Source organism: Fontimonas thermophila (assembly GCF_900113085.1).
Taxonomy (GTDB): domain Bacteria; phylum Pseudomonadota; class Gammaproteobacteria; order Nevskiales; family Nevskiaceae; genus Solimonas; species Solimonas thermophila.
Genome location: NZ_FOOC01000001.1, coordinates 284,693 through 340,610, shown reverse-complemented (window position 1 = coordinate 340,610; position 55,918 = coordinate 284,693). Strand labels below are relative to the sequence as shown.

The 55,918-nt window shown below is 66.7% G+C and carries 55 protein-coding genes and 1 tRNA gene (2 of these 56 cut by a window edge); 39 read left to right on the top strand and 17 right to left on the bottom strand.

Going from position 1 to position 55,918, the window contains the following annotated elements; genetic code table 11:
- From BMZ48_RS01500 to BMZ48_RS01445, 12 genes are all read left to right on the top strand, one after another.
- Positions 1-164 carry the end of a TetR/AcrR family transcriptional regulator gene (locus BMZ48_RS01500; RefSeq protein ID WP_091530561.1) on the top strand. The gene continues 499 nt to the left of window position 1, outside the view, so only the last 164 of its 663 coding nucleotides appear in the window; its start codon lies beyond the left edge, outside the window; it ends in the stop codon at positions 162-164.
- 8 nt (positions 165-172) lie between these two features.
- Positions 173-1,699: an acetyl-CoA carboxylase biotin carboxylase subunit gene (locus tag BMZ48_RS01495; protein WP_091530764.1), complete on the top strand. Its 1,527-nt coding sequence runs from the start codon at positions 173-175 to the stop codon at positions 1,697-1,699.
- Positions 1,700-1,767: 68 nt separating this feature from the next.
- Positions 1,768-2,274, top strand: a complete 507-nt coding sequence (locus BMZ48_RS01490; RefSeq protein WP_091530558.1) for an acyl-CoA carboxylase biotin carboxyl carrier protein subunit — start codon at positions 1,768-1,770, stop codon at positions 2,272-2,274.
- Positions 2,271-3,878: an acyl-CoA carboxylase subunit beta gene (locus BMZ48_RS01485; RefSeq protein ID WP_091530556.1), complete on the top strand. Its 1,608-nt coding sequence runs from the start codon at positions 2,271-2,273 to the stop codon at positions 3,876-3,878. Before BMZ48_RS01490 ends, BMZ48_RS01485 begins: the two co-directional genes overlap by 4 nt.
- Positions 3,879-3,887: 9 nt before the next feature.
- A complete protein-coding gene (locus BMZ48_RS01480; RefSeq protein WP_091530549.1) occupies positions 3,888-4,886 on the top strand; it encodes an alpha/beta hydrolase in 999 nt (332 codons plus the stop codon).
- 24 nt (positions 4,887-4,910) lie between these two features.
- A complete protein-coding gene (locus tag BMZ48_RS01475; RefSeq protein ID WP_091530545.1) occupies positions 4,911-6,788 on the top strand; it encodes a propionyl-CoA synthetase in 1,878 nt (625 codons plus the stop codon).
- Positions 6,789-6,850: 62 nt separating this feature from the next.
- Positions 6,851-7,546: an SDR family NAD(P)-dependent oxidoreductase gene (locus BMZ48_RS01470; protein ID WP_091530541.1), complete on the top strand. Its 696-nt coding sequence runs from the start codon at positions 6,851-6,853 to the stop codon at positions 7,544-7,546.
- Positions 7,536-7,970, top strand: coding sequence for a 6-carboxytetrahydropterin synthase (locus BMZ48_RS01465; protein WP_091530537.1), 435 nt, complete (start codon positions 7,536-7,538; stop codon positions 7,968-7,970). Before BMZ48_RS01470 ends, BMZ48_RS01465 begins: the two co-directional genes overlap by 11 nt.
- The gene (locus BMZ48_RS01460; protein ID WP_200769470.1) at positions 7,967-9,004 is read left to right on the top strand and encodes an esterase/lipase family protein; all 1,038 of its coding nucleotides are present in this window, start codon (positions 7,967-7,969) and stop codon (positions 9,002-9,004) included. Before BMZ48_RS01465 ends, BMZ48_RS01460 begins: the two co-directional genes overlap by 4 nt.
- Positions 9,005-9,173: 169 nt before the next feature.
- The gene (locus BMZ48_RS01455) at positions 9,174-10,403 is read left to right on the top strand and encodes an NAD(P)/FAD-dependent oxidoreductase (RefSeq protein ID WP_091530534.1); all 1,230 of its coding nucleotides are present in this window, start codon (positions 9,174-9,176) and stop codon (positions 10,401-10,403) included.
- 6 nt (positions 10,404-10,409) lie between these two features.
- On the top strand, positions 10,410-10,727 hold the full coding sequence (locus BMZ48_RS01450; RefSeq protein ID WP_091530531.1) for a 2Fe-2S iron-sulfur cluster-binding protein: 318 nt from the start codon (positions 10,410-10,412) through the stop codon (positions 10,725-10,727).
- Positions 10,727-11,998 (top strand): serine hydrolase domain-containing protein, encoded by a 1,272-nt coding sequence (locus tag BMZ48_RS01445; protein ID WP_091530528.1) that lies wholly within the window; start codon positions 10,727-10,729, stop codon positions 11,996-11,998. The genes BMZ48_RS01450 and BMZ48_RS01445 overlap by 1 nt, the downstream gene beginning before the upstream one ends.
- A 94-nt stretch (positions 11,999-12,092) precedes the next feature.
- Here BMZ48_RS01445 and BMZ48_RS01440 read toward each other — a convergent pair whose 3' ends face one another.
- Positions 12,093-13,505, bottom strand: a complete 1,413-nt coding sequence (locus BMZ48_RS01440; RefSeq protein ID WP_091530526.1) for a WS/DGAT/MGAT family O-acyltransferase — start codon at positions 13,503-13,505, stop codon at positions 12,093-12,095.
- A gap of 336 nt (positions 13,506-13,841) precedes the next feature.
- Here BMZ48_RS01440 and BMZ48_RS01435 point away from each other — a divergent pair, with 336 nt between their 5' ends.
- Positions 13,842-15,767 (top strand): DUF1302 domain-containing protein, encoded by a 1,926-nt coding sequence (locus BMZ48_RS01435; RefSeq protein WP_159431036.1) that lies wholly within the window; start codon positions 13,842-13,844, stop codon positions 15,765-15,767.
- Positions 15,768-15,817: 50 nt separating this feature from the next.
- Positions 15,818-16,807 carry a flavin reductase gene (locus tag BMZ48_RS01430; RefSeq protein ID WP_091530757.1) on the top strand — a complete coding sequence of 330 codons (990 nt, stop codon included), beginning with the start codon at positions 15,818-15,820 and terminating at the stop codon, positions 16,805-16,807.
- Between the two features lie 33 nt (positions 16,808-16,840).
- Here the strand turns inward: BMZ48_RS01430 and BMZ48_RS01425 are convergent, their stop codons facing one another.
- From BMZ48_RS01425 to BMZ48_RS01405, 5 genes are all read right to left on the bottom strand, one after another.
- Positions 16,841-17,635, bottom strand: a complete 795-nt coding sequence (locus BMZ48_RS01425; protein ID WP_091530520.1) for an SDR family oxidoreductase — start codon at positions 17,633-17,635, stop codon at positions 16,841-16,843.
- A 95-nt stretch (positions 17,636-17,730) separates the two neighbouring features.
- Positions 17,731-18,894, bottom strand: a complete 1,164-nt coding sequence (locus tag BMZ48_RS01420; RefSeq protein WP_091530518.1) for a sulfotransferase family protein — start codon at positions 18,892-18,894, stop codon at positions 17,731-17,733.
- Positions 18,891-20,003, bottom strand: coding sequence for a DUF1214 domain-containing protein (locus BMZ48_RS01415; protein WP_091530753.1), 1,113 nt, complete (start codon positions 20,001-20,003; stop codon positions 18,891-18,893). Before BMZ48_RS01415 ends, BMZ48_RS01420 begins: the two co-directional genes overlap by 4 nt.
- Before the next feature lie 99 nt (positions 20,004-20,102).
- Complete coding sequence (locus BMZ48_RS01410; RefSeq protein ID WP_091530515.1) at positions 20,103-21,038, bottom strand: response regulator; 936 nt, start codon at positions 21,036-21,038, stop codon at positions 20,103-20,105.
- A 23-nt stretch (positions 21,039-21,061) separates the two neighbouring features.
- Complete coding sequence (locus BMZ48_RS01405) at positions 21,062-22,912, bottom strand: DAHL domain-containing sensor histidine kinase (protein ID WP_234981467.1); 1,851 nt, start codon at positions 22,910-22,912, stop codon at positions 21,062-21,064.
- Between the two features lie 262 nt (positions 22,913-23,174).
- Here BMZ48_RS01405 and BMZ48_RS01400 point away from each other — a divergent pair, with 262 nt between their 5' ends.
- From BMZ48_RS01400 to BMZ48_RS01390, 3 genes are all read left to right on the top strand, one after another.
- Positions 23,175-23,675 (top strand): nuclear transport factor 2 family protein, encoded by a 501-nt coding sequence (locus BMZ48_RS01400; RefSeq protein ID WP_091530510.1) that lies wholly within the window; start codon positions 23,175-23,177, stop codon positions 23,673-23,675.
- 165 nt (positions 23,676-23,840) lie between these two features.
- Positions 23,841-24,440: a TIGR00645 family protein gene (locus tag BMZ48_RS01395; protein ID WP_091530507.1), complete on the top strand. Its 600-nt coding sequence runs from the start codon at positions 23,841-23,843 to the stop codon at positions 24,438-24,440.
- A gap of 149 nt (positions 24,441-24,589) precedes the next feature.
- Positions 24,590-25,042, top strand: coding sequence for a PA2169 family four-helix-bundle protein (locus BMZ48_RS01390; protein ID WP_091530504.1), 453 nt, complete (start codon positions 24,590-24,592; stop codon positions 25,040-25,042).
- A gap of 57 nt (positions 25,043-25,099) precedes the next feature.
- On the opposite strand, the gene dmpG is transcribed toward BMZ48_RS01390, so the two are convergent.
- From dmpG to BMZ48_RS01370, 4 genes are read right to left on the bottom strand one after another with little or no spacing between them, the layout of a single operon-like run.
- On the bottom strand, positions 25,100-26,143 hold the full coding sequence (gene dmpG, locus BMZ48_RS01385; protein WP_091530501.1) for a 4-hydroxy-2-oxovalerate aldolase: 1,044 nt from the start codon (positions 26,141-26,143) through the stop codon (positions 25,100-25,102).
- 12 nt (positions 26,144-26,155) lie between these two features.
- Positions 26,156-27,064, bottom strand: a complete 909-nt coding sequence (locus BMZ48_RS01380) for an acetaldehyde dehydrogenase (acetylating) (RefSeq protein ID WP_091530497.1) — start codon at positions 27,062-27,064, stop codon at positions 26,156-26,158.
- Positions 27,061-27,852, bottom strand: coding sequence for a fumarylacetoacetate hydrolase family protein (locus BMZ48_RS01375; RefSeq protein ID WP_200769473.1), 792 nt, complete (start codon positions 27,850-27,852; stop codon positions 27,061-27,063). Before BMZ48_RS01375 ends, BMZ48_RS01380 begins: the two co-directional genes overlap by 4 nt.
- A gap of 13 nt (positions 27,853-27,865) precedes the next feature.
- Positions 27,866-28,711 carry an alpha/beta fold hydrolase gene (locus BMZ48_RS01370; RefSeq protein ID WP_234981459.1) on the bottom strand — a complete coding sequence of 282 codons (846 nt, stop codon included), beginning with the start codon at positions 28,709-28,711 and terminating at the stop codon, positions 27,866-27,868.
- A gap of 106 nt (positions 28,712-28,817) precedes the next feature.
- On the opposite strand from BMZ48_RS01370, the gene BMZ48_RS01365 reads away from it, so the two are divergent.
- The 7 genes from BMZ48_RS01365 (at position 28,818) to BMZ48_RS01335 (ending at position 36,231) form a co-directional block, all read left to right on the top strand.
- Complete coding sequence (locus tag BMZ48_RS01365) at positions 28,818-29,576, top strand: SDR family oxidoreductase (protein ID WP_091530491.1); 759 nt, start codon at positions 28,818-28,820, stop codon at positions 29,574-29,576.
- A gap of 5 nt (positions 29,577-29,581) precedes the next feature.
- Positions 29,582-31,573, top strand: coding sequence for a DUF3604 domain-containing protein (locus BMZ48_RS01360; RefSeq protein WP_091530487.1), 1,992 nt, complete (start codon positions 29,582-29,584; stop codon positions 31,571-31,573).
- A 22-nt stretch (positions 31,574-31,595) separates the two neighbouring features.
- Positions 31,596-32,558: a peptidyl-prolyl cis-trans isomerase gene (locus BMZ48_RS01355; RefSeq protein ID WP_091530484.1), complete on the top strand. Its 963-nt coding sequence runs from the start codon at positions 31,596-31,598 to the stop codon at positions 32,556-32,558.
- Positions 32,555-33,538 carry a HupE/UreJ family protein gene (locus BMZ48_RS01350; RefSeq protein WP_091530481.1) on the top strand — a complete coding sequence of 328 codons (984 nt, stop codon included), beginning with the start codon at positions 32,555-32,557 and terminating at the stop codon, positions 33,536-33,538. The genes BMZ48_RS01355 and BMZ48_RS01350 overlap by 4 nt, the downstream gene beginning before the upstream one ends.
- Before the next feature lie 119 nt (positions 33,539-33,657).
- Positions 33,658-34,857 carry a helix-turn-helix transcriptional regulator gene (locus tag BMZ48_RS01345; protein ID WP_143383593.1) on the top strand — a complete coding sequence of 400 codons (1,200 nt, stop codon included), beginning with the start codon at positions 33,658-33,660 and terminating at the stop codon, positions 34,855-34,857.
- Positions 34,858-34,960: 103 nt separating this feature from the next.
- On the top strand, positions 34,961-35,728 hold the full coding sequence (locus BMZ48_RS01340) for an SDR family NAD(P)-dependent oxidoreductase (protein ID WP_091530474.1): 768 nt from the start codon (positions 34,961-34,963) through the stop codon (positions 35,726-35,728).
- Positions 35,729-35,730: 2 nt separating this feature from the next.
- A complete protein-coding gene (locus BMZ48_RS01335; protein WP_091530471.1) occupies positions 35,731-36,231 on the top strand; it encodes a nuclear transport factor 2 family protein in 501 nt (166 codons plus the stop codon).
- A 36-nt stretch (positions 36,232-36,267) separates the two neighbouring features.
- On the opposite strand, the gene BMZ48_RS01330 is transcribed toward BMZ48_RS01335, so the two are convergent.
- On the bottom strand, positions 36,268-36,753 hold the full coding sequence (locus BMZ48_RS01330; RefSeq protein ID WP_091530468.1) for a helix-turn-helix domain-containing protein: 486 nt from the start codon (positions 36,751-36,753) through the stop codon (positions 36,268-36,270).
- A gap of 379 nt (positions 36,754-37,132) precedes the next feature.
- Positions 37,133-37,306 (bottom strand): hypothetical protein, encoded by a 174-nt coding sequence (locus BMZ48_RS13130; RefSeq protein WP_234981458.1) that lies wholly within the window; start codon positions 37,304-37,306, stop codon positions 37,133-37,135.
- 30 nt (positions 37,307-37,336) lie between these two features.
- Between BMZ48_RS13130 and BMZ48_RS01325 the strand changes: the two genes are divergently transcribed.
- Entirely contained in the window at positions 37,337-38,584 is a 1,248-nt protein-coding gene (locus BMZ48_RS01325) for an NAD(P)/FAD-dependent oxidoreductase (RefSeq protein WP_091530464.1), read from the top strand.
- Between the two features lie 128 nt (positions 38,585-38,712).
- Here BMZ48_RS01325 and BMZ48_RS01320 read toward each other — a convergent pair.
- Positions 38,713-38,789: transfer RNA gene (locus BMZ48_RS01320), tRNA-Ile, on the bottom strand.
- Positions 38,790-38,927: 138 nt separating this feature from the next.
- Here BMZ48_RS01320 and BMZ48_RS01315 point away from each other — a divergent pair.
- The 7 genes from BMZ48_RS01315 (at position 38,928) to BMZ48_RS01285 (ending at position 47,402) form a co-directional block, all read left to right on the top strand.
- Complete coding sequence (locus BMZ48_RS01315) at positions 38,928-40,988, top strand: putative bifunctional diguanylate cyclase/phosphodiesterase (protein ID WP_091530461.1); 2,061 nt, start codon at positions 38,928-38,930, stop codon at positions 40,986-40,988.
- Positions 40,989-41,139: 151 nt separating this feature from the next.
- Positions 41,140-41,463 (top strand): HvfA family oxazolone/thioamide-modified RiPP metallophore, encoded by a 324-nt coding sequence (locus BMZ48_RS01310; RefSeq protein ID WP_091530455.1) that lies wholly within the window; start codon positions 41,140-41,142, stop codon positions 41,461-41,463.
- Positions 41,464-41,511: 48 nt separating this feature from the next.
- A complete protein-coding gene (locus tag BMZ48_RS01305; protein ID WP_091530452.1) occupies positions 41,512-42,354 on the top strand; it encodes an HvfB family MNIO-type RiPP peptide maturase in 843 nt (280 codons plus the stop codon).
- The gene (locus BMZ48_RS01300; protein ID WP_091530449.1) at positions 42,347-43,129 is read left to right on the top strand and encodes an HvfC family RiPP maturation protein; all 783 of its coding nucleotides are present in this window, start codon (positions 42,347-42,349) and stop codon (positions 43,127-43,129) included. The genes BMZ48_RS01305 and BMZ48_RS01300 overlap by 8 nt, the downstream gene beginning before the upstream one ends.
- Before the next feature lie 51 nt (positions 43,130-43,180).
- On the top strand, positions 43,181-44,773 hold the full coding sequence (locus BMZ48_RS01295) for a peptide chain release factor 3 (protein ID WP_091530443.1): 1,593 nt from the start codon (positions 43,181-43,183) through the stop codon (positions 44,771-44,773).
- Between the two features lie 138 nt (positions 44,774-44,911).
- Entirely contained in the window at positions 44,912-46,078 is a 1,167-nt protein-coding gene (locus tag BMZ48_RS01290) for an acyl-CoA desaturase (protein ID WP_234981457.1), read from the top strand.
- A gap of 22 nt (positions 46,079-46,100) precedes the next feature.
- A complete protein-coding gene (locus BMZ48_RS01285) occupies positions 46,101-47,402 on the top strand; it encodes an MFS transporter (RefSeq protein WP_091530435.1) in 1,302 nt (433 codons plus the stop codon).
- A gap of 137 nt (positions 47,403-47,539) precedes the next feature.
- On the opposite strand, the gene BMZ48_RS01280 is transcribed toward BMZ48_RS01285, so the two are convergent.
- Positions 47,540-48,379: a tetratricopeptide repeat protein gene (locus tag BMZ48_RS01280; protein ID WP_091530432.1), complete on the bottom strand. Its 840-nt coding sequence runs from the start codon at positions 48,377-48,379 to the stop codon at positions 47,540-47,542.
- Between the two features lie 267 nt (positions 48,380-48,646).
- Between BMZ48_RS01280 and BMZ48_RS01275 the strand changes: the two genes are divergently transcribed.
- On the top strand, positions 48,647-49,483 hold the full coding sequence (locus BMZ48_RS01275; protein ID WP_091530429.1) for a sulfite exporter TauE/SafE family protein: 837 nt from the start codon (positions 48,647-48,649) through the stop codon (positions 49,481-49,483).
- Positions 49,484-49,604: 121 nt separating this feature from the next.
- On the opposite strand, the gene BMZ48_RS01270 is transcribed toward BMZ48_RS01275, so the two are convergent.
- A complete protein-coding gene (locus tag BMZ48_RS01270; protein WP_091530425.1) occupies positions 49,605-50,303 on the bottom strand; it encodes an MBL fold metallo-hydrolase in 699 nt (232 codons plus the stop codon).
- Between the two features lie 275 nt (positions 50,304-50,578).
- On the opposite strand from BMZ48_RS01270, the gene BMZ48_RS01265 reads away from it, so the two are divergent.
- Entirely contained in the window at positions 50,579-50,968 is a 390-nt protein-coding gene (locus BMZ48_RS01265; RefSeq protein WP_091530422.1) for an ArsR/SmtB family transcription factor, read from the top strand.
- Entirely contained in the window at positions 50,965-51,408 is a 444-nt protein-coding gene (locus BMZ48_RS01260; protein WP_091530419.1) for a protein tyrosine phosphatase family protein, read from the top strand. Before BMZ48_RS01265 ends, BMZ48_RS01260 begins: the two co-directional genes overlap by 4 nt.
- A gap of 29 nt (positions 51,409-51,437) precedes the next feature.
- On the opposite strand, the gene BMZ48_RS01255 is transcribed toward BMZ48_RS01260, so the two are convergent.
- Positions 51,438-52,457, bottom strand: coding sequence for an AraC family transcriptional regulator (locus tag BMZ48_RS01255; RefSeq protein WP_091530743.1), 1,020 nt, complete (start codon positions 52,455-52,457; stop codon positions 51,438-51,440).
- A 118-nt stretch (positions 52,458-52,575) separates the two neighbouring features.
- On the opposite strand from BMZ48_RS01255, the gene BMZ48_RS01250 reads away from it, so the two are divergent.
- Positions 52,576-53,523, top strand: coding sequence for a sterol desaturase family protein (locus BMZ48_RS01250; protein WP_091530737.1), 948 nt, complete (start codon positions 52,576-52,578; stop codon positions 53,521-53,523).
- A gap of 97 nt (positions 53,524-53,620) precedes the next feature.
- On the opposite strand, the gene BMZ48_RS01245 is transcribed toward BMZ48_RS01250, so the two are convergent.
- Positions 53,621-54,766 carry a glycosyltransferase family protein gene (locus BMZ48_RS01245; protein WP_091530416.1) on the bottom strand — a complete coding sequence of 382 codons (1,146 nt, stop codon included), beginning with the start codon at positions 54,764-54,766 and terminating at the stop codon, positions 53,621-53,623.
- A gap of 202 nt (positions 54,767-54,968) precedes the next feature.
- On the opposite strand from BMZ48_RS01245, the gene BMZ48_RS01240 reads away from it, so the two are divergent.
- The 3 genes in view from BMZ48_RS01240 to BMZ48_RS01230 are tightly spaced (at most 2 nt apart) and all read left to right on the top strand, a layout consistent with a single transcriptional unit that may run on beyond the window.
- Complete coding sequence (locus BMZ48_RS01240) at positions 54,969-55,469, top strand: TlpA family protein disulfide reductase (protein WP_159431033.1); 501 nt, start codon at positions 54,969-54,971, stop codon at positions 55,467-55,469.
- A 2-nt stretch (positions 55,470-55,471) separates the two neighbouring features.
- Positions 55,472-55,690, top strand: a complete 219-nt coding sequence (locus BMZ48_RS01235) for a DUF4266 domain-containing protein (RefSeq protein ID WP_091530411.1) — start codon at positions 55,472-55,474, stop codon at positions 55,688-55,690.
- Positions 55,677-55,918, top strand: partial view of a DUF3570 domain-containing protein gene (locus tag BMZ48_RS01230; RefSeq protein ID WP_234981456.1) — the beginning only. It continues 934 nt past the right edge of the window; only the first 242 of its 1,176 coding nucleotides appear in the window; it begins with the start codon at positions 55,677-55,679; its stop codon lies off the right edge, out of view. Before BMZ48_RS01235 ends, BMZ48_RS01230 begins: the two co-directional genes overlap by 14 nt.

Genomic DNA, 55,918 nt, shown 5'->3' with positions numbered 1-55,918 from the left:
ATCTCGTCTATGGCGGCATCGAACACGCCACCTGGCATTACCTGCGCGGGCGCGGATCGCTCGACATCGACCGGCTCGCCGAACAGATCACCTCCCTGCTGTGCGAGGGCCTGCTGCCGCGCGCTGCGGCGGCCATGAGCCCCGTGCGCAACAAACCCCGGTGAACCGCATGATGACCGACTCCCGCTCCCGCCTCGATGCGGTCCGCGCCCGGATCGCGCACTGGCCGTTCTCCACCGTGCTCGTCGCCAACCGCGGCGAGATCGCCGTGCGTATCCTGCGCACGGTGCAGGCGCTGGGCTTGAAAGGCGCCGTCGTCTATCACGCCGCCGACCGGAACACGCCGGCGGTGCACATGGCCGACGCGGCGATCGAAATCACCGGGCCCACGCCGGTGGCGGCGTATCTCGACGGCGCGCAGATCATCGCCGCGGCCCACGCCTGCAAGGCCGGTGCGATCCACCCGGGTTATGGCTTTCTCTCCGAGAACGGGGATTTCTGCGCAGCGGTCGAAGCCGCGGGCATCCGCTTCGTCGGACCGACACCGGCGCAGATTGAACTCATGGGCGACAAGGTGCGCGCACGTAACTTCGTGGCCCAGGCCGGCTTTCCGGTCGCACCGAGCGCGATCGAGGACGACGATCCGAATACCTTCGTCGAGCGTGCGCGACGACTGGGCGCGCCGCTGTTGATCAAGCCATCCGCCGGCGGCGGCGGCAAGGGCATGCGCATCGTGCGCGACCTCGCCTTGCTCGAAGCCGAGATCGCGCGCGCGCGCAGCGAGGGCCAGCGCTACTTCGGCGATGGCCGGCTCTATGTCGAGCGCTATGTCGAACGGCCGCGCCACATCGAGGTGCAGGTGCTCGGCGACGGGCAGGGCAACGTCGTCCACGTCTTCGAGCGCGAGTGCTCGGTGCAGCGGCGGTTCCAGAAAATCGTCGAGGAATCGCCATCGCCGGCGCTCACCGCCGCGCAGCGGCGCGACATCTGCGAGACCGCCGCCGGCATCGCCCGCGCCATCGGCTACCGCAACGCCGGCACCGTCGAGTTCATCTTCGGCCAGAACGGCGAGTTTTATTTCCTGGAGATGAACACGCGCCTGCAGGTCGAGCATCCGGTGACCGAGGCGATCACCGGCCTCGATCTGGTGCTCGAACAACTGTGCGTGGCCGCCGGCGAGCCGCTGCCGTATCGCCAGTCCGATCTGCATACGCGCGGGCATGCGATCGAGTTCCGTCTCTACGCCGAGGATCCGGCGCGCGGCTATACCCCGACCACCGGTCCGGTCCTGGTCTGGCAGCCGGCGCAGGGCGAAGGCATCCGCATGGACGCCGGCATCGTCCAGGGTGGCGAGGTCACCGCGAACTTCGATCCGATGCTCGCCAAACTGATCGTGCACGGCACCGACCGCGCCAACGCGATCGCCAAGGCCGATCGGGCGCTGCGCGAGACGGTGCTGCTCGGCTGCAAGACCAACATCGCGTTCCTGCGCCGGCTGATCGCGCATCCGGCCTTCGTCGCCGGCGATGTGCACACCGGTTTTCTCGACGCCCACCCCGAGATCGCCGCCGAACCACCGCTTGCCGCCGACACACTGGAGCGGCTGCTGGCGGTCGCGAGCCTGAGCACCCGGCCGATGCGCGACCTCGCCGACGCCATACCGGACATGCACGCGGCGATGGGCGGATGGAGGAACTGAGCCATGGCCGGCACACACCAGACGTCCGCTGCACGGGTACAGAACCGCGTTCAGGGGGGAGCCTAGGCATGCACCACGCGTTCCAGATCGCAGACCGCGAGATCAACGTCGCCCTCTCGCGCGCACGCACCGGCTACCGCCTGCACCTCGGCGAGCGCATCGTCCCCGTCGATCTGCGCACCGGCGCCGACGGGCGCGCCTGGCTGACGCTCGGCGATGCGCACATCGAGGTCGTCGTCGCCACGCGCGGCGACGATGTCTTCGTCCACCTCGACGGCGAAGCCCACCATCTGCGTTACCGTCATCCGCTCGACCGCCTCGCCGCTGCCGCGGCCGGGCACGCCGAGGATCAGATCCGTGCGCCGATGCCCGGCAGCATCGTCTCGGTGGCGGTTGCACCCGGCGATGCCGTGACGCAGGGGCAGGTGCTGCTGGTCATGGAGAGCATGAAGATGGAAACCACGATCACCGCGCCGCGCGACGGCGTGATCGCCACCGTCAACTACCAGCCCGGGCAGACCTTCGACCGCGACGCCCTGCTGCTGAGCCTGGAACCGATGGAGACCTGTGCGTGAAGCGCATCGAAAGCAGACTCAACACCGCCTCCGCCGAATTCCGCGCCAACGCCGCACACAACCGGCGCCTGGCGGCCGAACTCAAGGAAAAGCAGCGCGCCGCGCGCCATGAACGCCCGGCGCGCGATCTCGAGCGCCTGAGCGCGCAAAACAAAATGACGGTGCGCGAACGGCTCGAGCTCTTGCTCGATCCGGGCACGCCGTTCCTGGAGCTGTCCACGCTCGCGGCCTGCGAGGCCTATGGCGGCGAGGTGCCGTCGGCGGCCTGCGTCACCGGCATCGGCATCGTCTCCGGCCGCGAGGTGCTGGTGAACGCCGGCGATCCGAGCGTCAAGGGCGGCGCCTGGTACCCGCTCACGGTGAAGAAGACGGTGCGCGCGCTCGACATCGCCATCGAGAACCGCCTGCCGGTGGTGCACCTGTGCGACTCCGCCGGCGGTTTTCTGCCGTTGCAGGCGGAACTGTTCGCCGACAAGTATTACGCGGGGCGCATCTTCCGCAACCAGTGCATCCTCTCCAAGATGGGCGTGCAGCAGGTCGCCGTCGTGCTCGGCCACTGCACCGCGGGCGGCGCCTACGTGCCGGCGCTGTCCGATTACAACGTCATCGTGCGCGGCACCGGCGCGATCTTTCTCGCCGGACCGCCGCTCGTCAAAGCGGCGACGGGCGAGGAGAACACGGTGGATGAACTCGGCGGCTGCGACATGCACACCTCGGTGTCCGGCACCGCCGACTATCCGGCCGGCAGCGAGGAGGAGGCGATCGCGATCGCACGCGACATCGTCGCGCAGTTCAAGCGTCCGCAGAAGACGCCCATCGAATGGCAGGCACCGGAAGACCCCTACTACGACCCCAGCGAGCTCTACGGCATCCTGCCGCAGGACATCAAGCAGCAGTTCGACATGAAAGAGGTGATCGCCCGTCTCGTCGACGGCTCGCGCTTCCACGAATACCAGCCCAACTACGGCAAGACCCTGGTCTGCGGCTATGCGCACCTGTGGGGTTACAAGATCGGCATCCTCGCCAACAACGGCGTGCTGTTCAACGACTCCGCGCTCAAGGGCGCGCATTTCATCGAGCTGTGCAACCAGAACCGCGTGCCGATCCTGTTTCTGCAGAACATCACCGGCTTCATGGTCGGGCGCGAATACGAGCGCCGCGGCATCACCAAGGACGGTGCCAAGATGATCATGGCGGTCGCCTGCTCGGAAGTGCCCAAGTTCACCGTCATGTGTCACGGCAGCTTTGGCGCCGGCAACTACGGCATGTCCGGGCGCGCCTTCGACTCGCGCTTTTTGTTCTCCTGGCCGCAGTCGCAGATCAGCGTGATGGGCGCCGAGCAGGCGGCGAACACGCTCGCCGACGTCAAGATCCGCCAGCTCCAGCGCCAGGGCCGGCAACTCACCCAGGCCGAGATCGACGCGATCCGCGAGCCAGTGCTCGCCGAGTTCCGGCGCAAGCAGAGCGCCTACTGGAGCACCTCCGAGATCTGGGACGATGGCATTCTCGATCCGGTGGATACGCGCAACGCGCTGGGCATCGCGCTGTCGGCGGCGCTGAATACTCCGTTCGCGGATCCCCGCTATGGCATCTTCCGGATGTAAGCTCGCACCATGAAACCCGCATCGCCCGATCCGCGACAACCCCTTCTTGCGGCCGCCGACGCGGCGCCGTCCCTGCGCGCCGTGCGCATCGGCCTGCGCAGCCGCTTCATCGTTTGGCTGATGCGCCGCTTTTTGCGGCCGTGGCTCGGTTGGGTTGTGCGCGGATCCACGGTGCGCATCGCGCGCGTGCAGTTGTGGCTCGCGCGCCAGACCTGCCACGACACCAGTGGCCTGCCGCTCGACTACACCGTCGTCGGCCGCGTGCCCGGCCACGTCTTTGGCCATCTCACCGAGACCCACAAGACCGCCATCCTGTATCTGCATGGCGGCGCGTTCCTGATGCCGGCGGTGCCGCGCGCGCATGTGTGGATGCTCGGCCGCTGGTGCCGCGATCTCGATGCGGTCGGCTTCATGCCGGATTACCGGCTCGCACCCGGGGCGCGCTTCCCGGCTGCACTGGACGACTGCGAACGTGCCTATCGCGCGCTGCTCGATCTGGGCTTCGATCCCCGGCGCATCGTGCTCGCCGGCGAGTCCGCCGGTGGCAATCTGGCGCTGGGCGTGCTGCAGCGTATCCGCAAGGCCGGCCTGCCGATGCCCTGCTGCGCGGTGCCGATCTCGCCGGCGACCGAGCTCGGACGCATCCATGCGCCGCCATCGCGCGCGGTCAAGATGCACGCCGATCCGCTGCTGCCGATCGCAGCGCTTGCCCGGGTCGATGAGCTTTATGCCGGCGACTGGGATGCGTCCGATCCGGAACTCTCACCGCTGTACGCGGACTGCACCGGCTTTCCGCCGCTGTACCTGCTCGCCAGCGACAACGAGGTCTTGCTCGACGACACCGTGCTGCTGGCGCGGCGTGCGCGCGCTGCCGGCGTGCCGGTGAAACTCGACATCTGGCCGGTCTTGCCGCACGCCTTTCCGCTGTTCGAAAGCGTTTTTCCGGAAGTCAGGCAGGCGCGCAAGGACATCGTGGCCTTCATCCGCGAGCATCTGCCGGCGCCATGACGCCGGCCTGGACAGGAGTCGATCATGGGTCGCTACCGGGATGAATACCGCCGTGCACTGACCGATCCCGCCGCCTTCTGGGCCGAGCAGGCCGAACATCTGCGCTGGGAGCGCCGCTGGGATCGGGTGCTCGACGATCGCGCGGCACCCGCCTACCGCTGGTTCAGCGGCGCGCGCTTGAACATCTGCTACAACGCGCTCGACCGCCACGTCGAAGATGGCCGCGCCGAGCAGGCTGCGCTGATCTACGACAGCCCGGTCACGGGCACCATCCAGACCTACACCTACCGCGCCTTGCGCGATGCGGTGGCGCGGTTCGCCGGCGCCCTGCGCGCCCAGGGCGTGCAAACCGGCGACCGCGTCGTCATCTACATGCCGATGGTGCCAGAGGCGGTGATCGCGATGCTCGCCTGTGCGCGCATCGGCGCGATCCACTCGGTGGTGTTCGGCGGCTTCGCGGCGCCGGAGCTGGCCAAGCGCATCGACGATGCCCGCCCGGTGCTGGTCGTCTGCGCGTCGTGCGGCATCGAACCGGGGCGGACGGTTGCGTACAAACCGCTGCTCGATCAGGCGATCGCGCTGGCGTCGCACACACCGGCGCGCTGCATCGTCCTGCAGCGGCCGCAACTCGCCGCCGAGCTCACGCCCGGACGCGATCTCGACTGGAACGAAGTGATGGCGGCCGCCACGCCGGCCGATTGCGTGAGCATGGCGGCCACCGATCCGCTGTACGTGCTTTACACCTCGGGGACTACCGGCAAGCCCAAGGGCGTGGTGCGCGACCACGGCGGGCACGCGGTGGCATTGCACTACTCGATGCGCGCGGTGTACGACGCGCGGCCCGGCGAGACGTTCTGGGCGGCGTCCGACGTCGGCTGGGTGGTCGGCCATTCGTACATCGTCTATGCGCCGCTGCTGCTCGGCGCCACGACGGTGCTCTACGAAGGCAAGCCGGTGGGCACGCCGGATGCCGGCGCGTTCTGGCGGGTGATCGCGCAGCACCGCGTGCGGACGTTTTTCACCGCACCGACCGCGCTGCGCGCGATCAAGAAGGAGGACCCGCAGGGTGAGTGGCTCAAGCGCCACGACATCGGCTGCCTGCGCGCGCTGTTCCTCGCCGGCGAGCGCTCGGACCCGGACACGATCCGCTGGGCCCAGACCATGCTCGCGGTGCCGGTCGTGGATCACTGGTGGCAGACCGAGCTCGGCTGGGCCGCGATCGCCAACTGCCGGGGACTCGAACCGATGCCGGTCAAGCCCGGCTCGGCCACGGTGCCGGTGCCGGGCTTCGACCTGCGCGTGCTCGATGCCGACGGCAAACCCCAGCGGCCCGGGGAAATCGGCAATCTGGTGCTCAAGCTACCCCTGCCGCCGGGCACGCTGCTGACCCTGTGGAACAACGAGCAGGGCTACCGCGACGCGTATCTGTCGCGCTATCCGGGCTACTACCTCACCGGAGACGCCGGTTATGTCGATGAGGATGGCTATGTCTGGATCATGTCGCGCATCGACGACATCATCAACGTCGCGGGTCACCGGCTGTCCACCGGCGCGATGGAGGAAGTGCTCGCCGGCCATCCGGATGTGGCCGAGTGTGCGGTGATCGGCGTCGCCGATGCCCTCAAGGGGCAGTTGCCGGTGGGGCTGGTCGTCCTCAAGGCCGGAGTCAACCGGCCGCACGCCGAGATCGAGCAGGAACTGATCGCGCGTGTGCGCGAACAAATCGGCGCGGTGGCCGCGTTCAAGCGTGCGATCATCGTGCAGCGCCTGCCCAAGACCCGCTCCGGCAAGGTGCTGCGCGCGACGATGCGCGCGATCGCCGACGGCGTGCCGTACACGGTGCCGCCGACGATCGACGATCCGCGCATCCTCGACGAAATCGCCGCCGCGCTGAAACCCTGAGCCGGCTTGTGCCGGCCGGTGAATCTGCGAGTTTCGGCCCTGCGCGTGCGACAATCGGGTGCATGCAACACGAACCACGGCGTGTTTTCATCACCGGCGGCGGCAGCGGGCTTGGCGCCGCGGTCGCGCGCCAGCTCGTCGGCCGCGGCTGGTGCGTCGTGCTCGCCGGCCGGCGGGCCGCACCGCTGCACGCCCTCGCCGCCGAGCTGGGCGCATCGGCGCAGGCGCTGGTGCTCGACGTCACCGATGCCGAGGCGGTCGAGGCGGCGATCCAGGCCTGCGTCCCCGATGCGCTGGTATGCAGCGCGGCGATACTCGGCCGCGGCGCGGTGTGGGATGAGCTGACCCCCGCGCGCTTTGCCGAGGTGATGGCGATCAACGTCGCCGGGACTTTCCACGCCTGTCGCGCGGCGATGCGCCTGTGGCGCGCACGTGGGATCGCCGGCGACATCGTCAACGTCTCCTCGCTCGGCGGCTTGCGCGGCATGCAGCGCTTCCCCGGTTTCGGCGCCTACGCCGCGTCCAAGCATGCGGTCGTCGGACTGACCGAGGCGCTGGCGCTGGAGGGCAAGCCCTACGGCATCCGCGTCAATGCCATCGCGCCGGGCACGATGCGCACGGACATGGTCGCGGCGCTGGGACTGGCGCCCAAGACGCTGCCGGAGGACATCGCCCCGACCGTCGAATTTTTGCTCGACCGCACGCGCGCACAGCCGATCACCGGCACGATCGTGGAGATCCACTGCAATGACGAGTGAGGCGCGCCCGATCGTCTATCTGACACGGCGGGAAACCTTCTGCGCCGGCCACCGGCTGTGGTCGGATGCACTCAGCGCGGACGAAAACCGGCGGCTGTTCGGCCCCTGCGCATACGAGCACGGCCACGGTCACAATTACGTGCTCGAGGTGACGCTGCGCGGGCCGGTCGACCCGAAAACCGGCGTCGTCGTCAACTTGACCGAAGTGCGCGACGCCATCCGCACGCTGGTGCTCGACGACGTCGATCACCGTTTCCTCAACCATGATTCGGTCCTGTGCCGGGGGATCAATCCCAGCGTGGAAAATCTCGCGGTGCTGTTCTGGGACGTGCTGCACGCGCGCTTTGGCGATCTGCTCTACGAGGTGCGGCTGCACGAAACCGAGAAGAACTGGGCGGTGTACCGCGGGGAGCGCAGGTCGTGATCGCCCGGCTGCCACAGGCGGCGGGAGCTCTGCTGCTCGCCCTGTTCGTGCTGATCGGCTGCGGCGACGGCGACGACGTGCACGCCGTACCCCTTTCCGAACCGGCGCTGGAAACCGACACCGCGCAGCTCGACGCGGCGCTGCGCTGCACCCCGCTGACCCATGCCGACAAACCGCCCGTGCTACTCGTGCACGGCAGTTTCACGGCCGGCTACGAGCAGTACGACTGGAGCTGGCTGCCGCTGCTGGCCGAACGCGGCTTCGATGTCTGCACCGTGACCTACCCGGACCGCGGCCTCGGCGACATGCAAGTCTCGGCCGAGTTCGTCGTGCATGCCCTGCGCCGCCTGCGCGCCGAAACCGGCCGCAAGATCGCACTGATCGGGCACAGCCAGGGGGTCGCGGTGTCGCGCTGGGCGGTGAAGTGGTGGCCGTCGGCGCGCGACGCGGTCAGTGACTTCGTGATGCTCGCCGGCCCCAATCATGGCACCACGCAAGCCACCAACGGCGGCCTGCTGCCGCTGCTCAGCGCCGTTGGGCTCGTGCCGGAGGCGATCTACCAGTTCGCGCCGGACTCGCATTTCATCGCAGCGACCAATGCCGGCGACGAAACACCCGGCGAGATCGACTACACGGCCTTGTACACGCAGTTCGACGAGCTGGTGCAGCCGGTTTCCCCGGTGCCGACGTCGGCGGTGGATTACGGGCTCGGCAATCCGCGTGTCGCGAACATCCTGCTGCAAGACGTCTGTCCCGGACGGTTCGTCGATCATGTCACCATCGGGCTCACCGACCGCCTCGCCTTCGAGCTTGCGCTCGACGCCCTGCAACACGAGGGGCCTGCCGACGTCGCGCGCGCCGGCGGCGAGACGCTGTGCGGTCTTGCCCCGATCGTGCCCGATCAAATCGTCTCGCCGCAGGCGGTGCAGGGGCTGCTCGCGGCGCTGCGCGCATCGGCGCAGGGTGGCTTGCCGGATCCGCATTTCGCCGCCGCCGAGCCGCCGCTCAAACCCTATGCCCGGGGTGGCGGATGACAACGGGCTTGACCGGTGACGGCAGTGCTGCGGAGGATGCGCGCACGCAGAACGCGACATGGACCTCGGCGCTCTTGCCGCCGATTCGGTGACGCTACGCCAAACGGCCGATGAGCCGGAATGGGTGGCGCGGTGACACTAGCGGATATCGACAGCAAAGGTGGTGGTGATGACACAAGCCAAGGGCACGGTGCTGATCATCGGCGGAGGACAGGCCGGTGCCGAAACGGCAGTTGAGCTACGCAAACTCGGCCATGACGGCCGCATCCTCATCGTTGGCGAAGAGCCGTTCCTGCCCTACAAGCGGCCGCCGCTGTCCAAGGCTTATCTCGCCGGCGACTGCACTGAAACCCAGCTCTACATGATGCAGGCCGCGAACCTGGAGAAGGCCGGCATCGAATACCACGGCGGGGTTCCGGTGACGCGGATCGACCGCGCTGCCCACACCGTCGAGCGCGCCGACGGCACGCAGTTGCGCTACGACAAGCTCGTGCTCGCCACCGGCGGCCGCGCACGACCACTACCCGTGCCCGGCGCCGACAAACCCAACGTGTTCCTGCTGCGCACGATCGCCGACGTGCAAAAGATCCGCGCGCACTGCCAGCCGGGCAAGCGCGTCGCCATCGTCGGCGGCGGCTTCATCGGACTCGAGGCAGCGGCAGTGCTGGTGAAAAAAGGCCTCGCGGTCACGGTGCTCGAAGGCCTGCCGCGCGTGCTCGCGCGCGTGACCTGTCCGCAGGTGTCCGCGTTCTTCGAACGCGTGCACCGGCAGGCCGGCGTCGATCTGCGCACCGGCGTGCAAGTCGCCGGCTTCGACGGCGACGCCGAAGTCAAGCGCGTCTGCCTGAGCGATGGCAGCACGATCGAGACGGATTTCGTCGTCGTCGGCATCGGGCTGATCCCGAACACCGAGCTCGCCGCATCCGCCGGGCTGGCCGTGGACAACGGCATCGTCGTCGATGAATACACCCGCACCGCCGATCCGGACATCTACGCCGCCGGCGACTGCACCCACCATCCGAGCCGTTTTCTCGGCCGATACGTGCGCCTGGAATCGGTGCAGAATGCGATGGAGCAGGGCCGCGCCGCCGCACGCAACATCATGGGCAGGCAGGAGCCTTACCAGATGGTGCCGTGGTTCTGGTCCGATCAGTACGACCTCAAACTACAGATGGTCGGAATCTCCAGCGGCTACGATCAACTGGTGCTGCGCGGCGATCCGGCGACGCAGCGCCATTTCGCGGTGTTCTATCTCAAGAACGGCCGCATCATCGCCGCCGACACCGTCAGCCGGCCGCAGGAATTCATGTTGGCCAAAAAGCTCGTTGCCGAGAACGCGACGGTCGATCCGGCCCGCCTCGCCGACGAGACGCTGCCGCTGAAAACGCTGGTGGGCTGACCGGCGATGCCCACGCTCAAATTCATCGAAGCCAGCGGCCAGACCCATGTCGTCGAGGCAGTGGTCGGTCAATCGGTGATGGAAGCCGCGACCGGCCATCTGGTGCCCGGCATCGTCGGCGAATGCGGCGGATGCTGCGCTTGCGCGACCTGCCACGTGTATGTGGAAGAACCCTGGTGCGGCCAGCTCGATCCACCGGATGAGATGGAGCGCGGCATGCTCGACGGCACACCCGGCGTCACCGCCCGGAGCCGCCTGTCCTGCCAGATCAAGGTCAGCGCAGCGCTCGATGGCCTTGTACTGCGCATCCCGGCTGCTTCGTGATGCGCTTCTCGCTCCCCGTCCTGCCCATGTTGCGGCACACCCGCGTTGCCGTACCGCGCCGGCTCGCGCCGCTGGTTCGCATCGACCATGCCGCGGAATGCGATCCGCGCGATCTCGATCTCGATCCCAAGGCCATCGGCGCGGTCTGGCGTGCGGTCGAGCGGCTTTATCGCACCGGCCTGCATCCGGCGATCACGCTGGTGCTGCGCCGCCATGGCCGCATCGTACTCAAGCGCGCGATCGGCTGCCTGCGCGGCAACGGCCCTGGCGAACGCGGGCCGCAGGTTCCGCTGTCGCCGGACGCCCCGCTGTGCCTGTTCTCCGCGTCGAAATCGGTTAGCGCCCTGCTGATCCACAAACTCGCCGAACAGCGCCGCCTGCGCCTCGATGACCTCGTCGTCGATTACGTGCCCGAGTTCGGCGCACACGGCAAGCACCGGGTGACGATCCGCCAACTGCTCGCGCACCGGGCCGGTGTGCCCGCGTTGCCCGATGTCGAGCCGACGCCCGAGCTGCTGCGCGACTGGGACCGCGCCGTGCAACTGCTGTGTGCCGCCCGGCCCTTCGACCAGCACTTCGAGCGTCAGGCCTATCATGCCCTCACCGCCGGATACATCGTCGGCGAGATCGTGCGCCGTGTCGGCCGCATCGACCTGCGCGATGCCCTGCGGCAGTGGCTGGCGCAGCCGCTCGGCTGCCGCTACCTGACCTACGGCCTGCCCGAAGCCCAGCGTGACGATGCGCCGCGGCACTGGATGACCGGCCCGCGTCCGATCGGCCCGCTGGCGCGCTATGTGAGAAACGTCATCGGCGTCGAGTTTGCGGCCGCGGTTGCCGCCTCGAACACCGACGCCTTCCTGTCCTCGATCGTACCGGCGGGGAACATCTACGCCAGTGCCGACGACGCCAGCCGCGTATTCCAGATGCTACTCGCCGGCGGCGAATTCGAGGGCAGGCGCGTGCTACACGCCCAGACCGTCGCCGAAGCCGTGCACCCGGTCGGCCGGATCCAGATCGACGGCACACTGCGCGTGCCGATCCGGTTCTCGGCCGGATTCATGCTCGGCGAGGAACCGTTCGGCCTGTTCGGACCGCACTGCGGCCAGGCGTTCGGTCATCTCGGCTTTGTCTCGGTACTGTGCTGGGCCGATCCACAGCGCGACATCGCGGTCGCGCTGCTCAACACCGGCAAATCGGTAGCCCCTTCCGGGCTACTGCGCCTGATCGGCGTACTCACGGCCATTGCCAGAGCCTGCCCGCCGCTGCGCTGAACGTCGGACACCGCGCTTTACCGCTCAGGTGCCGCCCGACGTCGGCGCGCCGTCTGGCTGGGGCCAATAAATGCACGGTAAATGCACGCTCGCTTCAATGACGACGCCGCGTCCGGATCCGCCGAGCGCGCGCCGGCTGCGCTTGCACCGCGCGTTCCAGTTCATCGAGCGCATCGCTGGAATACACCGCCAGCCGCTGCAGGTGCGGGATCGCATCGCGGCAGCCGAGAAAGCCGACCGCCACGCGGTCGCAGTAACCCACCAGCGTGATGTTCAGCGCATACCCATCGAACAGGAACGACACCGGATACATCGCCTCCAGCTCCGCGCCCATCAGATAGAGCGGCTTTTTCGACAGCACGACGTTGGAGACGACGACGTTGAACAGCGGCGGCAGTTTCGGCAGCGCGCCGGTCATCTGGCCGAGGATCAGCGGCGATAAGCCGAGCAGCGCGAACTGCGCGAGCGCATCCGGCGGCATCGCACCCAGCTCCTGCTTGGCGCGCGCGGTGACGCGGTGGATCAGTTGCAGGCGCGCGCGCGGATCCTCGATATGCGTGCCGAGCGGCGCGACGAAACCGACGACGGCATTGCCCGGCGTACCGTCCGGGCGCTGGAGCCCGACCGGCACGGAGGCGAGCAGCGTCTTCTCCGGCAGCGCCTGCTGCTCAAGCAGATAGCGCCGGATGGCGCCGCCGCAGATCGCCATCAGCACGTCGTTGGTGCTCGCCCCCACCGCTTCGGCGATCGCCTTGATCCGCTGCAGGCTCAGGATCTGTGTTCCCAAGCGACGCTGCTGGGTGACCGGCACGTTAAACAGGCTGCGCGGCACCGCGAGCGCCGCGCGCACGCTGCTGTCCTCGCCCTGGCTCATCTGCACCAGTGCCTTGGCGAGATCACCGAGCGAGCGGATTTGCCGGCCGGCGAACGCAATCGGCTTGCGCAGGCGCTCGACCAGACCTGTGTGCGCCCGCGGCGGCTCCGGATCGGCCCGCGTGGCGACGACCCAAGGACCGTCCACGCGCGGATCCTGCGGATCTTCGGACAGCCAGCGCTGCACCATGCGCATCGCGCCAATACCGTCGATCGCGCAGTGATGCGCCTTGAAGTAAAGCGCGAAGCGGTCGCCAGCCAAGCCCTCGATGACGTGGCATTCCCACAGCGGCCGGCTCAAATCGAGCGGGTGCGAGTGCAGCCGCGCGACGAGCTGACCCAGCTCGCGTTCGCCGCCGGGATACGGCAACGCCGAATGGCGCAGGTGGTAGTCCATGTCGAGCTCGGTCTGTTCCCAGGCAGGCGCGAGACGGGACCAGCGCGTGCGTGCAAGCCGGCAGTTGAACGGCTCCGGCATGAAGGGATGCTTGCGCATCCGCGCCAGCAGACGCTGCAGAAAATCCCGCGGCGCACCCTGCGGCAGCCGAAACGTCATCATCGCACCGACGTGCATCGGCGTGCGGGCCGACTCCATCCGCAGGAAAGCGGCATCGAGCGGACTGAGATATCGCATGTTCTCTCCCCCTCTTGAGCAGGACGGCAGCGCCTCTGTTACTGATACGGTGCCTGATTTCTCTGACACAAGCCACTGCGCAGGGCGTACGCCGGGCAAGCAACAACTGACCACACCCCGGCATCCGCCTCAACGCTTTTCTCGGCACCCCCGACTTCAAGAAACGCCCGTATGCCGACCGCGATTACACCGCGTTCACCATGAAGTACACGTTCTGACAATCCGTTTCCATCGCCGCAGCGCATCCGCACCCCTAATCAATTCGGGTGATGCTGTTTGCCGCCCATGCCTCTACGGTGTCGCTGCGGCGATCCAGAACGATTCGGGGGAGTGACGATGGCGCGGCGTTCGGCAGTGATCATGGGCTGCAAATCCGGTGCGAAAGTATTGTGCTTCGGCGCAGCGATGCTGCAGGCGCCGGCCTGGGCCGGTTCCTTCGATTTGTTCGCCGGCATCGAGGGCACCTATAAGCTCACGACGACCTACAGCCTCGCCGTGCGCATGCAAAAACCGCACGGCGCGCTCATCGACGGACCGGTCGATCCGTTTCAATCGGTGGTTTACATCCCGCCGGAATTCGGTCAGACGATCGGCTTCATCCACACCGGCTTGCCGACGACGATCAATCTCGATGACGGTAACCGTGCTTTCGAGCGGTACAGCCCGATCAACAATCGTCTGAGCGCTTTCTACGAAGTCCAGCTACGGCGCGAGAATCTCGGCGCCGTGGTCAGCGGCACGGCTTTCTACGACCGGGTGTTCCACGAAAAGAACGACCGTGATCCGGTCAATCCGGACGATCCGAACGACTACGGTCCAAACACCTTCGAATGCTCGGCGGATCGCGTCAACTGCGACCACAACCGCTTCACCGACGGCGCCCGCTATTACAACGGCAGGCGCTCGCGCCTGCTCGAAGCCTACGTCTACGGCGATTTCATGCTCACCGATGAGATCGCCGTCAACGTCCGCTTCGGCAAGCATCTGGTGGCCTGGGGCGAGAGCCTGTTCTTCCCCGGCATCGTCAGCGCACAGGGACCGAACGACGCCACCAAGGCCTTCGTGCCGGGCGCCGAAATCAAGGAGATCCTGCTGCCGGTACACCAGATCTCGGCGACGATCGCTTTTGGCTACGACCTGTCGGTCATGGGCTATTACCAGCTCGATTACAAACCCACCGAGGTCTTTCCGGTCGGCGACTTCTTCTCGGTGGCCGATGTCGTTGGCCCCGGTGCACAAATGGCCTATGGCTCCGGCAACCCGGCCTATGCCGACAACTGTCCCGGACTGCTCGCCGTTCCCGGAACCGGCATCGACTTGAGCTTTCTGTGCCTGGCCGGTGGCGGCATCGGCGGGTCGCTGATCAACGCACCGCGCACGATCGACGTGCCGCGCCTGGACGACATCCGCCCCGACGACGACGGCCAGTGGGGCGTGGGCGCCAAGTACCAGCTGACGCCGCAGACCAGCGTCGGCGCGTACTACATCCGCTATCACAACCACAACCCGACGGTGAACCTCAACTTCGGCTTCGCGTTCATCGGCGAGCTCGGGGGGCAGCCGATCACGACCGAGATCATCCAGCAGTCGGTGCCGGTCAGTTACAACGTCAAGTACTTCGGCGACATCGAGATGATCGCCGGCAGCTGGTCGACGACGCTGTTCGGCCTCAACCTCGCCGGTGACCTGATCTTCCGCAACGGCGTCGACGTCTCCGCCGCCGCCGAGATCTCGGGTGTGCTCAGCCCGGTGTTCACGCGCGCCGAGACCTACCAGGCCAACGTCTCCTCGCTGTTCGTGGCCAACCCGAAGTTTGCGTTCTACGACGAGATCGCGATCGTTTCCGAAGTGGCGTATCTGTATGTGGACAAGGTCGATCCGATCGAGGCGAAAAACGGCCAGCGTCCGCGTGGCAATGGCACCGCGCTGTTCTATGACCGCAACGCCTGGGCCTATCAGATCCTGATGCTGCCCAAGGGCCGAAATGTCTTTCCAGGCTGGGACATCGGCACGCCGATCGCATTTGCACACGCCGCCAATGGCTACGCCTCTACCGCCGGCACCTTTGGTGCACTGTTCGGCGAGGGCGACAAGCGCGTCGGTCTGTCGATCACTGCGCAGTATTTGCAAAACCTCGAATTCGCGATCGGCTACAACTGGTTCCTCGGCAATCCGCGCCGTCTGGTGCGCGACAGCCCGATCCCGGCCAATCCGGTCACCGACCGCGACTACGCGACGTTCTCGATCAAATACAACCTGTGACGAGCCTGCACGCCCGCAGCGCCGACGGCGCTGCTGCGATCCGACCGAGCATGAGCACGAGCGCCACCTTCGATCCCCTGGAGTTCCGCAAAGCGCTTGGCACGTTCGCGACCGGCGTCACCATCATCACCACGCGCGCAGATGACGGCACGCCGCTCGGACTGACGGTGAACAGCTTCAACTCGGTGTCGCTGGACCCGCCGCTGGTGCTGTGGAGCCTGGCCAACAGCGCACTGTCCTTCGATGCCTTCCGCAAGGCGGGGCATTGGGCGGTGCATGTGCTCGCCGCCGACCAGGAAGAACTGTCCGCGCGCTTTGCGCGCCGCGGCGAAGACAAATTCGGCGGACTCGACCTCGAGCAGGGCATCGGCGGCGTCCCACTGCTCAAGGGCTGTGCCGCCCGCTTCCAGTGCCGCACCGCCTCGCAGTATCAGGGCGGCGACCATCTGATCTTCATCGGCGAGGTGCTCGCGTTCGACCGCGACGAAACGGCGCCACTGGTGTTCCACGGCGGCCGCTATGCGCATGCGACGCGCCGCGATCCGGCCGGCATCAAGCCGCGCAGCGCGTATCTGGCCGGCAGTTTCGGCGAGGACTTCCTCGGCTATCTGCTCGGGCGCAGTCACTTCCGTTTCTTTGCGCAGATCCGCCCCTATCTCGCCGAGGCCGGGCTCAGCGACGAGGAGTTCTACGTGCTCGCTTCGCTCACGCTCAAGCCGCAGATGAGCGCCGAGGATCTGGCCATCGGCATGCAAGGCGTGCTCGACGAACAAAGCCAGGCCGCCGTGCAGGCGCTCGTCGACCGCGGCCTTGCCCGCATCGTCACGCCGGCGCCTTCGACTGCGGGCACCGCCTACGAGCTCAGCGACGATGGACGCAACCTCGCACTGCGCCTGATCGCGCAGGCCAAATCGGTGGAATCACAGGTGCTCGAGCGCCTCGGCCACGCCGACGCCGTCGTCATCAAATCCCTGCTCAATCGACTGCTCGCCGTGATCGATCCTCAAGCCGCGGTGCTGTGGGGAGAGCCACCACGATAGCGCGACTGTCGCGATAACACTTGCGCCTAGGCATCAGGGCATGTAGTGCCCGCCATTGACGTCCAGGGATGCCCCGGTGACGACGCTGGCGTAGTCCGAGACCATGAACAGCGCGGCGCGCGCACATTCCTCGTCCGGCGGGATGCGGCCGAGCGGGATTTGCGCGGCAACCTGGGCGATGAGGGTTTCGACGGGCACGTTGTGCTGCCGAGCCTGCCATTCCATGTAGCTTTGCACGGGGACGCCCCACATCCAGCCCATGTGTACGGTGTTGACGCGGATGCCGTCGGGCCCCAGTTCCTTGGCCAGCCATTTGACGGCATTGGCGAGCGCGGCCTTGGAAACCGCATAGCCGGCCTCACCCAGCGGCGGCACTTGGCGCACGGCCATGGTGTTGATCATGACGATCGCCCCCTGTCTCTGCTGTTTCATCTGCGGGATCACGGCCTGGGTCAGCTTGAGCGTGCCGATCAGATTGGTCGCGATCGGACCGCTCATCCACGCATCGAGATCCGCGGTGGAAACGTAGTCCATGTCGCCATGGAAGAACGCGCTGTTGACCAGCGCGTCGATGCGGCCAAAGGTTTTGACCGTCGCCTCCACCAGCGCCGCACAGGAACGGCGGTCGGTGATGTCGCAGACCTGCTTGAGTACCCGGGTCTTCACGCCGAGCGCCTCGATGCGCCGTTGCGCGTCGTCGAGCTTTTCCGCCGTCCGCGCGGCGCAGACGACACCCGCGGCACCCTCGCGCGCGGCCTCGATGGCGAGCTTGACGCCGAGACCAGGGCCGATGCCCGAGACGATCACGATCTTGTCCTTAAGCAGCATGAGCTTCTCCTGAAGAATGGTTCAGACTGGACGGCCGGCGCAGGCGTGGGTCTGCGGCATGGCGTGTGTCGGCGCGCCGGTGCCTCTCGCATGGGTCATGAGAGGTAGCGCGCGCGGTATTCGGCGAAATCCTGCTTCAGCCGTTCCGGATCGAGGCCGAAGGTGGCGCTGTCATAGACATGTTCCGCGCGATTGCTGCGGCGGTTGTCCGCAAGCCAGCGCTGCATCGCGGCTTCGGCCTCCGGCCCGAGCTGATAACCGGCCCAGGCGTAGATCGCACGCACCACCGCCAGCGGCTGGCTGACCGTGTCTTCGAAGCGCACGTCGAAGAATGCCTGCGGCTGGGCGTCGCGCACGCGCATGGTGTGGCGAAAGGCACGCGCCATCAGCGTGCTCCACTCGCGCCCGGCAGCGGTGGGATCGACATCATTGCTGTAGATGCGCCAGAGCGTGTCGAGAAAGCTGGCGATCGACGGGATGGTCTCGACCGGATCGCGATGCGTCTGGATCACGCACGCACCAGGGAACAGCTCGAGCAGAATGTACATGCGCAGCAAATGGTGCGGCGACTTGAGCACCCAGCGCTGCGCCGTGATGCCGCGTGCGCGCTTTTGCCATTGCAGAAACTTGAGCATGCGCCGCAGGTAGGCATAGGCCGGGCGTTCATCGGCCTTCGCCAGCCAGTCCATGTAACTGGGGATGCAGGCGTAAGTGTTCAGCGCCGCGATGAAGCTGTGCTCCATCAGCATCACTTCTTCGTCGGCCTGGTCGGCGTCCATCGGATGGATGGTCAGCAGCTTGGGCATGGCCTCGACCATGACCTTGACCTCGGCGCGCGCCTGTTCGATCCGCCGGATGGGGTGACGCAGGTCCTCGTCCGGGAACGGAACCGGATAGCGCGATTCCCACCACGGCATCGAGTAGAACTGCGCATCCTGGGCAAGCAAACGCTGCAGCAGGGTCGTGCCGGTGCGCGGCAACCCGACGATGACCAGCGGCGCTTCGATGGTTTCATGCTCGATCTCGGGATGGCGTCGGTACCAATCCTCGACGCCGAGCCGGTTGCACAGCAGCTCGATGATCTTCTGGTGCAGCAGGGTGCGCCCGAAGTCCGACAGCTTCGCTTCGGTCTCGAGGGCGCGGCAGAACACGGCGAGACCTTCGCGAAAACTCGGCTCGCCGAAGTCGGAAAGGCCGGTTTTCGCTGCGGCCTCCTGCAGCAGGGCTTCGGGTTCGAAACGGATTGCCGGGGCGTTCATCGGCGAGCCTCCCGGATGAAGTCGTCGAGACGGACGAGCCGCGTCGTCGGATGGACGTGTTCTTTTGCGGCGACCCAGCGCATGCACATCGTGCCGCGCGTGTGTCCGGCGGTTTCGAGCCAGTTCGGATGGCCGGGGTCACGGTGGGCGAGGACGAGCGTGATGCCGCCGTCGGCGTCACGGTTCACCGTATGCTGGTTGAAGTGCACGCGGTGATAGCGGTAGTCCAGCGATTCCATCCACCAGTTGTTGATCTGCAGATTCCAGAACCGGCATTCGGGCATGCGCGCGATATGGATCACCAGTGCCTCATCCGGCGCCAGTTGCCAGGCAGAGTGGTAGTAGAAGATGTTGGGATCGCCGCCGGCGCGCTGGCACACCGCCTGGTCGGCGGGCGGCAGCTGGTTGACGTGCGCGAGATAGCCTTGCGCCCAGTCCGCGAACAAAGCCGCGGTGTTCTGGACGAAACCTGCGGCGCGTAACAGCCCCTGGGCGATGCGTGCGGCATCGAGCGGAGCCGGCCGCTGATCGGTGTCGCACCGGCGGATCGTCAGCCGCGCCGGTTGTTCGCTGCGCCGGTCGAGAAAAGTCTGGCGCACGAGCACGGCATTGCTCGCCGGTTCGATGCGTAACCAGTTCGCGCACTGCGCCGGCCGTTCGGCAGAAACGACGATCTCGAAGCGGCCGTCGGCATCGGTCACCAGCGCGTGATGATCGAGAAATCCGGTCTGCTCCAGTTTGCCGTCGCGTTCGTAACCGCCCTTCTGCGTGCCGAAAGACAGATAGTGCACCGTACCGCGGGTGCCTTCGATGACATAGGCGTGCGCGCCATTGATGCGCGCCATCAGATAGAGATTGTCCGGATTGTCGGCACCGATCTTGCCGGTCTCGTGCGAGGGCATGAAGAACGACGGAAAATCCGCGTCGGCAAATTCCAGGTGCCACTCCAGCGCAATGCGGATCAGGCGCGAGAGATAGCGCCAGCCCTCGGCGCGGTCGAGTTCGGTCGCCGGTGCCTCGGGTCGCAGAATCGTGCGGCCGGCCTGCTTGAGGCCCTCGCAGAACTGATCCCACAGCTCGCCGCTGAAGACCGCCTCGCGTGCGTCCATCGTCTCCTCGCCGGTCAATCGTGCTCTGGCGGACGAACTTATGCCGCGTGATGAGAACCGGCTTCGTCCGTTCGGGCGGGGCGCCCGGCGTGCGCCGCTTCAGACCCAGCGCTTGACCACCGTGCGCAGCGTGCGGATGCGATCCATCAATTTGGCCTGGGGCGATTCGGCTGCTGCGGGCTGAGCCTTGGGCGCAGCCACTTCGTAACGCTGATGCAGCTCCGGGCTTTGCGCCAGACGATGGTGCTGGCGCAGCGCCGAGCTGACGGTGATCTTGCACTGGCTGTCGTGAATCGGCTTGGTGATGAAGCGGTAGATCTGCCCCTGGTTGATCAGCTCGATCGCGGTGCCGGCGTCGGCACGCTCGGTCAGAATCACCGAGACCAGTTCGGGATGATGCTGCTTGAGCGTGCTGATCAGGCCGAGCACCGGGCTATCGGCGACGCGCGTGTCGGAAATGATGACGCCGATGCGCTCTTTTTCCAGCAGGTTCACGGCCTCTTCCATCGACCGCGCAGCGACGACGCGGAAATCCGCGCCCAGGATCGTCTGGATGCGGGCCGGCACTTGCGGATCGTCGTCGAGCACGAGCACACCCGGCGGTGGACCGATCGGCGCACTGCCGTCGCCGGCCTGTGCAGCGGCGGCGCTGGCGCGCGCCGCCGCGACCGCGCGCGCCACCGTCGCCGTCAGATCGTCGTTGGACCAAGGCTTGTTGATGAAGCGGAAAATCTCGCCTTCGTTGATCGAGCCGATGATCGCATTGAGATCCGAATACCCGGTGAGCAGGATGCGCATCGCGGCCGGATTGAGTTCACGCGCGGCGCGCAGCATCTCGATCCCGGTCATGCCGGGCATGCGCTGGTCGCTGACGATGACGTCCACCGCCTGGGTCTTGAGCAACTCGAGGGCGGCCTGGCCGCTGTCGGCCGTAAGCACGTCGTATTGATTGCGGAACAGCATGCGCATCGTCGTCAGCACGCGGGGCTCGTCATCGACGAACAGGACGCGCGCCTTGGGGGGGTGTTGGCTCATCGCTGCGTCTCTCCTTCTGAATCTCAGGCGGCCGCGAGCGCGGCGTCGACGGCCGGTCCGGATGCGGCTGCCGCCGTACCGGCGCGGTTCTGGCGTAGCGGCAGCCGGATTTTGAATTCGCTGCCCTTGCCGGGCGCGGAGCGGACCTCGATGCGGCCGCCGTGGTCTTCGACAATGCGGTAGACGATCGATAGCCCCAGCCCGGTCCCTTTGCCCACCGGTTTGGTCGTGAAGAACGGCTCGAAAATGCGCGCGCGCACTTCTTCGGTCATGCCGCATCCGGTATCGAGGATGCGGATCGTGACGCCTTCGGCATCCGCTGCGGTGTGGATGTAGATGCGCCCGGTATCGGCGATCGCCTGCGCGGCATTGGTGATCAGGTTGAGGAAAACCTGATTGAGCTGGGACGGCGAGCATTCGATCGGCGGCAGCTGGCCATAGGCCTTGATCACCTCGATGCGGTGCTTGAGCTGGTTGTGGCAGATCTTGAGTGCGGATTCGATGCCGTCGTTGACGTTGAACAAATCGGTGCGCGAGCGGTCCACGCGCGAGAAATCCTTGAGGCTCGCAACCAGCTCGGCGATCTGCTGCAGGCCGTGGTCGGCGTCGGCGAGCAGCGTGTCGAGTTCGGTGGTCAGTTGTTCGGCGTCGATCGACTCGGCGATGCCGTGGGCCGCGGTGAGTGCCTGCGCGACCTCCTCGTCGGAAGCGTTCTCGCTGGTCATCAACTGCAGCGCGCGGGTCTGCGCAGCGACCAGGCCGCGGATTTCGGCGAGGGCATTGCGCACGATCTCGGCATTGCTGCGTGCGTACCCGAGCGGCGTGTTGATCTCATGGGCGACGCCGGCGACCATCTGGCCGAGCGAGGCCATTTTCTCGGACTGGATCAACTGCGCCTGCGACTCCTGCAGTCTCTTGAGGGTCTCGCTGAGATCGCGCGTGCGCGCCTGGACCTGTTCCTCCAGGTGCTCGTTGGCGCGCGCCAGCTCGGCGTTGGCTCGATCGAGCAGGCGATAGCTGCGGCGCAGGCGGATGCCCAGCCAGGCGAGAACCAGGAGCAGGACTGCCGCGTAGGCTGCGAGCAGCAGCCGGTATTCGTTGGCGATGGCGACTTGCTGGCCATGCCAGCCCATGTACGCCTTCTCGAGTTCTTCGAGGTGCTCGGCCGTCGGACGGGCGAGAAAATCGGAGATACGGCGCACGAGCTCGTTCTTGTCGGCGATGACGTCGTTGACACGCGCACGCAGCCTGTGCAGGGCCTCCTGGGTCGCTTCAGGGCCACCGGCAGCGAGCGCCTCGAACTGTTCGAGCAGCGCGCGGATGTTGTCCTCGTTGACCGGGGTCTGTACGACGCCGTACGTGGTCACCTCGGTCTTGAGCTGAGTGGCGAGCGCGCGCGCCGGCTCGGCTTTGTCCGCGCCGAGCCGCGCAACGAGTTCGTCGGCCGCCACCGGCACGGCATCCAGACCGGCGATCAGGCGCTGGTTGACGAGAATGTTGCGCGCCTCGAAATCGAAGGCCAGCTCGAATTTGGATTCGATCGTATCGAGGAAACGATCCAGCGCCGTATCGATTTCCGGGCTCAGGCCGCGCAGCGCCGCCGGTCCGTTCTCGAGCGCATCGAGGGCATTGCCGAGCTGCGCCGTGGTCACGGCGCGCTTGTCGGCGACATTGACCATCGTGCTGACGCCGACCTGGGTGACGGCGCGGTTGAGCCCGACGTCGAGCGCATCGACCGTACGAATGTTCTTGAGCCGCTCCAGGTGCAGTGCGTTATCGACCGTCTGCGTCTTGCGCACCAGAAATGCCAGTACGCCGATCGCAGCCACCGCCAGCACTGCCGCGAAAAGCGGCAGCATCTTGCGCCATGTCATCCTCACGCCCCCATCCCGGATTTCCCCACCATGCCGGCTGCGGATGTCGGGTCCGCTCCCGGACATCCTCTACGCCTGCCTGCCGGTGTCGCACTGCCGGACCTGATTCTGGATATACCGATGCCCGCAGCGTAGCCCGGCCGGGTCAGCCGGGACGTCACCTATTTGCAGTAGGGGCGGCACCCGGATCTCAGCCGAACGGAGGATTCGCAACCACTGCCGCCTGCGTTCAACTGCGGTCCGTCCACACCGTGAGGACTCCATGGCACCGGTCGATCTGGCGCAGCGCCTGCAAGCGCTCGAAGACATCGAGGCGATCCGCACCCTCAAGGCCCGCTACCTGTTTTGCTGCGACCGCAAGGATCCGCAGGGGATGCGCGCCTGCTTCGCGGACGGGCCTGTCGAGATCGACTATGGCGTGGTCGGACGCTTTGAGACCGCCGATGCGCTGGTCCAGGTCTTCGTCGAGATCGGTTGTCGCGATCACATGGTCGAGATGCACCACGGCGCCAACCCACAGATCGAACTGCTCGGCCCCGACCACGCGCGCGGGATCTGGAGCCTGCATTACTTCCTGATCAATACCCAGGAGCGTAGCCTGACCCAGCTCGGCGGGTACTACGAGGACGAATACCGTCGCATCGCCGGTGCCTGGAAAATCACGAAAACCCGTTTCGTCGCCACTTCGACGCTGGTGCTGGACATCGCCTCGCCGGCCGCCAAGGCCTTGTTCGCCGGCCGCGCGCCGCCGCAGGGCAAGTAGTAGCAAGTAATCCCGCGATCCGGTCTCACTCGTGTCGGGGCGCAGAAAAATCACACAAACTGATGCGCCGTCCCCGCGATCCGCGGCGTGGCCGCCCCGTAATTGCTCTGGCTGAGCCTTTGGCTACAATCGGCGCCGTTTTACCCAAGGCTTTTGCAACACCCCATGTCGAAAGACACCGCACCGCAGCTGGGCCCGTTGCCGGCGCTGATCTTCTCGTCGCGCTGGCTCCAGTTGCCGCTTTATCTCGGCCTGATCGTCGCGCAAGGCGTGTACGTCGTCTTGTTTCTCAAGGAACTGTGGCATCTGATCCACGGCGCCTTCGAGCTCAGCGAGCAGGCGATCATGCTGATCGTGCTCGCGCTGATCGACGTGGTGATGATCTCCAATCTGCTGGTGATGGTCATCGTCGGCGGCTACGAGACCTTCGTGTCGCGCCTGCGCCTGGAAGGACATCCCGACCAGCCGGAATGGCTCAGCCACGTCAACGCCTCGGTGCTCAAGGTCAAGCTGGCGATGGCGATCATCGGCATCTCGTCGATCCACCTGCTCAAGACCTTCATCGAGGCCGGAACGATCGGCGGTGGCCTGCCGCTGTGTTCCACCGTCGAAGCCGGCGTGCGCTGCACCACCGCGACCGAGGCGGGCGTCATGTGGCAAACCCTGATCCACCTCGCCTTCATCGCCTCGGCGATCGGGATCGCCTATACCGATCGCCTGGTCTACGGCACCAGCACCCCGCGCGGCAAGCACGACGCGCACTAAAGCCCCGCCGCCGGCAGGCAACCCGGCGGGGCGTGCGGGCGCTGGATGCCCTCCGCTTGGCGCGCTAGCCTTGGCGTCGTGCCACAGGGTGACGCCACCCGTGGCGGTGGCATACCCGTGGCTTTCCGGCTTGCAACGGAGGATGCGCCATGAGTACGCCCGACACCATCTCCCTGCTCAACCGCCTGATCGTCGCCGAGAAAAACGGCGAGAGCGCCCTGCGTGCCGCCGCAGAGGAGGCACATCACGACGATCTGCGCGACGCGCTGATGGAGTACTCGCGGTTTTTTGCCGCATCGGCACGCGAGCTGCAGGACGCCGTGCGCGCGCTCGGCGGCACGCCCGCCGCGCTCGGCACCTTCGGCAACACGCTGCACCGCACCTGGATGCATCTCAAAGCGGCGGCGCTGGGCCGCGACGAGCGGGTGATTCTCGACGAAGTCGAATCCGATGAGAGCACGGCCGAGGCGCTGCTCGCCGATGCCGTGACCTGGGACACGCCGCCGCATATCCAAGCGCTGCTCAAGCGCCAGTACGAGGGAGCCCGTCAGCGCCACCAGGCGGTGCGGCGCTGGCGCCAGCAACTCGACCGCGCGGCCTGAACGCCGACACCGCCCGGTCTGGTATCCGGCATTCCGGCGCGCCGGCGAGGCGGCCGGTCAGGCTGCGCTTGCGCGCCGCAAACCACGCGTGCGCGCCATCGTCAGCGCGATGTCCTCGATCATGTCTTCCTGGCCGCCGACCAGTTTCTGGCGTCCGGCCTCGAGCAGGATCTCGCGCGCCGGCACGCCGTATTTCTGCTCCGCGCGCTGCGCAAAGAGCAAAAAGCTCGAATACACGCCGGCATAGCCGAGGGTGAGTGCGTTGCGGTCGATGCGCACCGGGAAATCCAGGATCGGCGTGACCAGGTCCTCGGCGACGTCGGAGGCCTTGAACACGTCGATGCCGGTTTCGATCCCCATGCGGTTGCACACGGCGACGAAGACCTCCAGCGGCGTGTTGCCGGCGCCGGCGCCCATGCCGCCGCAGGCGCAGTCGATGCGCCGCGCGCCGGCCTCCACCGCGGCGAGCGAATTGGCCACGCCCATCGACAGATTGTGGTGGCCGTGGAAGCCGATCTCGGTCTCCGGCTTGAGCTTTTCGCGCAGCCGCGCGACGCGTGCGGTCACGTCATCCGGCAGCATGTACCCGGCCGAATCGGTCACGTAGATGCAGTTGGCGCCATAGGACTCCATCAGCAGCGCCTGCTTGACCAGGGCCTCGGGCTCGATCATGTGCGCCATCATCAGAAAGCCGACGGTGTCGAGCCCCATCTTGCGGCCGAGGTTGATGTGCTGCTCGGCGACGTCGGCTTCCGTGCAGTGCGTGGCCACGCGGATGGTGGCGATGCCGCAGTCGGCCGCCATCCTCAAGTGATCGACCGTGCCGATGCCCGGCAGCAGCAGCGCGGAGACCTTGGCGCGCTTGAGCAGCGGAATCACCGCGCGCAGGTATTCCTCGTCGCTCGCGGCGGGAAAACCGTAGTTCACCGAGGCGCCGCCCAGGCCGTCGCCGTGGGTGACTTCGATCAGCGGCACGCCGGCCTCGTCGAGGCCTTTGGCGATCGCCTTCATCTGCTCGATGGTGATCTGGTGGCGCTTGGGGTGCATGCCGTCGCGCAGCGACATGTCGTGCACCTTGATCGAAATGCCCTTGAGATTCATCGCATCGCTCCTTCACGCGGCCGTGGACGGCCGGCATCTGGCGAGCATGTCTTCGGCGAACATCTCGGCGGTGCGCGTGGCCGCGGCGGTCATGATGTCCAGATTGCCGGCGTACTTGGGCAGGTAATCGCCGAGCCCGGCGACCTCGACGAAGATGGAGACGCGATCGCCATCGAAGACCGGGCCGTTGACCAGCCGGTAGCCGGGCACGTAGCGCTGCACTTCCCGGATCATGTCGTGCACCGACTGCTCGATCTCGGCCCGCCGCGGCGGCTCGGCGGTCAGGCAGTGGATGGTATCGCGCATGATGATCGGCGGATCGGCCGGGTTGATGATGATGATCGCCTTGCCTTTCTCGGCACCGCCCACCTTTTCCACGCCGGCGGCCGTGGTGCGCGTGAACTCGTCGATGTTCTTGCGCGTACCCGGACCGACGGATCTGGACGCCACCGTCGCGACGATTTCGCCGTATCTCACCTTCTGCACGCGCGCGACGGCATGGACCATCGGAATCGTCGCCTGGCCGCCGCAGGAGACCATGTTGACGTTCATCGCGCGCCGGCCCATGTGCGCCTTGAGATTCACCGGCGGCACGCAGTAAGGGCCGATCGCCGCCGGCGTGAGATCGATCATCAGCACCCCGCGCGCGGTGAGCTTGTCGGAATTCTCCTTGTGCACGTAGGCGCTGGTCGCATCGAAGGCGATGCGCACGTCATCGGTTTTTATGTGCGGCAGCAGGCCGTCCACGCCCTGGTCGGTGGTCTTGAGCCCGGCGGCGCGCGCCTTGGCGAGCCCGTCGGAGGCCGGGTCGATGCCGACCATCCACACCGGCTCGAGCAGCGCCGAGCGCTTGAGCTTGTACATCAAATCGGTGCCGATGTTGCCGGAACCGACGATCGCGCAGTTGATTTTGTTGCTCATGGGGTGAATCCGATGGAAGCCTCGCCGATGCCGTCCAGGCGCATGCGGAAGCAATCGCCGGGCACAATCGGCAAAAGCGGCGCGAGCGAACCCGACAGAATGATCTCGCCGGCGCGGAACGGGATGCCGTAGCGCGCCAGCGTGTTGGCCAGCCAGGCGACCGCCGTCGCCGGATGGCCTTGCACCGCGCTGCCCAGCCCCGAGGCGACGTGGACGCCGTTTTTCTCGATGTCCATCCTCACCGCGGCGAGATCGAGCGCGCGCGGCTCCACGCGCGCTGCGCCGAGCACGAACACGCCGCAGGAGGCGTTGTCGGCGACGGTGTCCTGGATCTTGATCTTCCAGTCCTGGATGCGCGAGTCCACGATCTCGAAGCAGGGGCAGACGTAGGCGGTGGCGTCGAGCACCTGATCCTCGGTCACGCCGGGGCCTTGCAGATCTTTTTTCAGCACGAAGGCGATCTCGCCTTCCGCGCGCGGCTGGATCAGCCCGCAAGCGGCGAGGCTGACGACGGCGCCGTCGGGCAGTTGCATGCGGTCGGTGAGAAACCCGAAGTCCGGCTGATGCACGCCGAGCATGTCCTGCACCGCCTTGCTCGTCACGCCGATCTTCTTGCCGATCACGCGCTCGCCGTCCGCGGTGCGGCGCTCGAGCAGCCGCAGCGAGATGCGGTAGGCATCGTCGAGGTCGATGTGCGGCTCGCGCAGGGTGAGCGGCGTCAGCGTGCGCCGCCCGCGCAGCGCGGCGTAGAGCTCATCGCCAAGCATGTCGATGCGGGATGCAGGCAACGCCATATGCCGGTCAGCCGTTTTCCAGGAAATCGAGCACCAGGCGGTTGAACAACGCGCGGTGCTCGATCATTACCCAGTGCCCGCAATTCGGCACCAGCACCATGCGGCAGTTGGGCAACCCCTTGGCCAGCCGCAAGATGCCGGACTCCGGCATCATCCGTTCGTTCAAGCCCCAGAGCGCGAGCGCCGGCTGGCGGATCTCGGGCAGGCGCGGCGTGAGATTCGGCACTTTCATGGTCTTGATGACCTGCGCGTTCTGCAGCTTCATCAGTGCGCATCGCTCGGCGACGAGCTGGTCATCGACGACATCCGGGTCCACGACGAAGGCCGCCTGGAAAAACGCCTTGAGCCGCGCGTGATCGACCGGCGCGCCGGCATTGAACAGCTCGAACATCATTTTCATGCCGGGCATCGCGAGATAATCCGGCAGATCGTTGAGCCCGCCCGGAGCCATCAGCACGAGACGCTCCACTTGCTGCGGATGCGCCAGCGCCAAACCCAGCGCGATCGCACCGCCCAGCGAATTGCCGATCAGCGTGACCTTGTCCACGCCGATCACATCCAGCGTCTGTTGCACGCAGGCGACGAAGAAATCGAGGTGGTACTCGACGTTGTCCGGCTTGTCGGAATAGCCATAGCCGATCAGATCCGGCGTGATCACGCGATAGCCGGCCTGCACCAGCGCCGGAATATTGCCCTTGAAATTGCTGTAGCCGCAGGCGCCGTTGCCCGAGCCGTGCAGGAACACGACGACCGGCCGCCGACCCTCACCGCCGAGACTGTCGTCGCGGTAGTGGATGCGATAGCCGCTGGGCAGCTTCGCGTAATGGGCTTCGGGGATGGGGAGAACGTTCATTGCCGGGGCGGGGACGGTTTCGGTGCCGATCTTCGGCCACACGCCGGCATGCGGCTTCGTCCCTTTGGGTGAAAGCCGCCACAACCCCTTGCCGTAAGATGCAGCCATGGGTGCACGGATTGTCTTGGTCACCGGCGGCGCCAAGGGCGTCGGCCGCGGCATCAGCGAAAGTTTTCTCTTGGCCGGCGATACGGTCATCGTCTGCGGACGCCATGCGCCGCCCGAGCTGCCGCAGTCGCATGGACGCTGCGCCGAGTTCATCGCCTGCGACGTGCGCGAGGCCGAGGCGCGCGCGGCGCTGTTCGACGAAATCCGCGCCCGTCACGGCCGGCTCGACGTGCTGATCAACAATGCCGGCGGCGCGCCGTATGCGCTGGCCGCGGACGCCTCGCCGCGGCTGCACGAAAAAATCATCGCGCTCAATCTGCTCGCGCCGCTGCATCTTGCGCAGGCCGCGAATGCGCTGATGCAGCAAGGGCAGGGCGGCGTGATCGTCTTCGTCGCCAGTATCAGCGCCCTGCGTCCATCGCCGGGCACTGCCGCGTATGGCGCGGCCAAGGCTGGGGTATTAAGCCTGGTGCAGTCGCTGGCGATCGAGTGGGCACCGAAGGTCCGGGTGGTCGCGGTGAGTCCCGGCCCGGTGCAGACCGAACAGGCCCACCTGCACTTCGGCGATGAGCGCGGCATCGCCGCCGTGGCCAAGACCATTCCGCTCGGGCGCCTGGCCACGCCCGCGGACGTCGGCGCTGCCTGCGTCTGGCTGTGCTCGCCGGAAGCGGCTTATGCCACGGGCACGAATCTGGTCCTGCACGGCGGCGGCGAGCGGCCGGCGTTTCTCGACGCCGCCAACGTGAACAAGCCCTAAGGCAGATGCGCGCCAGGTCCACGCTGTTGTGGGTGCTGATGCTCGCCGCCTGCGGCCGCAGCGATGGCGTGAACGGACCGGCACCGCCGGTGGATGCGCCGCGCTGTCTGCACTACAGCGCCGAGCGTCAGCCGTTCTTCGGCGACTTGCACGTCCATACCAAGTATTCGCTCGACGCGAACACGCAGGGCACGATCATCGGCCCGCACGAGGCCTATCGCTTCGCGCTCGGCGAACGGCTGGGGGTGCAACCCTACGACGAGACCGGCGCGCCGACGCGCTTCACGCAGCTGGCCCGGCCCCTCGACTTTGCCGCGGTGACCGATCACGCCGAGCTGTTCGGTGAAACCGAGATCTGCACCAATCCCGACTATCTGGAGTATTACGCGCCGGAATGCCTGTTCTACCGCGCTTTCCCCGACCAGGCGTTCATCGCCTTCAATCTCGCCGCAGTGGGCTTGCCCGAGCTACCGCAGTTCCCGGTGCCGCCGGACGTGCCGCTCGTATCCGATCTGCCGATCGTCGGCGCCAATGGCAGCATTCCGCGGCTGCCGTACTGCGGGCTCGGCGGTCAGACCTGCATCGAGGCGGCGAAAACACCGTGGCAGGACATCCAGCGTGCCGCCGAAGCCTATTACGACCGCAGCCCGGCGTGCCGCTTCACCACCTTCGTGGGCTATGAGTGGACCGGCGCACCGCTGTCGAACAATCTGCATCGCAACGTCATCTTCCGCAGCGCAGTGGTGCCGGTGGTACCGCCGGCTTACCAGGAATATCCGCGCCCGGAGCTGCTCTGGGAAGCGCTTTCCAGGCTATGCCGTCACGAGGACGGCTGCGACTGGTTGAGTATTCCGCACAACTCCAATCTCTCCGCCGGGACGATGTTCGAAACCCGGGACCGCTTCGGCAACGACTACGATGCCGCGTTCGCGCAGCGCCGCCAGGATGCCGAGCCGCTCGCCGAGATCTACCAGCACAAGGGCCAGTCCGAATGCCTGGGCACGAGCGGCGCCGGTGCGCAGGACGAGCTCTGCGATTTCGAGCTGCTGCCGTACAACAATCTCACCGGCAACCGCTTCGGCGGCGCCAACACCGGGCCGCCGATGGAACAGGATTTCCTGCGCTCGGCGCTCAAGGAAGGACTGCGCCAGGAGCGCTTGATCGGCGTCAATCCGTTCAAGTACGGCTTCGTCGCCAGCTCGGACACACACCTCGGTACGCCGGGCAACGTCGTTGAAAGCAATTTTCCCGGTCATGCCGGCGCGGGCCAGAACCCGCGTGACGGCGTGCCGGGCTTGACCGACGTCATCGAAGCCAGCCCTGGTGGCCTTGCCGTGCTCTGGGCCGAGGAGAACACGCGCGAATCCCTGTTCGCGGCGATGCGCCGGCGCGAAGCCTATGCGACGAGCGGCACCCGGCCGGTCGTGCGCTTCTTCGGCGGCTGGGATTTGCCGGCCGACCAATGCGCACGGCGCGATTTCGTCGCCATCGGTTATGCCCGCGGCGTGCCGATGGGCAGCGATCTGCCGGCGTTGCCGGCGCCGGGCGCGCGTCCGCGCTTCGCCGTCTGGGCGTTACGCGATCCCGGTGCGCCGGGTGAACCGGTCGAACCACTGCAGCGCATCCAGATCATCAAGGGTTGGATCGACGGCGAAGGAATCACGCACGAGCAGGTCTTCGAAGTCGCCGGCGATCCGCACAACGGCGCCCGCGTCGATCTGGCCACCTGCGCGACCTCAGGACCTGGTTACGCCAGCCTGTGCACGGTCTGGGAAGACCCCACGTTTAACCCGACACAGCCGGCGTTTTACTACGCCCGCGTCGTCGAGAATCCGAGCTGCCGCTGGCACACGCGTCAGTGCATCGCCGCCGGGATCGACTGCCGCAATCCCGATGCCGTACCCGAAGCCTGGGCCGACTGCTGCAACGCCGATTATCCGAAAACGGTGCAGGAGCGCGCGTGGACTTCGCCGATCTGGTTCCGGCCTTCTTCGTGAACCGACGCTGGCCTGAGGAGCGATGCGCCGACTGATCCGCGAGCCGCTGGTCCATTTCCTGGTGCTCGGCGGGCTCGTGCTCGCCGTGCAACATCTGCTCGTTCCTCCCGAACCGCTGCCTTACGACGCAACACCGATCCGCATCACGGCCGCGGACATCGAGCGCCTGCGGCGTGAATGGGTGCGTGAAACCGGACGGACACCGACTGCCGCCGAACTGCGCGCGAGCATCGAACACCACATCGACGAGATCGTGCTGCTGCGCGAGGCACTGCGCCTGGAGCTGGATTTGCGCGATGCGGTCGCGCGCGAACGCCTGCTGCGCAATCTGCGGTTTGCGTTTCCGCAGCGCCGCGCTTCCGATGCAACGCTGCTGCACGAAGCACGCGCATTGGGCATGAGCATGCAAGACCCCGTGGTGCGCCGGCGCCTCGTGCAGATGATGGAGCGGCGGCTGACCGCCACCGTGCCGTATGACGAAGCCGCACTACGCCGGCATCTCGCCGCCGAGTCGCATCGCGCTGGCCTCGCCGGTCTGCGCTATCGCTTCCATCATGTGTTTCTGTCCGCCGACCGTGCGTATGCCGATGCGCACGCCGCGGCGCAGGAGCTGCGTGCACGGCTGAATGCGGGAACGGTGACGGCGCGCGAGGCGGGCGATCCCTTCCTGCACGGCGATGTCTTCGATTCCCTCTCGGAACAAGAAATCGCCGCGCGTTTCGGAACCGGCTTTGCAACCGCGCTGGCACAGGTGCCGACCGGCCGTTGGAGCGGCCCGCTGGTTTCACCCTACGGCTTGCATCTGGTTTACGTCGAGGCGCGGCTGCCCGCGGTTGCCGACAACGGCGCTGCGCAACAGGCGCCGGTAGTGTCTGCCTGGATCGAGCAACAGCGGATGGCGGTGCTGCGCGCACGGCTTGCGCGGCTGCGCGCGCACTACCGCATCGAAGTCGCGCCGCTCGACACCATCGCACACCAGACATGATACGGATTGCGCTCGCGCTGCTGCTGCTCGGCCTGACCACCGTCGTGGCTGCGCACCCGCTGGCGCCGGCGCTGCTGGAGCTGCGCGAAACCGCACCGCACCAGTATGCGGTGCTGTGGCGCACCTCGGTCGTCCAGGTTCGGGGCGCGGCGGTCACGCCGCAGTGGCCTGCGACTTGTACCGCGACGGCGCTATCGCAGGCCCTGGAACCGAACGACGCGTTCGTGCAGCGCTGGCGGCTCGACTGTCCCGGCGGGCTCGTCGGTGCAACGCTGCGCATCGCCGGGCTCGAACGCAGCGGCATCAACGCGATCGTTCGCATCGAACCCGCACACGGTGCCGCGGTGCAAACCTTGCTCGATGCCGGACGGCCGGCGTTCGTCGTGCCGGCGCCGCAGGCGCCGCCACCGGTCTTCGCGCGTTATCTCGGTCTGGGCATCGAGCATCTGCTGCTCGGACCGGACCACCTGCTGTTCGTGCTCGGCCTGCTGCTGCTCGTGCGCGGCATGCGCGCGCTGTTCTGGACGATCACGTCGTTCACGCTCGGTCACAGCCTGACGCTGAGCCTGACCGTACTCGGCTTCGTGCGCATCCACCCGGCGTGGACCGAACTCGCCATCGCGGTGAGCCTGCTCGCGCTGGCTTGCGCCATCGTGCGCCCGGCACAGGCGCCGTCGCGGTGGGCACGCTGGCCGTGGTCGATGGCGCTGGGCTTCGGACTCGTCCACGGCATGGGTTTTGCCGGCGCGCTCGCCGAGATCGGGCTGCCGCAGCGCGAGCTACCGCTGGCACTGATGGCGTTCAACCTGGGCATCGAACTCGGCCAGCTCGCGGTCGTCGCCGTGGTGCTGACCCTGGCGCACGCAACACGAAAGCTACATCTGCCCACGCCGGCCGGACTGGCGCGCCTGGCCGCCTACGCGATCGGCGTGCCGGCGGCGGCCTGGTGCTATACCCGGGCCGCAGCACTGCTGGTCTGAAGCCGGGGCCGATCCCCGCTCGTCGTCTTTTCGGATGACGCCGGCGCAAGGCCGTTGCGGTATCCCTGTCCTGGCGCGGCACGGTGCATCGCCGATACACCGTACCGCCGGGGAATCGCATGACGATGAACGATGACCGTCCAAGACCGATGCCGACCCTCCACGCCTGGCGCGCCCGCGCGCGCTACGCAGGAACCGATGGCATCGACCCGCAGGCGATCGGCACACTGATCGGCGGTATTTACCAGGGCGCGCTCGACCCGTCGGCCTGGCTCGCCAGCCTGCAGCAACTCAAGCGCCTGCTCGCCGCCGCCCATGTCGCGCTGCTGCTGCGTCCGCCGGCACCGCAGCGGCCAGGCGTCATCCTGCACACCGATACAGGGCCGGCCTACGCTGCCCATACCTGCCGGACACATTTCTTCGCCTTCGATCCCTTCCTGCGCCTGCCGCCCGGCGAAGCCCTGACTCCCGAGGACTTGCTCGGCGCACAGTGGCCGCAGACGGCGCTGTGCGCGGATTACCTGCGTCCGCAGGGCGTCGGCACGGTGCTGGGCATCGATTTTTTGACCGACGACGGCATCGAGGGGCGTCTGCGCATCTCGCGGCCCCTGGGCGCGCCGATGTTCGCCGAGACCGAACGCGCGCTGTGCCGCATGTTGCTGCCGCATCTGCGCCGGGCCGTGCGGATGCATGCGCGGGTCGAGGGTCTGGACGGCGAGCGTCAGCTGCTCGCGGGCACGCTCGAACGTACGCCGCTGGGACTGGTCATCCTCGCGCACGACGGTCGCGTGATCGAGGCCAACGGCGAAGCGCGGCGCATCGACGCCGCCGACGAGGGCATGCGCATCGCCGGGGCGAGCCTGCATATCGACGACGCGCAGGTCCACGCGACCGTGCAGCACACGCTGGCCGGCGCAGCGCAGACGACTACCCTCGTCGCCGGCCTGCGGCTGCCGCGCCGCTCGGGGCGCAAACCGTATGCCCTGCTGCTGCGCCCGCTGCCGGCGCAGGCCCTTGGCGAGGCACCGTATCCACCGGCCTGGGCGTTGTACCTGCGCGATCCCGATTCGCCCCGGCTGCCGTCCGGAGACGAAGCGGTGCGCCGCAAGTTTGGACTGACGCGCACCGAAATCGAACTGAGTCTGCGCCTTGCGCATGGCGCCAGCGTCGAGGAAGCCGCCGAGGCTCTGGGTCTGAGCCCGGCCTCGGCACGCACCCATCTGCGTCTGGCGCTCGCCAAGACCGGGCTTCGGCGTCAGGCTGCGCTCGCCCAGCTCGTACTCGGCAGCACGCTGTCGCTGGCCGGAGTCGTGGACTGACGCCATGCGCTGCGCTCGTCCCATCGGAGGATGCCGCAGCGACGCGACGCGCCCATGATCGCGGCACGGCCACCCCACAGTGGCGTACCGTAGGGCGTGCATCATGATGCAGAAGGCATGGATGGACGGCGCGACGATCGTCTTCGGCGGCAGCGGCGGGATCGGTCAGGAAGTCGCCAAATGCTTTGGCCGCGCCGGCTCTGACGTCGCCATCGTCTATCGCAGCAAACAGACGGTGGCGGAACGGGTGGCTGCGGAAATCGCCTCCGGCGGCCGCAAGGCGACCTGCCATGCCGCCGACGTACGCGATCCCGCCCAGGTGCAGGCGGCCGTGGACGCGGCCATCGCCGCGCACGGACGCATCCATACGGTCGTGTGGGCGGCCGGCCCCGTGGTCGAACAAGTGATGCTCGCCGAGACCCCGGCCGCACTCTGGCGCAACTCGATCGAGGTCGAAGTGCACGGCTTCTTGCACGCCGTGCAGGCGACGCTGCCGCATCTGCGCGCCCGCGGCGGTGGCTCCTACGTCCATCTGGGTTCGGCCGGCCATGTCTGGTGGCCGCCCAAGGACGGGCTCTCGGTGGTGCCCAAGGCCGCCAACGAGGCCCTGATCAAGGGCATCGCCAAAGAAGAGGGGCGTCACAACATCCGCGCCAACTCGGTCCTGGTGGGTGTCATCGAGGCCGGAATGTTTCTGGAGCTGCTCCGGCGCGGGGTCTTCGACGAAAAATGGACGGAGGAGACACAGAAGCTGCTGTGCATCAAGCGCTGGGGCAAGCCCGAAGAAATCGGCGATGCCGCAGTGTTCCTGGCCACGAATGGTTATGTCACCGGCCAGCAGATCAACGTCTCCGGTGGCTTTGGAATCTGACGATGGAGAACAAAATGGCCCTGCCGCTCGAAGATTTGGAACAGATCCGCCGGCTCAAGTATGCCTATTGCCGCTGCATCGACACGGCCAACATCGCCGAGCTGAAAACCCTGTTCACCGAAGACGCCAGCGTGCGCTACCAGGGTGGCAGCTATCTGTTCGAAGCCCAAGGCCGCGACCGCATCCTTGAGGCACTGGAAAACGCGTTCCACGCCGAAGCCATCGCGCTGCACCACGTCAACCACCCGGAAATCGATTTCGTCTCGCCGAGCGAAGCCACCGGCGTGTGGTATCTGAAAGACTGGTTCTGCGACCTGCGCCACAAGATCATCACCGAGGGCTCGGCGCTGTATCGCGACACCTACGTCAAACGAGACGGCCGCTGGTGGATCCAGCGGGCCACTTACGAGCGCATTTACGAAATCGTCACGCCGCTGACGCAGACGCCGAACATCACCGCGCACTGGCTCGCCCGGCACGGCAAGAAACTGCCGCCCGCCTGAGCGGGTCGGCGCCGCGGTTGGCCGGAGTAACGCCGTTCAGGCGTCTTGTCCGCCGTCTTTTTGCGCCGCGCCGTCTGTGTCCGTATCCAGCGCGGCGAGCCGGGCCATCGCCTCGCGCTTGCCGATGCCGCGCAGCGCCGCGATCGCCGCCACCTGCGCCGGGCGCGGCCGCACGCGGCCCTGCTCCCAGTTGTAAACGCTCTGACCGCTGACGCCGATGAGCCGGCCGAAATCCTCCGCACTCAAACCGAGCCGGGCGCGCAGCGACCGCAGCCCCTTGGCGACGAAACGACTCTTGGGCTCGGCATCGGTGGCTGCAAACGCAGACTGATCATTGCCAGCAGCCGCCGCGCGGCGCAGCTTCAGCAGCTCACGCTCCAGACCCTGTATCTGTTTTTTGAGCGCGGCAATCTCCCGCCGCTGCCTGGCTGCCGCGTTTTGGATCGGCTCCAAATGTTGACGGACGGTTTTGTTGGAAAGGCGGACGATCTCGGCCTTCAGCAGGCCCGCGATGTTGGGCATACATCAATCCAAAATGAACTGACGGAGCCGTAAGTATGCACAAAATCTTGGTGGTGCGGTGGAAAAACCCAGCAAAAACAACCATCATGGCCCGAACTAAAAACCGGCCGGCATTTATGACGCAACAAAACCCTTGCCCAATAGAGATGTTCCGGCGCATCACGCTCTGCGGATCTCACGTACCCGATCATGTAAATGACCACGCAAGATTGGCCGGATGATCGCCGTCGGACGGTCAGCACTGCTTGGCCGCACGCAGCTCGCCGATCGAGGGGATACGCACGCGAGGATCGCCGGCATCGACGGGTTCTCACCCGCGTGTTGGGCCTGACCTGGCATTTTGCCGGCAGACGCGGCCAGGTCCGACCCCGCCCGGTCTTCAAAAGAATCGGCGATAGGGCTGGCAGCCAGCATGACGCGGCTTTTCGCGGCAGTTGCGCCGCCGCATAAAACTAAAAAGAATATTGATATGTCTTTCAGCGATATTTACCTCTGGACAGGGTTTGCGCCAATGATGCGCAAGAATCTGCGGCATCATTGCCACCCTGTTCATGGTTCATGACAGCATGCGGAGGGTTTGCCGATGACAACCACCACCCATCGTCACACCGTTGCCATCGTGGGCGCCGGAGCGGCCGGGCTGACGGCGGCCGCCATGCTCAAGCGCACCCGGCCCGACCTGGACATCGCGCTCATCGACTCCGCCACGTATCACTACTACCAGCCCGCATGGACGCTGGTCGGCGGCGGGTGCTACGACATCGGCCGCACGCGCCGTGAGCTGCGCACACTGATCCCGCAGGGCGTGCGGCATCTGGCCGAGCGGGTCGAACAGTTCGAGCCAGAGCACAACCGCGTCGTCCTGGGCAATGGCGATGCCGTGGAATATCAGGTGTTGATCGTCGCCGCCGGACTGCAGCTCGACTGGCACAAGATCGAGGGCCTGAAGGAAACGCTGGGCAAAAACGGCGTGTCCAGTAACTATGCTTACGAATACGCGCCTTACACCTGGCAATGCATCAGCCAGCTCAAGGGGGGCGTGGCTTTGTTCACGCAGCCGGCCATGCCCATCAAATGCGCCGGTGCGCCGCAGAAGGCGCTGTATCTCGCTGCCGATCATTTCCGGCGCAACGGTCTATCGGTGCAGAGCCATTTCTACACACCGGGTCCGGCGATGTTCAGCGTGCCTTTCTACGCCCAGGCGCTGGATAAGGTCGTCGCCCATTACGGCATCACGGCGCACTTTGGCCACACCCTGGTCGCGGTCGATGGCCCCCGCCGCACGGCAACCTTCGAGGTCGGACCGGACAAACAACGGGTGACGCAGGCTTTCGATTTTCTGCACGTCGTGCCGCCGCAATCCGCACCGGATGTCATCAAACGCAGTCCGCTCGCCGACGCGAGCGGCTGGATGGCCGTGGACAAGTTCACGCTGCAGAGCCCTAAGTACGACAACGTCTTCGGGTTTGGCGACTGCACCACCACGCCCAACAGCAAGACCGCCGCGGCCGTGCGCGCCCAAGCACCGGTGGTGGTGACCAATGTGCTGCGCCGCCTGTCCGGCAGCGGCGGCGAGGCGCGCTACGACGGCTATGCCAGCTGTCCGCTCACGACCTCGCGCGGCAAGATCATGCTCGCGGAGTTCTGCTACGACGGCGTGGTCACACCCAGTTTCCCCCTCGACCCGCGGATTCCGCGGCGCAGCTACTGGTGGCTCAAGAAACACTACCTGCCTTACCTCTACTGGGAGCAGATGCTGCGCGGCCGCCCGGGTCCGGACTGGCACGCAAAGCGGGAATTTCCTGCGCAGGTGCCGACGTTCGAACCCTGAAAGACCGCCGTCGTGCCGTGCACGCCAAGGCGCCGACGCCGGTCTCGGCACGTCGCATATCGGCTTTCGCACCGCGCGCGACGGGCTCGCCCCGCCCATGACCGGGGCGAGCGGCGCAAGCGGCGGCGTGGTGGGCCCGGCAGGATTCGAACCTGCGACCAAAGGATTATGAGTCCCCTGCTCTAACCGGCTGAGCTACAGGCCCGCATGGACGCGGCGCATTGTAGCGGGGCAAGCGCGCGGCGGCCGCGGCTGGCGCCGGGAGAAGTAAGGCCAGCTAGAATGGCCCTGGGCGAGCCGCCGGCCATCGGCCGGACCCGGCCGCTCGTCGAGGCGGAGCACGATGACGGTCCGGACCAAATTCATTGCGGTGATCGTGCTGGTCAATCTCGCCATTGCACTGGCGGGCGTGCTGATGTTGTCGCTGCTGGGGTCGGACCAGGACATCGAACCGGAACTGCGTGGTCGCGCCAACCGCATTTCGATGTCGATCGCGATCAGCCGCGCGCTCAGTGAGGCGCATTACCAGGCCGAGCAGGCGCAACAGGCGTTCGCCGCCGGAGCCGATCCGGCGCCGGCACTCCAGCGGCTGGAGCAGGCGCTGGACGCGGCCGTGGGCCAGCTCCGTTTTCTCCCCAGCGCCGAGGCCGAGCGGGTAGCGCGCGTGCAGGCGCTGCTCGGCGAGCACATCGATCCGATCAAGGCTCTGTTGCTGCAGCCGCCGACACCCGACACCCTGGCGCAGCTCTCGGCATGGACGCTGGATCTGCAATACCGCACCGGGCGGGCCTTTGCCGATCTGCTCGAAACCGACAACAGCAGTGGGCTGGCCGGTGCGCTGCGCGGCCTGGCGACGTTGCGCGGTCGGCTCGGCATCGCCCTGGGCATCGTCGGCGGCGCCTGGCTGTTGTCGCTGGCCTTGAGTGTCTGGGCCTACCGGCGCTTGATCCAGCCGCTCGGTGCGGTCACCGGCAGCCTCAATGCCGTACTCACCGGCCATCAGCCGAACCAGCGGCTGCAGGAGACGCCGGATGAGTTCGGCGATATCGTGCGCGCGATCCGCAAGCTGCGCGCGCAGGCCGAGCACATCCGCCGCATCGCCTATGAAGACCCGGGCACGGGCCTGCCCAACCGCAACAGTCTGGATCTGGAGCTGCGCGAGGTACGCCGGCTGCGGCCGATCGATGGCACGCATGGGCTGATTCTGATCGGCATCGATACCTACGACAGTCTGCGCAGCGGCTTTGGCCTGCGCACCGCCGAGGCGATCATGCGCGCGGCCGCGGAGCGGCTGCACGCGCTCGATCACATGCCGGTGTCGGTGTTCCGCGTCGAGCCGCAAATCCTCGGTGTGCTGGTCGACCGCGGCATCGCCGAGGCCGTGACGCGCGCCGATCTCAAGCGGATTACCGCGGAGGCGTTTTCGCGCCTGGGTGAGCCGGTCGAAGTCGAGAATCAGCGTTATCTGCTCGGGTTTTCCGCCGGCGCGGCGATCTATCCGGACGATGCCCGCGATCCCGAAGAGTACGTCAACGTCTGTCTCGAAGCCTTGCGCCAGGCCCGCACAGACGGCACCGGCCAGCTGCGCTTCGGCGAGCGCGGGCATACGCACCGCCAGCGCAAGCACCTGGTGCTGGCCGAACAGATCCGCGCCGGTTTGCGTGAAGGCCAGTTCATCCCGTTCTTCCAGCCGGTCGTCGATGCCGCGCGCGGCAAGGTCATCGGCGCGGAGGTGCTGGTCCGCTGGCGCCAGCCCGATGGCCGCGTGGTGCTGCCGGGCGAATTCATCCTCATCGCGGAAGGATCGGAAACGATCCGCGACATGACCCGTGCGGTCCTCATCCAGGCCTGCCGCTCGGTCAAGGCCTGGGCCGAGCGCGGCTTTGTCCTGACCGTGTCGTTCAACCTCTCGCCCAAGCTGCTGTCCCCGTACATCCTGCAGATCTGTCGCGAGGCGTTGACCGAAAGCGGCCTGCCGCCCTCACAACTGATCGCCGAGGTCACCGAGACTGCGCTGGTCGGACACCTCGACGCCGCCGCCGAAATCCTGCGCCTGCTGCGCGCCAGCGGCATCCAGTTGTGCCTGGATGACTTTGGCACCGGCTATTCGTCGATCACCCACCTGTATCGCTTCCAGATCGACCGCATCAAGATCGATCCCATCGTCGCGCGCGCGGCTGCACACAACGCACGTGCGGCCGAAATCATCCGCTCGTTGGCCGAACTGGCCAGCCGCCTTAGCATGTCGCTGGTCGTCGAGGGCGTGGAAACCGAGGAGGATGCCCGCCGCCTGCGCGAACTTGGCTGCGCCTTGCAGCAGGGGTTTCTCTACAGCCGCGCGCTGCCGGAGGAGCAGTTCATCGAATGGTCGCGGCAGTTCGAGTCGCGCGCGGTCGCGGCTTGACGCCCGCAGACGCGGTCTGGGCTCCAGCCAGCCAGGCTGGCGGCATCCAAACGCGCGGTTCCTGCGTATAGTCGCAGGCGCGGCGACAAGGCCGCGGCACGGGACCCCCCAATCCGCCCGCATGGGCATTTTCCGACTCAGGAGGACCACGATGGACATTCCACGTAAACCCTTTGCAGTGGCGCTGGGCGCCGCGTTCGCACTCGGCACCGCCGCTGCCCAGGCGTCTGTGTTCCAGGCATCCGACCTCGGCGCCGGCTACATGGTCGCATCGGCTGGTGAGCACGCCAAATCCGGCGAGGCCAAATGTGGCGAGGGCAAGTGTGGCGAAAAAAAGGCCGATGCCAAGGCCAAAGAGGGCAAGTGCGGCGAGGGTAAGTGCGGCGAAGGCAAGTGCGGTGAAAAGAAGGCCGACGCCAAGGCCAACGAGGGCAAATGCGGCGAGGGCAAGTGCGGCGAAAACAAGACCCAGTGAGTCCGCCCACCCGGCGCCGGGCCGCCCGGCGCCGGGTTTTGTAATGCGATGAGCCTGCACCCGACCATTGCCGGCGCCGGTCTTGGCCTGCGCCGGGCCTTGCTCGAACCACTGGGTGAATCTGCGCCCTGCGTCGATTTCCTCGAGATCGCGCCGGAGAACTGGATGCGCGTCGGCGGGCGCCTGGGCCGTGCATTTCGCGCGCTGACCGAACGCTATCCGTTCGCGGCGCACGGCCTTTCGCTGTCGATCGGCGCGCCGGCGCCGCTGGATGAGGATTTCGTCCGTGAGCTCAAGGCTTTCCTCGACCTGCATGGGATTGCCGACTACAGCGAGCATCTGAGCTATTGTTCCGACGACGGGCATCTCTACGACTTGATGCCGATGCCGTTCACCGCCGAGGCGGTGGAGTACGTCGCCGCACGCGTGCGCCGCGTGCAGGACATCCTCGAGCGCCGCATTGCGCTGGAAAACATCAGCTATTACGCGCCGCTGTGCACCGAACTGACGGAACTGGAGTTCATCACGGCGGTGATCGAGCGCGCCGACTGCGATCTGCTGCTCGATGTCAACAACATCTACGTCAACAGCATCAACCATCGCTACGACGCCCAGGCCTTTCTCGACGCATTGCCCGGCGAGCGCGTGCGCTGGATCCACGTCGCCGGTCATTACGTCGAGGCCGAGGACTTGCGCGTGGATACACACGGCGCCGACGTGATCGATCCGGTGTGGGCCCTGCTCGACCGCGCCTATGCACGCTTCGGCGTGCGGCCGACGCTGCTCGAGCGCGATTTCAACATTCCGCCGCTGGACGTGCTGCTCGGCGAAGTCGGGCACATCCGTGATATCCAGGCGCGGCATCGATCGCTGCAGCTCGCCTATGGCTAACGATCAGCGCTGCGCGTCCGCAACTGAGCGCGACTGGCGTGCGCGCCAGCGCGCGTTCGCCGCGCATCTGCGCGACCCGCGCAATGCCTTCGCTGGCATCGAGGAGCGGCGGCTGCGGATTTACCGCGAGCTGTTCTACAACAATGTCGAGAGCTGCCTGGCCAGTGCATTCCCGGTGCTACGCAAACTGTCGAGCGATGCGGTCTGGCATGCGCGCGTGCGCGATTTTTTCACGCGCCACCGCTGCACCGCACCGCAGTTCCATCGTCTGCCCGAGGAGTTCCTGCGCTATCTCGAGGCGGAGCGCGGCGAACACGCCGACGATCCGCCGTTCCTGCGCGAGCTCGCGCACTATGAATGGGTCGAGCTCGCGCTCGCGATCGCGCCAGAGGATTTGCCCATCGAGCAGGCCGACCCGGAAGGTGATCTGCTCGCCGGATGCCCGCTGCTGTCACCGCTGGCGTGGCCGCTGGTCTATGCCTATCCGGTGCACCGCATCGGGCCGCAATTCCAGCCGCAGGCACCCGGCGACTCGCCCACGTATCTGATCGTCAACCGCGACCGTGAAGACCGCGTCCGCTTCCTGGAGATCAATGCCGTCACCGCGCGTCTGGTCGCGCTGATCGAGGCCGAACCCGCTGCGAGCGGACGTGCGCTGCTGCTGCGCATCGCTGCCGAACTCGCCCATCCCGATCCTCAATCCGTCGTCGCCCAGGGCGCGCGCATCCTCGCCGATCTGCGCGCGCGCGACATCGTGCTCGGCACGCGGCGCTGAAACAGCGTTCCGGGGCAGCGGGTACAATGACCGCTCTCCCGGAGGTTGTCCATGAGTGCAGTCGCCGAACAGGCGGCGCGTCGTCGCACGTTCGCCATCATTTCTCACCCCGACGCCGGCAAGACCACGCTCACCGAAAAGCTGCTGCTGTTCGGCGGGGCGATCCAGCTCGCCGGTACGGTCAAAGGGCGCAAGGCCAGCCGGCACGCGACCTCGGACTGGATGGCGCTGGAGCAGCAGCGCGGCATCTCGGTAACGACGTCGGTCATGCAGTTCCCGTACAACGGCAAGATCGTCAATCTGCTCGACACGCCGGGACACGAGGATTTCTCCGAGGACACTTACCGCACGCTGACCGCGGTGGACTCCGCGCTGATGGTCATCGACGCGGCCAAAGGCGTCGAGGCGCGCACGATCAAGCTCATGGAGGTCTGCCGGCTGCGCGACACACCGATCGTCACGTTCGTCAACAAATGCGACCGCGAAGGTCGCCCGCCGCTGGAACTGCTCGACGAGATCGAGAAGGTGCTCGGGCTGCATTGTGCGCCGATCACCTGGCCGCTGGGCATGGGGCGCGCGTTCAAAGGGGTGTATCACCTGCTCGAGGACCGCTTTTATCTGTATTCCGGCGACAAACACCGTGTCTCCGAGATCGAAACCATCGCGGGGCTGCGCGCACCGGGACTCACCGAGCGCTTCGGTGAGGTGTACAAGGTGTTGCTCGACGAAATCGAGTTGTTGCAGATGGCCGGTACCGGCTTCGATCTCGACGCCTACCGCGCTGCACGCCTGACGCCGGTGTTCTTCGGCTCGGCGATCAACAACTTCGGCGTGCGCGAGCTGCTCGATGGCTTCACCGAATGGGCGCCGCCACCGCAACCGCGCAACGCACTCGTCCCCGGCGGTGCGCGCGCCGTGCAGCCGACCGAGGCGGCGTTCAGCGGCTTTGTGTTCAAGATTCAGGCGAACATGGATCCCAAGCACCGCGACCGCGTGGCCTTCCTGCGCGTTTGCTCGGGGGTTTATCGCAAGGGCATGCTGCTGCACAGCGTGCGCCTGAACGCGCCGGTGCGCATCGCCAATGCGCTGACGTTCATGGCCAGCGAACGCGAAACCATCGAGGAAGCCTATCCGGGCGACATCATCGGCCTGCACAATCACGGCACGATTGCAATCGGCGATTCCTTTTCCGAGGGCGAGGCGCTGCGCTTCACCGGCATTCCCAATTTCGCGCCGGAGCTGTTCCGCCGCGTCGTGCTCAAAGATCCGCTCAAGGCCAAGCAGCTCAACAAGGGACTGGACCAGCTATCCGAGGAAGGGGCGACGCAGGTGTATCGGCCGCTGGCGAACAACGACATCATCCTCGGCGCCGTCGGCGTGCTGCAGTTCGATGTCGTGCAATACCGCCTCAAGGACGAATACGGCGTCGATGCGGTCTTCGAGCCGGTGCCGGTGCATACAGCGCGCTGGGTGAGCTGTGACGATGCGCGCAAGCTCAAGGAATTCATCGACAAGAACGAGCAGCGGCTCGCGCGCGATCACTACGGCGACCTCGTCTATCTGGCGTCCTCGGCGGTGAATCTGTCGATGACCCAGGAGCGTCATCCGGACGTGCGCTTCCTCGACACCAAGGAACACGGCTGAGCAGCCCAGCGAACACTCGTGTACCATTCGCCCGCCCATGATCCGATCGACGGCACCATCCGTCGGCGTCGCCGCAACCGGATGCCCGCCGTCGCCGATCATCGGCGCTGATTCCAGCCGTTCCCCGGATTCCCATCGATGCACGCTCCCCTGACCTCGCGCAAACTCGATCCGTCGAGCTGGCCGATGCTGGTGCTGTTCGCGGTTTTCCACATCGCCTGCTTCGCCGCTTATTTCACCGGCGTATCCTGGTCGGCGATCGGGCTGTGCGCGGCGCTGTACGTGGTACGCATGTTCGGCGTCACCGCAGGGTATCACCGCTATTTCGCCCATCGCGCCTACAAGACTGGGCGCGTGATGCAGTTTCTGCTCGCCGTGCTGGCGCAGTCGTCTTTGCAGTCCGGCGTGTTGTGGTGGGCGGCCAAACACCGCGATCACCACAAGTACTCGGACACGCCGCTCGATGCCCATTCGCCGCGCCAGTACGGCTTTTGGTTCTCGCACATCGGCTGGATCTTCAATCGCGAGGCCTGCGCCGCCGATTACACCCGCGTCGCCGAGTTTGCCCGGTACCCGGAACTGCGCTGGCTCGACCGCCACCACTGGCTGCCGGGTGCCGCCCTCGGATTCACCGTCTGGCTGGTCGGCGGCTGGCAGATGCTGGTCGTTGGATTCGTCTGGTCCACGGTCCTGCTGTGGCACGCCACGTTCTGCATCAATTCGCTGGTCCATGTGTTCGGCCGCCAGCGCTATCTCACCGGCGATGATTCGCGCAACAACTGGCTGTTCGCGCTGCTGTCGCTCGGCGAGGGCTGGCACAACAATCACCACTACTACATGGCGTCGGCACGCCAGGGGTTCCGCTGGTGGGAGATCGACATCACCTACTACGTGTTGCGGGGGCTCAAGCGGCTCGGGCTGGTCTGCGAGCTGCGCGACCCGCCAGCCCACGTGCTCGCCGGCGAGCGTCCGGTCTCACCCGAGATGAAAGAGCGGATCGCCGCGCTGCTCGCACGCTCGTTCTCGGCCGAACGCATCGTCAAGCGCATGCAACGCCGCTGGGCAGAGCTCCATCCGGGCGCGAGCTTCGAGGAATGGCGCGCCCGCTGGCAGCAGCAGCTCGCCCACGGCCGCGAACAGATCGCTCATCTGATCCACCCCGAGTTACCGAGCCTGGACCAGTTCTACCGCCGAGCGCGCCGGCAGTTCGCACGCACGCCGGCGCTCGAAGACATCGTATCCCGCGCGCGCGAGCTGCTCGCGCAGGCGGTAGCGATGCGCCTGCAGGGATCGCCGGCACTCTGAGCGTCGCCGCGACGCTCCATTCATGCAGTCGTCCACACCGCAAGACCACGGCAGTCTTGCCGCCGATGGGGCCGCGAATGCGCATGACCCCTACGCGGCCCTGCGTTTCCGCGAATTCCGCTACCTGATCGGCGCCAGCTTCCTGCTCAATGCTGCGCTGTCGATCCAGCAGGTGGCCGTCGGCTATGCGCTGTACCGGATCACCGGCGATCCGCTGTCGCTGGGCCTGATCGGATTGGCCGAAGCCATTCCGTTCATTGCACTCGCGTTGTTCGGCGGGCATCTCGCCGACCGCCGCGACAAGCGTGCGCTGATGCGTGCCAGCCTGTGTGTCGTGTTCCTCGCCACCAGTCTGCTGGCGCTGATCTCGCAGCCTGAAATCCGCGCGGCGCTGTCGCAGACTGCCTGGCTGTGGGCGGTTTATCTGTCGATTGGCGTGCTGGGGCTCGCACGCGGCGTACTGTCGCCGGCGGCCGCAGCCTTGCGCGCCTTTCTCGTGCCGCGCACGGCCTATCCCAGCGCCGCCACCTGGTCGAGCACGCTGTTCCAGGCGGCATCGATCCTGGGGCCGGTCGCGGGCGGTTTGGCCTACGCGGGGCTGGGCCTGACCGGCGCGCTGCTGCTGACCCTGGCATTGACCGTTTTCGCCGAACGCCTCGTCGCCCGCATCGCGCCACGACCGGCACCGGCAGATCCTCAGATGCGTGCTCCGATCTGGCAGTCGCTGCGCGAGGGGCTCGCTTACGTGCGGCGCACGAAGATCATCTTCTATGCGATCACGCTGGACATGTTCTCGGTGCTGTTCGGCGGCGTCGTGGCAATCCTGCCGGTCTTCGCCGAAGACATCTTGCGCATAGGCCCAGAGGGTTTGGGTGTGCTGCGCAGCGCGCCGGCACTCGGCGCGATGCTGACGGTTCTGGCATGCACGTGGCTGTCACCGATCCGCCACGCCTGGCGCAATCTGCTGCTTGCCGTTGCCGGCTTTGGCATGGCGACGCTGGTATTCGCCGTTTCGGAACGGCTGTGGCTGTCGGCGGCGGCGCTGTTCTTGACCGGCGTCTTCGACAGCATCAGCGTTGTCATCCGGCAAACCATTCTGCAGATGATTCCGCCGGATCATCTGCGCGGCCGGGTGCAGGCGGTCAACAGCATCTTCATCAGCTCATCCAACGAACTGGGCGCCTTCGAGTCGGGGCTGGCCGCCAGACTGATGGGCGCGGTGCCGTCGGTGCTCTTTGGCGGCGCGATGACGCTGGCGGTCGTAGCCGTGGTGTGGCAGCGCTCCCGCGCGCTGCTCGCCGTCCGCCTCGCGCCGCGATCCTGAGGCTTGCCAATCGGCCAGCCGCGCCACGGTGCGATCGGGCATTTCGGCTACTTCCACCCGCGCATGCAGAACAGCCTGTGGCGCGATACCGTGGTGTGGCTGGATCGCGTCCTCGCGCACGCGCCGAATGCCGCGCGTCACAGCGCGTCGTAGAGCTTAAGCCGGTATTCGCGCGTGCGCTCGTCGGCAGAACCAAGCCAGTCGAAGAGGTCGATCAGGCGTTTGCGCGCGGCGTCGTCCTCGAACTTGCGATCTGCGCGCACCGCCTCGATGAGCTTGTCCATCGCCGTCTCGATCTGCCCGGCGGCGAGCGCCCGTGCGGCATCGATATAGGGCGCGCGCGCCGGCGATTCTGCGAGCGTGCGTTCCGGCTCGCGCAGAAACGCGAGCACCCGGCGCATCGCTTCGGCAGCGGCAAACTCGCGCGCCTGCTCGGGGATGCGCTGCAGCAGCGCCTCTGCGGTACGCTGGTCTTCGAGCAGCAGCAAACGCGCCAGGCGCAACCATACACCGGGCGGAGCCTGCGGATCGCGCGCGGCCTGCATCAACAGCGCCCGCGCCTCGGCGGTCTTGCCTTCGGCGAGCAGGGCATCGACGTCGGCGACGACGTCGGTCGGAGGCGGCGGCAGCATCCGTTCCAGCCATTGCTCGATCACCGACTGCGGCTGCACGCCGGTGAATTCATCGACGATGGCGCCATCGATGATCAGCTTGACCGCCGGAATGCTACGCACGCCGGCGCGCTGCGCCCATTCGCCGAGCTGGTCGGTGTTGACCTTGGCGAGAACGACGCGCCCGGAAAACTTGCGCACCGCTGCCTCGATCGCCGGTGCCAGCGCCTTGCACGGGCCGCACCAGGGCGCCCAGAAATCGACGAGCACCGGTATCTGCCGGGAGCGCTCGATGACCTCGCGCGGAAAATCCTGCACGTCATAGATATCCGGCGCGGCATTGCCGGGAATTGAGCCTGCGATCATGGCGATTCCGGTTGCAAGAGTGGCTTATTCCAACATGAAACCTGAAACAGTGCTGCGGCTGCTGCGCAACGGCGGCTTGTCTCACCGCAAGCGCCGGTGTGGCCGGTGCACGGGAGCGCGCACGGCGCGGCGGTTCATCTCTTCATACCGCGTCCACACCGCGCTTATATTAGAATACACTAATTCAATGGATCGGCGCCGCACGTTTACCGGCAGGCGGGCAAGCACGACCATGTTGCGCACAATCGACGGGAGTCGGCAATCGTGATGACGCTCGTATTGACCGGCGCGCTCGGAACCCTCGTCGGCGTCGTGCTCGGGCTCACGGGTGCCGGCGGCGCGATTCTGGCCGTGCCGCTGCTGATGTGGGGGTTGGGCTGGTCTCTCGCACAGGCCGCTCCGGTCGCGCTCGTCGCGGTCACGGCCGCGGCATTGGCCGGCACGCTGGCAGCCTGGCCGGCGCGGATCGTGCGCTGGCGGGCGGCGCTCCTGCTCGCCGGCGCCGGCGCGGCATCCGCCCCGCTGGGTCTGCATGCCGCCGCTGCGCTGCCCGATTTATGGCTACGGCGCGCCTTTGCCGTTGTACTGCTCGTTGCCGCGGCACGAATGCTGCACCAGGCTACGCGCACCGCAGAACAAGCATTCGAGCACCTGCCCGCGCCAGTGCCTGGCGCGGACGACAGCGGCCGGGCGATCTGCAGAATCAGTGCCGCCACCGGCCGCATCCTGTGGACGATTCCGTGCATGGCGGTGATCGCGCTGACCGGCGCGCTGACCGGATTGCTCTCCGGACTGCTCGGTGTCGGTGGCGGTTTCATCATTGTGCCGGTCTTGCGTGCCGTGACCACGTTGTCGATGCACGCGGCGATCGCCACCGCCCTGATGGCCGTGGCGTTGACCGGATCCGCCGCGGTCGCGAGCGCTATCGCCCACGACCTGCATCTGCCGTGGGCCGTGGCCTTGCCCTTCGTCGGCGGCGCGCTGGCTGGCATGTTCGCCGGCCGCCGCATCGCGCCGCGCATTCCCGGTTCGTGGCTGCAACGCGGATTCGCGCTGCTGTTGATCGGCGTGGCCGGCGCGCTCGCGCTGCAGGCGGGACTTTGAGTGACAGCCCAGCACGTGGCTCCCGACGAGTAGCCGCGGCCGCATCCGGGAATGGCGCGACCAGGCGGCACGCATCACCGCATGCCTGCGCAAAGCCGCGCCCAGTGACCCGGCCAGCGTCTTATCTGGGTTGGCCGCAGGCGAGGTTGGCCGGGATTGCGACGTCCATCAGCCTGGGATCGGGCAGCTTCAGCTCGCGCATGATACGCACGTATTCTTCGCGCGACTTCCCGGCCAACCGCGGGTTGAAGCGGCGTTCCTCACCGATGCTCGAAACGGTCCAGCCTTTGTAGTCGTGCGCGGGGTAAACGAGCGTCTCGTCCGGCAACCGGAACAGTTTGTTGACGATCGAATCCCAGGATTTCTCGGGGTCGCCGTTCTGGAAATCCGTACGCCCGCTGCCGCGGATCAGCAACACGTCGCCAGTGAACACCGCTTGTGGCCGCCGCGGATCCAGCACGAAGCTGAAAGACTCATCGGTGTGTCCGGGTGTGTACAACGCGCGCAGTTTGATGCCATCGACATCGATGATGTCGTCCTCGCGCACGTGCATGGACACGCATTCCGCCTTGGTGTGTTCGCCCATCACCGTGACGCAGCCAGTACGGTCGCGCAGTTCACCGAGCGCAGTGATGTGATCGGCATGCGTGTGGGTATCGATGGCCTTGACCAGTTTGACGCCGAGCTGCTCGATCAGCGTCAGATACTGCGGCAGTTGCTCCTTGACCGGATCGATGATCAAGGCCTCGCCACCGACGCGACGCGCGAGCAGATAGGTATAGGTGCTGGAAGCGTGATCGAACAATTGCCGAAAAATCATGACGTGCTCCCCGATGCGCAGACTAAAAACCGGATAACCCCGGCACAACGACGGCCACGCAAAGGCTTCTTGCAGGGCATTGCCAGTATATGAGAACTATCTAAATTAGTTGAATTGTATTTTCCTGTCGTGTCGATAGCGTGTCGCCATCCCTCCCGCACATCGCCGTCCGAGTCGCCGCATCGCTTGCTCGGGTGCTGGCGGCGCAGTGGAGCTTGCAGGCAGTGCGGCAGGTTTGTACATTAGATTAATCTAAATTAGATGACGAGCGGTCCATGCCCAAGACAGCGAGTCGCGTTCGCACGCGCGCAGACAAACGCCCGGCGAACGGTTTTGATCCGACACAGCTCGCCGAACATGCCGGCGTGGCCGCGCGCCTGCTCAAAGCGCTGGGCAACGAATACCGCCTGATGATCCTGTGCGCCTTGTGCGAAGGCGAGTTGTCGGTCGGCGCACTCAACGCGCGGGTACCGCTGTCGCAGTCGGCCTTGTCGCAACATCTCGCGGTGTTGCGCGAAGATGACCTGGTGACGACCCGGCGCGAGGCGCAGACGATCTACTACCGCGCAACCAAAGGGCCGGCACTCGACGTGATCAAGGTCCTTCACCGCTGGTACTGCGGCGGCCAGCCACGCAGCCCCTCCCCAACGAGGAATAACCCATGAACGCAAAGATCTGGCTCGACATCCCCAACTGCTGTACGCCCAGCGACGGGCTATGCACCGGCGGCCGGCCGCGGCCGCAGGATCTGCGCGACGCCCAGGCCAAGGGCGTGCGCACGGTCGTGAATCTGTGCCCGCCGAGTGAGGATCCGGGATACGACGAACCCGCGCTGGTGCGCGAGCTCGGCATGCGCTACGTGAACATTCCCATCGCCGGGCCTGCCGATCTGACACCCGAAAACGCGCGCAAGCTCGCGGCCGTGCTCACCGCCGCGGACGGCGCCATCCTGGTGCATTGCGCGAGCGGCAACCGTGTCGGCGCGCTGTTCGCGCTCAAGGCGCATTACGTCGATGGCATGCCCCCCGCACAGGCGATCGCCGAAGGCCGTGCGCACGGTCTCAAGGCACTGGAGCCTGCCGTGCGGCAGATCCTCGGCGCCTGAGCCGGTGCACACCGATCCGGCACCGCCGCTCACCGCGCACGGCGGCTGGCACCGCGGGTTCTGTCGGCAGCAGCACGCACGTGCTGCGGCGTCGTCCCGGTCCAGCGCCGGAATGCACGGGTGAAAGCACTTTGTTCGGAGTATCCGAGCAACAGTGCGATGTCGCCGAGCGAGAGCGCACGATCATGCAGGTAATCGTGTGCCAGCCGCGCGCGGGTCTGGTCGAGCACCTGCTGCCAGCTCAGATCGCGCGCCGCCAGCCGACGCTGCACGCTGCGCACCGACGTATGCAGTTCACGCGCCGCGCGCGGCAGTGTTGCAGCGCCCTCCGGCAGCAGGCGCAACAACACGTTCCGGAGGGCACGGTCGAAGGGGTCCGGATCGGGCAGGGCCTGCAGCAAGGCCTGGGCCTGCCGGTCGAGCAGATCGCGTAGCTGCGGATCGGCCTGGCGCATCGGCAGCGCCAGATATGCGGCTGGGAAGCAGACGCGGGTGTGGCGGTCGCCGAAATGCACCGGGCAGCCAAAGAAGGCTTCGTAAGCTGCCTGCTCATGCGCAGCCACCGGCGGATGGATGAATGCAATGCGCGTCGGCGCCGGCGCGGCATCGAGCTGGCGGCGCAGAAAGCTCACCAATGCCGCGATCGCCACCGAATCGGCGAGATGGCCTAGAGGCGGATCGCTCGGCGGCCAGCACAGTTCGATTTCGTCGCGATGGACGATGGTTTGGACGATGTCGACGCCGTAGAACAGCCGTTCATAGCGCCGGTAGGCGGCGACCGCCTCGCCCAGCGTACCGGCACTGGCGACCAGGTATCCGAGTACACCGACGTGTCGGGGCGCGACCCGCGCACCGATGTCCAGTGCAGGCGCGATCCGCTGCGGACACAGCGCGACGGCGCGCTCGAGCCAGTTCTGCCACCGTGCGATCGGTACGGCATCGGCATTGGCGTGTGCCACGATCGCCGCACGCAGCTCCGGTGCGTGCAGGCGCTCGTGGTCCAGCCAGTCGGCCAGCAGCTGCACCCAGGCTCCGGTCACACGCATCATGCTGGTTGTCGGCAGATCGCCCGCAATGGCATCAATCGTCAAAAATGAGGCATGGATCGTCAAGCAAAACACGCGCCCCTTGCCGACAATGCGCGCGCCGTGAACCAGGAGGATGACGATGATCGTGCTGGAGGCAATGCGCGAGGTCTGGACCGACAGCGGCCTTGCAGCGCTCTACGCAGCGCTGGCGCCGTGGCTGGCGCTCGATGCGCGCCAGCTGATCTTCGTGGCCGCCACGCCCGTTTTTCTCGGCGTCGCGTTCTGGGAATACACGCGGATCCGGCACGATCCGCGCTTGATGGACGCCGGCGAAGCCGTGCGCAACTTCATGCTCGGCGCCGGTTACCAGCTCACCGAGCTGCTGTTCGCCGGTGTCATCGCGTTTCCGGTCTATGCCTTCGCATACCGGCACCGCCTGTTCGACATCGAGCTGACCTGGGCGACCGGCGCGCTCTTATGGGTGCTGACGGATTTCTGCTTCTACTGGTTCCATCGCACCTCGCACCGCGTGCGCTGGTTCTGGTGCGCACACGTCACCCATCACGCGTCGGAGCGGATGAACTTTTCCACGGCGATGCGGCAGAACGCCACCAACATCTTCAACGGCGGCTGGTTGTTCTACGTACCGCTCGCCTTCATCGGGTTCAATCCGGTGTGGATCGGCGTCTGCTACGCGCTGTCGCTGGTTTATCAGTTCTTCATCCACACGACGCTGATCGGCCGGTTGCATCCGGCGATTGAGTTCGTGTTCAACACACCGGCGCACCACCGCGTGCACCATGCCAGCAACCCGGGCTACATCGATACCAACTACGGCGGAGTGTTCATTCTCTTCGACCGTCTGTTCGGCACCTTTGCCGCCGAGCGCGAAGACCAGCCGGTGCGTTACGGCATCACGCGTCCGGTGTACACCCGCAGCCTCATCAAGAGCTGGACGCACGAATACGTCGACATGCTGCGCGACATGCTCGCCCCCGGCACATGGCGCGAACGGCTGCGCCATCTGTGGATGCCACCGGAATGGCAACGGCCGGTCCGCGTCCACGGCAGGCAGCCCCCACACTGACCTGGGTTGGTGACGTCGCGCGGCCGCGCGGACGTTCCCAGCCGCGCGATTCTCGGTCTGGGCGCCGCCTGGCAGTCCGCGCGCGATCGCGCTGGTTTTACAGCCCCGCCGTACCCACACGCACGGCCGCAGCCGCGCGTGTAGCGGCACGCGGCCGACTCGCGCTGCGGCGGAGCGGACGGCACTGGACCAGCTCGCCGATGAAGCGGTGCAGGGTTTCGATCGCCTCCCGCCGCCCGTCGCGGGCGTACATGTGCATGTACGCGCAATACCTGTCGTAGTTGCCGAGAAAGCGGTCGATGTCACTGGGTGTCAGCGTCGCGAGCGAGGCGCGCATGCCCACGCCCATGCGCTCGACCATGTCGGCATTGAGCCGTTGCTCGAAGGCGTCTTCCGGCAGCGCCAGAATCGGCTTGCCGAAATGGATGGCCTCGCCGATCAACTGATTGCCCGCGGTGGACAACACCGCCCGACACCCGGCGAGATCGTCGATGAAGCCCTCTACGCTCGGCGCGCGGAAGATGAGGTTATCGTCCTCGCCGCGCAGCGGCGTGCCATAGACCACGACCCTGCAGTCGAGCAGGCGCAACGCGCGCGCGACGTGCGGCCGGAATTGATGCTCGCCCTTGTTGAAATAGGCGAGCAGGTAGTCGCCGGCGGTGGGCGTGGCGCGCCGCACCTCGTCACGCAGCATCGGGCCGACGATCCGCACCTGCGGATAGGCCGGCTCGGCGGGATAGAAACTCGAGATGAGAATGCGCTCGGGCACTCCCATCAGCCGGCGGTAAGCCCAGGCGTCGCGCAGGCCGAGCAGCCACAGATCCGGCGGGAAGTGCGGTTTGCAATAGGCGATGATGCCGACGTGATCGAAGCTGATGCGCGGAATGCCGAGCCGCTGGGCCACGCGGTGCGTCCACGCCTCCGAATCGGAGATCACGAGCTGGATGCCGCGCTGGCGGAACTCACGCTCAAGCTGTGCCTGCCCGGCCCCGCCGAACAGCAGATCGGCGACCGGCGCGGCGTTGCCGATGACAGTCCGCACCAGCGAGTGCCGGCCGGCGTCGTTGTACCGATACCCGATGACCGGGATGCGCACCGTCGGCACGCGCGGCGCCAGCACGTCGTAGGCGTCGCCGCCGGCGAACACGGTGACCTCGTGCTCGGCCATCAGGTCCGGCAGCACGGACAGCGTGCGCATCGCATGGCCGCGTCCGTATCCCATGACTCCGTAGGCGATTCGCATCGGCGCACCGACTCCATTCGTCCCGGCGCCAGCCTAGACCCCGGCGATGACAGCCCGATGACGCCACCGTGGCCGGTGCATGACGGCGCGGCAGTGCCTGCAAAACCGAGCCGCGCCCGGAGGGCCGCAGCCGGCGCCCAAGACCGACGCGGCGTGCGAATCCGAGTATGGGGCAGCCCACAGCCGCGCTAAGCTCGCCGGCATGATGGGCGTACATCGATGGCTACCCGTCCTGCTACTTGCACTGCTTGCGCTGCCGCCCGCGGTTCCGGCGCTGGAGCGGGGCGATGTCCCGCCGCCGCTCGTCGCGCCACAGCAGGACGGCACGCCGCTGTCGCTGGCAACGCTGCGCGGGCAGCTCGTCTATGTCGATTTCTGGGCCTCGTGGTGTGCGCCCTGCGCGCAGGCGCTGCCGGCTCTGGAAACGCTCTACCGCAAGTACCGGGACCGCGGCTTCACGGTGCTCGCGGTCAACGTCGATACGCAGCGCAAAGCGGCGCTGGCCATGCTCGCGCGCATTCCGGTGAGTTATCCGGTCGTGTTCGACCCGGAGGGTCACTGGCCCGGCGCGTTTGGCCTGCGCGGCATGCCTTGTGGATATCTGCTGGATCGCGACGGCCGGATCGTTTATATCCAGACGGGGTATCGCGCCAGCGACCTGCCGGCTCTGGAGGCAGCGATCGTGGCCGCATTGGGGGAGTGACGATGGTGCAATGGCCTTGGCGGCTGTCCGTGTTCGCGTTCGCGGCACTGACAAGCGCGTGTGCGACCGTACAGCCCTGGCAGCGGGGCGATCTGGCGCGCACGGAAATGGCGTTCGAGCCCGATGCGGTGCTCGGCGCATACCGCCGTCATGTCGAATTCAGCAAGGAGGCCGCGAGCGGCGGCCCGACCCTGGGGGGCGGCGGCTGTGGCTGCAACTAAACCGCACTCGCCGTCCTTGTCGGCGCTGACCGCCGCGGCGCTCGCCCTGCCGGGCGTTGCCGCCGCCGAGGTACAGGCCGACGCGCTGTACGCACACTACCGCGAGGCCGATATATCCGGCAGCCGCAGCGCGACCGGGCGCGATGCGCCGCGCTACACGATCGACACGCTGCTCGTGCGCGTGGACGCGCCCCTTGGCGAGCGTGCGCTGTCCGGCAACCTCACCGT

Coding starts and splice junctions, on each gene's coding strand:
- BMZ48_RS01300 (WP_091530449.1), top strand. CDS start 42,347: ATGGCTAACGATCAGCGCTGCGCGTCCGCAACTGAGCGCGACTGGCGT.
- BMZ48_RS01295 (WP_091530443.1), top strand. CDS start 43,181: ATGAGTGCAGTCGCCGAACAGGCGGCGCGTCGTCGCACGTTCGCCATC.
- BMZ48_RS01410 (WP_091530515.1), bottom strand. CDS start 21,038: ATGAGCCAACACCCCCCCAAGGCGCGCGTCCTGTTCGTCGATGACGAG.
- BMZ48_RS01495 (WP_091530764.1), top strand. CDS start 173: ATGACCGACTCCCGCTCCCGCCTCGATGCGGTCCGCGCCCGGATCGCG.
- BMZ48_RS01400 (WP_091530510.1), top strand. CDS start 23,175: ATGGCACCGGTCGATCTGGCGCAGCGCCTGCAAGCGCTCGAAGACATC.
- BMZ48_RS01415 (WP_091530753.1), bottom strand. CDS start 20,003: ATGGACGCACGCGAGGCGGTCTTCAGCGGCGAGCTGTGGGATCAGTTC.
- BMZ48_RS01450 (WP_091530531.1), top strand. CDS start 10,410: ATGCCCACGCTCAAATTCATCGAAGCCAGCGGCCAGACCCATGTCGTC.
- BMZ48_RS01290 (WP_234981457.1), top strand. CDS start 44,912: ATGCACGCTCCCCTGACCTCGCGCAAACTCGATCCGTCGAGCTGGCCG.
- BMZ48_RS01310 (WP_091530455.1), top strand. CDS start 41,140: ATGGACATTCCACGTAAACCCTTTGCAGTGGCGCTGGGCGCCGCGTTC.
- BMZ48_RS01235 (WP_091530411.1), top strand. CDS start 55,472: ATGGTGCAATGGCCTTGGCGGCTGTCCGTGTTCGCGTTCGCGGCACTG.
- BMZ48_RS01405 (WP_234981467.1), bottom strand. CDS start 22,912: ATGACATGGCGCAAGATGCTGCCGCTTTTCGCGGCAGTGCTGGCGGTG.
- BMZ48_RS01490 (WP_091530558.1), top strand. CDS start 1,768: ATGCACCACGCGTTCCAGATCGCAGACCGCGAGATCAACGTCGCCCTC.
- BMZ48_RS01350 (WP_091530481.1), top strand. CDS start 32,555: ATGATACGGATTGCGCTCGCGCTGCTGCTGCTCGGCCTGACCACCGTC.
- BMZ48_RS01240 (WP_159431033.1), top strand. CDS start 54,969: ATGATGGGCGTACATCGATGGCTACCCGTCCTGCTACTTGCACTGCTT.
- BMZ48_RS01335 (WP_091530471.1), top strand. CDS start 35,731: ATGGAGAACAAAATGGCCCTGCCGCTCGAAGATTTGGAACAGATCCGC.
- BMZ48_RS01330 (WP_091530468.1), bottom strand. CDS start 36,753: ATGCCCAACATCGCGGGCCTGCTGAAGGCCGAGATCGTCCGCCTTTCC.
- BMZ48_RS01455 (WP_091530534.1), top strand. CDS start 9,174: ATGACACAAGCCAAGGGCACGGTGCTGATCATCGGCGGAGGACAGGCC.
- BMZ48_RS01370 (WP_234981459.1), bottom strand. CDS start 28,711: ATGAACGTTCTCCCCATCCCCGAAGCCCATTACGCGAAGCTGCCCAGC.
- BMZ48_RS01425 (WP_091530520.1), bottom strand. CDS start 17,635: ATGCTGCTTAAGGACAAGATCGTGATCGTCTCGGGCATCGGCCCTGGT.
- BMZ48_RS01275 (WP_091530429.1), top strand. CDS start 48,647: ATGACGCTCGTATTGACCGGCGCGCTCGGAACCCTCGTCGGCGTCGTG.
- BMZ48_RS01285 (WP_091530435.1), top strand. CDS start 46,101: ATGCAGTCGTCCACACCGCAAGACCACGGCAGTCTTGCCGCCGATGGG.
- BMZ48_RS01325 (WP_091530464.1), top strand. CDS start 37,337: ATGACAACCACCACCCATCGTCACACCGTTGCCATCGTGGGCGCCGGA.
- BMZ48_RS01380 (WP_091530497.1), bottom strand. CDS start 27,064: ATGAGCAACAAAATCAACTGCGCGATCGTCGGTTCCGGCAACATCGGC.
- BMZ48_RS01470 (WP_091530541.1), top strand. CDS start 6,851: ATGCAACACGAACCACGGCGTGTTTTCATCACCGGCGGCGGCAGCGGG.
- BMZ48_RS01420 (WP_091530518.1), bottom strand. CDS start 18,894: ATGAACGCCCCGGCAATCCGTTTCGAACCCGAAGCCCTGCTGCAGGAG.
- BMZ48_RS01265 (WP_091530422.1), top strand. CDS start 50,579: ATGCCCAAGACAGCGAGTCGCGTTCGCACGCGCGCAGACAAACGCCCG.
- BMZ48_RS01270 (WP_091530425.1), bottom strand. CDS start 50,303: ATGATTTTTCGGCAATTGTTCGATCACGCTTCCAGCACCTATACCTAT.
- BMZ48_RS01445 (WP_091530528.1), top strand. CDS start 10,727: ATGCGCTTCTCGCTCCCCGTCCTGCCCATGTTGCGGCACACCCGCGTT.
- BMZ48_RS01255 (WP_091530743.1), bottom strand. CDS start 52,457: ATGATGCGTGTGACCGGAGCCTGGGTGCAGCTGCTGGCCGACTGGCTG.
- BMZ48_RS01355 (WP_091530484.1), top strand. CDS start 31,596: ATGCGCCGACTGATCCGCGAGCCGCTGGTCCATTTCCTGGTGCTCGGC.
- BMZ48_RS01390 (WP_091530504.1), top strand. CDS start 24,590: ATGAGTACGCCCGACACCATCTCCCTGCTCAACCGCCTGATCGTCGCC.
- BMZ48_RS01465 (WP_091530537.1), top strand. CDS start 7,536: ATGACGAGTGAGGCGCGCCCGATCGTCTATCTGACACGGCGGGAAACC.
- BMZ48_RS01440 (WP_091530526.1), bottom strand. CDS start 13,505: ATGCGATATCTCAGTCCGCTCGATGCCGCTTTCCTGCGGATGGAGTCG.
- BMZ48_RS13130 (WP_234981458.1), bottom strand. CDS start 37,306: ATGAACAGGGTGGCAATGATGCCGCAGATTCTTGCGCATCATTGGCGC.
- dmpG (WP_091530501.1), bottom strand. CDS start 26,143: ATGAATCTCAAGGGCATTTCGATCAAGGTGCACGACATGTCGCTGCGC.
- BMZ48_RS01260 (WP_091530419.1), top strand. CDS start 50,965: ATGAACGCAAAGATCTGGCTCGACATCCCCAACTGCTGTACGCCCAGC.
- BMZ48_RS01245 (WP_091530416.1), bottom strand. CDS start 54,766: ATGCGAATCGCCTACGGAGTCATGGGATACGGACGCGGCCATGCGATG.
- BMZ48_RS01475 (WP_091530545.1), top strand. CDS start 4,911: ATGGGTCGCTACCGGGATGAATACCGCCGTGCACTGACCGATCCCGCC.
- BMZ48_RS01315 (WP_091530461.1), top strand. CDS start 38,928: ATGACGGTCCGGACCAAATTCATTGCGGTGATCGTGCTGGTCAATCTC.
- BMZ48_RS01365 (WP_091530491.1), top strand. CDS start 28,818: ATGGGTGCACGGATTGTCTTGGTCACCGGCGGCGCCAAGGGCGTCGGC.
- BMZ48_RS01430 (WP_091530757.1), top strand. CDS start 15,818: ATGAGCACGAGCGCCACCTTCGATCCCCTGGAGTTCCGCAAAGCGCTT.
- BMZ48_RS01345 (WP_143383593.1), top strand. CDS start 33,658: ATGACGATGAACGATGACCGTCCAAGACCGATGCCGACCCTCCACGCC.
- BMZ48_RS01435 (WP_159431036.1), top strand. CDS start 13,842: ATGGCGCGGCGTTCGGCAGTGATCATGGGCTGCAAATCCGGTGCGAAA.
- BMZ48_RS01250 (WP_091530737.1), top strand. CDS start 52,576: ATGATCGTGCTGGAGGCAATGCGCGAGGTCTGGACCGACAGCGGCCTT.
- BMZ48_RS01360 (WP_091530487.1), top strand. CDS start 29,582: ATGCGCGCCAGGTCCACGCTGTTGTGGGTGCTGATGCTCGCCGCCTGC.
- BMZ48_RS01480 (WP_091530549.1), top strand. CDS start 3,888: ATGAAACCCGCATCGCCCGATCCGCGACAACCCCTTCTTGCGGCCGCC.
- BMZ48_RS01305 (WP_091530452.1), top strand. CDS start 41,512: ATGAGCCTGCACCCGACCATTGCCGGCGCCGGTCTTGGCCTGCGCCGG.
- BMZ48_RS01340 (WP_091530474.1), top strand. CDS start 34,961: ATGATGCAGAAGGCATGGATGGACGGCGCGACGATCGTCTTCGGCGGC.
- BMZ48_RS01280 (WP_091530432.1), bottom strand. CDS start 48,379: ATGATCGCAGGCTCAATTCCCGGCAATGCCGCGCCGGATATCTATGAC.
- BMZ48_RS01395 (WP_091530507.1), top strand. CDS start 23,841: ATGTCGAAAGACACCGCACCGCAGCTGGGCCCGTTGCCGGCGCTGATC.